General features: G+C 71.8%; 53 protein-coding genes, 1 tRNA gene and 6 pseudogenes (2 of these 60 only partly in view). 31 read left to right on the top strand and 29 right to left on the bottom strand.

Going from position 1 to position 55631, the window contains the following annotated elements; all coding sequences use genetic code 11:
- The 4 genes and pseudogenes from QP939_RS24445 to QP939_RS24430 all read right to left on the bottom strand — a co-directional run.
- Nucleotides 1–79: the beginning of an EamA family transporter gene (locus QP939_RS24445; RefSeq protein WP_352252710.1), read on the bottom strand. The gene continues 260 nt to the left of window position 1, outside the view; 79 of the gene's 339 nt are visible here — the first part of the coding sequence; it begins with the start codon at nt 77–79; its stop codon lies beyond the left edge, outside the window.
- A 173-nt stretch (nt 80–252) separates the two neighbouring features.
- Nucleotides 253–564, bottom strand: a pseudogene (locus QP939_RS24440) (multidrug DMT transporter permease); the annotation flags it as partial.
- Nucleotides 564–1013: a MarR family winged helix-turn-helix transcriptional regulator gene (locus tag QP939_RS24435; protein WP_285459833.1), complete on the bottom strand. Its 450-nt coding sequence runs from the start codon at nt 1011–1013 to the stop codon at nt 564–566. The pseudogene QP939_RS24440 and the gene QP939_RS24435, both read right to left, overlap by 1 nt.
- A gap of 221 nt (nt 1014–1234) precedes the next feature.
- A complete protein-coding gene (locus QP939_RS24430; protein ID WP_285459135.1) occupies nt 1235–2716 on the bottom strand; it encodes an FGGY-family carbohydrate kinase in 1482 nt (493 codons plus the stop codon).
- A 95-nt stretch (nt 2717–2811) separates the two neighbouring features.
- Between QP939_RS24430 and QP939_RS24425 the strand changes: the two genes are divergently transcribed.
- The 5 genes from QP939_RS24425 (at nt 2812) to QP939_RS24405 (ending at nt 8872) form a co-directional block, all read left to right on the top strand.
- Complete coding sequence (locus QP939_RS24425) at nt 2812–3798, top strand: LacI family DNA-binding transcriptional regulator (RefSeq protein WP_285459134.1); 987 nt, start codon at nt 2812–2814, stop codon at nt 3796–3798.
- Nucleotides 3799–3922: 124 nt separating this feature from the next.
- On the top strand, nt 3923–5452 hold the full coding sequence (locus QP939_RS24420) for a sugar ABC transporter ATP-binding protein (protein ID WP_285459133.1): 1530 nt from the start codon (nt 3923–3925) through the stop codon (nt 5450–5452).
- Nucleotides 5449–6459, top strand: a complete 1011-nt coding sequence (locus QP939_RS24415; protein WP_285459132.1) for an ABC transporter permease — start codon at nt 5449–5451, stop codon at nt 6457–6459. Before QP939_RS24420 ends, QP939_RS24415 begins: the two co-directional genes overlap by 4 nt.
- Nucleotides 6460–6473: 14 nt before the next feature.
- Nucleotides 6474–7460 (top strand): substrate-binding domain-containing protein, encoded by a 987-nt coding sequence (locus tag QP939_RS24410; protein ID WP_285459131.1) that lies wholly within the window; start codon nt 6474–6476, stop codon nt 7458–7460.
- Nucleotides 7460–8872, top strand: coding sequence for an L-fucose/L-arabinose isomerase family protein (locus QP939_RS24405; protein WP_285459130.1), 1413 nt, complete (start codon nt 7460–7462; stop codon nt 8870–8872). The genes QP939_RS24410 and QP939_RS24405 overlap by 1 nt, the downstream gene beginning before the upstream one ends.
- Before the next feature lie 190 nt (nt 8873–9062).
- On the opposite strand, the gene QP939_RS24400 is transcribed toward QP939_RS24405, so the two are convergent.
- The 5 genes from QP939_RS24400 to QP939_RS24380 all read right to left on the bottom strand — a co-directional run bounded on the left by QP939_RS24400 (nt 9063) and on the right by QP939_RS24380 (nt 14040).
- On the bottom strand, nt 9063–10004 hold the full coding sequence (locus QP939_RS24400; protein ID WP_285459129.1) for a cyclase family protein: 942 nt from the start codon (nt 10002–10004) through the stop codon (nt 9063–9065).
- On the bottom strand, nt 10001–10204 hold the full coding sequence (locus tag QP939_RS24395) for a hypothetical protein (RefSeq protein WP_285459128.1): 204 nt from the start codon (nt 10202–10204) through the stop codon (nt 10001–10003). Before QP939_RS24395 ends, QP939_RS24400 begins: the two co-directional genes overlap by 4 nt.
- Before the next feature lie 10 nt (nt 10205–10214).
- Entirely contained in the window at nt 10215–11027 is an 813-nt protein-coding gene (locus tag QP939_RS24390; RefSeq protein WP_285459127.1) for an SGNH/GDSL hydrolase family protein, read from the bottom strand.
- A 62-nt stretch (nt 11028–11089) separates the two neighbouring features.
- On the bottom strand, nt 11090–12586 hold the full coding sequence (locus tag QP939_RS24385) for an alpha/beta hydrolase (protein ID WP_285459126.1): 1497 nt from the start codon (nt 12584–12586) through the stop codon (nt 11090–11092).
- 83 nt (nt 12587–12669) lie between these two features.
- Entirely contained in the window at nt 12670–14040 is a 1371-nt protein-coding gene (locus QP939_RS24380; protein WP_285459125.1) for an MDR family MFS transporter, read from the bottom strand.
- A 63-nt stretch (nt 14041–14103) separates the two neighbouring features.
- On the opposite strand from QP939_RS24380, the gene QP939_RS24375 reads away from it, so the two are divergent.
- A complete protein-coding gene (locus tag QP939_RS24375; protein WP_285459124.1) occupies nt 14104–14955 on the top strand; it encodes an aminoglycoside phosphotransferase family protein in 852 nt (283 codons plus the stop codon).
- Between the two features lie 390 nt (nt 14956–15345).
- Here QP939_RS24375 and QP939_RS24370 read toward each other — a convergent pair whose 3' ends face one another.
- A complete protein-coding gene (locus tag QP939_RS24370; RefSeq protein ID WP_285459123.1) occupies nt 15346–15570 on the bottom strand; it encodes a hypothetical protein in 225 nt (74 codons plus the stop codon).
- 132 nt (nt 15571–15702) lie between these two features.
- Here QP939_RS24370 and QP939_RS24365 point away from each other — a divergent pair, with 132 nt between their 5' ends.
- Nucleotides 15703–16143 carry a GNAT family N-acetyltransferase gene (locus QP939_RS24365; RefSeq protein WP_285459122.1) on the top strand — a complete coding sequence of 147 codons (441 nt, stop codon included), beginning with the start codon at nt 15703–15705 and terminating at the stop codon, nt 16141–16143.
- A 2-nt stretch (nt 16144–16145) separates the two neighbouring features.
- On the opposite strand, the gene QP939_RS24360 is transcribed toward QP939_RS24365, so the two are convergent.
- Nucleotides 16146–16769 carry a hypothetical protein gene (locus tag QP939_RS24360; protein WP_285459121.1) on the bottom strand — a complete coding sequence of 208 codons (624 nt, stop codon included), beginning with the start codon at nt 16767–16769 and terminating at the stop codon, nt 16146–16148.
- A gap of 100 nt (nt 16770–16869) precedes the next feature.
- Nucleotides 16870–17565, bottom strand: coding sequence for an SDR family oxidoreductase (locus QP939_RS24355; protein WP_285459120.1), 696 nt, complete (start codon nt 17563–17565; stop codon nt 16870–16872).
- Between the two features lie 103 nt (nt 17566–17668).
- Between QP939_RS24355 and QP939_RS24350 the strand changes: the two are divergent.
- The 4 genes and pseudogenes from QP939_RS24350 to QP939_RS24335 all read left to right on the top strand — a co-directional run.
- A pseudogene (locus QP939_RS24350) lies at nt 17669–17740 on the top strand (hypothetical protein); the annotation flags it as partial.
- 68 nt (nt 17741–17808) lie between these two features.
- A complete protein-coding gene (locus QP939_RS24345) occupies nt 17809–18582 on the top strand; it encodes a LysR family transcriptional regulator substrate-binding protein (protein ID WP_285459119.1) in 774 nt (257 codons plus the stop codon).
- Nucleotides 18583–18776: 194 nt separating this feature from the next.
- The gene (locus QP939_RS24340; protein ID WP_285459118.1) at nt 18777–19952 is read left to right on the top strand and encodes a lytic transglycosylase domain-containing protein; all 1176 of its coding nucleotides are present in this window, start codon (nt 18777–18779) and stop codon (nt 19950–19952) included.
- 5 nt (nt 19953–19957) lie between these two features.
- Nucleotides 19958–20203: a hypothetical protein gene (locus QP939_RS24335; protein WP_285459117.1), complete on the top strand. Its 246-nt coding sequence runs from the start codon at nt 19958–19960 to the stop codon at nt 20201–20203.
- Nucleotides 20204–20234: 31 nt separating this feature from the next.
- On the opposite strand, the pseudogene QP939_RS24330 reads toward QP939_RS24335, so the two are convergent.
- Nucleotides 20235–21012, bottom strand: a pseudogene (locus tag QP939_RS24330) (TetR/AcrR family transcriptional regulator C-terminal domain-containing protein).
- Nucleotides 21013–21076: 64 nt separating this feature from the next.
- Between QP939_RS24330 and QP939_RS24320 the strand changes: the two are divergent.
- Nucleotides 21077–21490: a DnaJ family domain-containing protein gene (locus QP939_RS24320; protein WP_285459114.1), complete on the top strand. Its 414-nt coding sequence runs from the start codon at nt 21077–21079 to the stop codon at nt 21488–21490.
- Here QP939_RS24320 and QP939_RS24315 read toward each other — a convergent pair.
- Nucleotides 21473–22135 (bottom strand): YidC/Oxa1 family membrane protein insertase, encoded by a 663-nt coding sequence (locus tag QP939_RS24315; protein WP_285459113.1) that lies wholly within the window; start codon nt 22133–22135, stop codon nt 21473–21475. The genes QP939_RS24320 and QP939_RS24315 overlap by 18 nt on opposite strands.
- Before the next feature lie 64 nt (nt 22136–22199).
- Nucleotides 22200–22472 (bottom strand): DUF6412 domain-containing protein, encoded by a 273-nt coding sequence (locus QP939_RS24310; RefSeq protein ID WP_285459112.1) that lies wholly within the window; start codon nt 22470–22472, stop codon nt 22200–22202.
- A gap of 93 nt (nt 22473–22565) precedes the next feature.
- On the opposite strand from QP939_RS24310, the gene QP939_RS24305 reads away from it, so the two are divergent.
- From QP939_RS24305 to QP939_RS24295, 3 genes are all read left to right on the top strand, one after another.
- Complete coding sequence (locus QP939_RS24305; protein WP_285459111.1) at nt 22566–23687, top strand: metallophosphoesterase; 1122 nt, start codon at nt 22566–22568, stop codon at nt 23685–23687.
- A gap of 154 nt (nt 23688–23841) precedes the next feature.
- A complete protein-coding gene (locus QP939_RS24300; protein WP_285459110.1) occupies nt 23842–24477 on the top strand; it encodes a DUF998 domain-containing protein in 636 nt (211 codons plus the stop codon).
- A gap of 13 nt (nt 24478–24490) precedes the next feature.
- The gene (locus tag QP939_RS24295; protein ID WP_285459109.1) at nt 24491–25282 is read left to right on the top strand and encodes an alpha/beta fold hydrolase; all 792 of its coding nucleotides are present in this window, start codon (nt 24491–24493) and stop codon (nt 25280–25282) included.
- On the opposite strand, the gene QP939_RS24290 is transcribed toward QP939_RS24295, so the two are convergent.
- Nucleotides 25279–25689, bottom strand: coding sequence for a hypothetical protein (locus QP939_RS24290; RefSeq protein ID WP_285459108.1), 411 nt, complete (start codon nt 25687–25689; stop codon nt 25279–25281). The genes QP939_RS24295 and QP939_RS24290 overlap by 4 nt on opposite strands.
- Before the next feature lie 30 nt (nt 25690–25719).
- On the opposite strand from QP939_RS24290, the gene QP939_RS24285 reads away from it, so the two are divergent.
- Both QP939_RS24285 and QP939_RS24280 read left to right on the top strand, forming a co-directional pair.
- Nucleotides 25720–26238: an O-acetyl-ADP-ribose deacetylase gene (locus tag QP939_RS24285; RefSeq protein ID WP_285459107.1), complete on the top strand. Its 519-nt coding sequence runs from the start codon at nt 25720–25722 to the stop codon at nt 26236–26238.
- A gap of 28 nt (nt 26239–26266) precedes the next feature.
- Nucleotides 26267–26914, top strand: a complete 648-nt coding sequence (locus QP939_RS24280; RefSeq protein ID WP_285459106.1) for an HAD family hydrolase — start codon at nt 26267–26269, stop codon at nt 26912–26914.
- On the opposite strand, the gene QP939_RS24275 is transcribed toward QP939_RS24280, so the two are convergent.
- A complete protein-coding gene (locus QP939_RS24275; protein WP_285459105.1) occupies nt 26904–27371 on the bottom strand; it encodes an NUDIX hydrolase in 468 nt (155 codons plus the stop codon). The two genes, QP939_RS24280 and QP939_RS24275, sit on opposite strands and share 11 nt — an antisense overlap.
- Nucleotides 27372–27487: 116 nt before the next feature.
- Here QP939_RS24275 and QP939_RS24270 point away from each other — a divergent pair, with 116 nt between their 5' ends.
- Entirely contained in the window at nt 27488–27937 is a 450-nt protein-coding gene (locus QP939_RS24270; protein WP_285459104.1) for a DoxX family protein, read from the top strand.
- 21 nt (nt 27938–27958) lie between these two features.
- Here the strand turns inward: QP939_RS24270 and QP939_RS24265 are convergent, their stop codons facing one another.
- The 5 genes from QP939_RS24265 to QP939_RS24245 form a co-directional block, all read right to left on the bottom strand.
- A complete protein-coding gene (locus QP939_RS24265; protein ID WP_086674902.1) occupies nt 27959–28561 on the bottom strand; it encodes a GTP-binding protein in 603 nt (200 codons plus the stop codon).
- Nucleotides 28542–28913 (bottom strand): DUF742 domain-containing protein, encoded by a 372-nt coding sequence (locus QP939_RS24260; RefSeq protein WP_072476759.1) that lies wholly within the window; start codon nt 28911–28913, stop codon nt 28542–28544. The genes QP939_RS24265 and QP939_RS24260 overlap by 20 nt, the downstream gene beginning before the upstream one ends.
- A complete protein-coding gene (locus QP939_RS24255; protein ID WP_284745731.1) occupies nt 28910–29329 on the bottom strand; it encodes a roadblock/LC7 domain-containing protein in 420 nt (139 codons plus the stop codon). Before QP939_RS24255 ends, QP939_RS24260 begins: the two co-directional genes overlap by 4 nt.
- Nucleotides 29329–31815, bottom strand: a complete 2487-nt coding sequence (locus QP939_RS24250) for a sensor histidine kinase (protein WP_285459832.1) — start codon at nt 31813–31815, stop codon at nt 29329–29331. Before QP939_RS24250 ends, QP939_RS24255 begins: the two co-directional genes overlap by 1 nt.
- Before the next feature lie 588 nt (nt 31816–32403).
- Nucleotides 32404–33060, bottom strand: a complete 657-nt coding sequence (locus tag QP939_RS24245) for a transcriptional regulator (protein WP_285459103.1) — start codon at nt 33058–33060, stop codon at nt 32404–32406.
- Between the two features lie 195 nt (nt 33061–33255).
- Here QP939_RS24245 and QP939_RS24240 point away from each other — a divergent pair, with 195 nt between their 5' ends.
- The gene (locus QP939_RS24240; protein ID WP_285459102.1) at nt 33256–35106 is read left to right on the top strand and encodes an AMP-dependent synthetase/ligase; all 1851 of its coding nucleotides are present in this window, start codon (nt 33256–33258) and stop codon (nt 35104–35106) included.
- Between the two features lie 191 nt (nt 35107–35297).
- Nucleotides 35298–36573 (top strand): annotated as a pseudogene (locus QP939_RS24235) (IS701 family transposase).
- 24 nt (nt 36574–36597) lie between these two features.
- Here QP939_RS24235 and QP939_RS24230 read toward each other — a convergent pair.
- Entirely contained in the window at nt 36598–37497 is a 900-nt protein-coding gene (locus tag QP939_RS24230; protein ID WP_285459101.1) for an SDR family NAD(P)-dependent oxidoreductase, read from the bottom strand.
- 347 nt (nt 37498–37844) lie between these two features.
- On the opposite strand from QP939_RS24230, the gene QP939_RS24225 reads away from it, so the two are divergent.
- A complete protein-coding gene (locus QP939_RS24225; RefSeq protein WP_285459100.1) occupies nt 37845–39092 on the top strand; it encodes an MFS transporter in 1248 nt (415 codons plus the stop codon).
- A 307-nt stretch (nt 39093–39399) separates the two neighbouring features.
- A complete protein-coding gene (locus QP939_RS24220; protein WP_414641640.1) occupies nt 39400–40809 on the top strand; it encodes a GGDEF domain-containing protein in 1410 nt (469 codons plus the stop codon).
- On the opposite strand, the gene QP939_RS24215 is transcribed toward QP939_RS24220, so the two are convergent.
- On the bottom strand, nt 40787–41815 hold the full coding sequence (locus QP939_RS24215) for a hypothetical protein (protein ID WP_285459099.1): 1029 nt from the start codon (nt 41813–41815) through the stop codon (nt 40787–40789). The genes QP939_RS24220 and QP939_RS24215 overlap by 23 nt on opposite strands.
- A gap of 166 nt (nt 41816–41981) precedes the next feature.
- Here QP939_RS24215 and QP939_RS24210 point away from each other — a divergent pair, with 166 nt between their 5' ends.
- The 3 genes and pseudogenes from QP939_RS24210 to QP939_RS24200 all read left to right on the top strand — a co-directional run bounded on the left by QP939_RS24210 (nt 41982) and on the right by QP939_RS24200 (nt 46602).
- Nucleotides 41982–44135 (top strand): phospholipase A2, encoded by a 2154-nt coding sequence (locus QP939_RS24210; RefSeq protein WP_285459098.1) that lies wholly within the window; start codon nt 41982–41984, stop codon nt 44133–44135.
- A 143-nt stretch (nt 44136–44278) separates the two neighbouring features.
- Complete coding sequence (locus QP939_RS24205; RefSeq protein ID WP_285459097.1) at nt 44279–45952, top strand: LCP family protein; 1674 nt, start codon at nt 44279–44281, stop codon at nt 45950–45952.
- 180 nt (nt 45953–46132) lie between these two features.
- Nucleotides 46133–46602: pseudogene (locus QP939_RS24200) on the top strand (helix-turn-helix transcriptional regulator).
- 54 nt (nt 46603–46656) lie between these two features.
- Here QP939_RS24200 and QP939_RS24195 read toward each other — a convergent pair.
- A complete protein-coding gene (locus tag QP939_RS24195; protein ID WP_285459096.1) occupies nt 46657–48108 on the bottom strand; it encodes a flavin-containing monooxygenase in 1452 nt (483 codons plus the stop codon).
- Between the two features lie 71 nt (nt 48109–48179).
- Between QP939_RS24195 and QP939_RS24190 the strand changes: the two genes are divergently transcribed.
- Nucleotides 48180–48779 carry a TetR/AcrR family transcriptional regulator gene (locus QP939_RS24190; protein ID WP_285459095.1) on the top strand — a complete coding sequence of 200 codons (600 nt, stop codon included), beginning with the start codon at nt 48180–48182 and terminating at the stop codon, nt 48777–48779.
- 202 nt (nt 48780–48981) lie between these two features.
- Nucleotides 48982–49413: a hypothetical protein gene (locus QP939_RS24185; RefSeq protein WP_285459830.1), complete on the top strand. Its 432-nt coding sequence runs from the start codon at nt 48982–48984 to the stop codon at nt 49411–49413.
- A gap of 3 nt (nt 49414–49416) precedes the next feature.
- Here QP939_RS24185 and QP939_RS24180 read toward each other — a convergent pair whose 3' ends face one another.
- Nucleotides 49417–49638: a DUF3618 domain-containing protein gene (locus QP939_RS24180; protein WP_285459094.1), complete on the bottom strand. Its 222-nt coding sequence runs from the start codon at nt 49636–49638 to the stop codon at nt 49417–49419.
- A gap of 98 nt (nt 49639–49736) precedes the next feature.
- Between QP939_RS24180 and QP939_RS24175 the strand changes: the two genes are divergently transcribed.
- Nucleotides 49737–49810: transfer RNA gene (locus tag QP939_RS24175), tRNA-Leu, on the top strand.
- A 19-nt stretch (nt 49811–49829) separates the two neighbouring features.
- On the opposite strand, the gene QP939_RS24170 is transcribed toward QP939_RS24175, so the two are convergent.
- Nucleotides 49830–50669, bottom strand: coding sequence for an NAD(P)H-binding protein (locus QP939_RS24170; protein WP_285459093.1), 840 nt, complete (start codon nt 50667–50669; stop codon nt 49830–49832).
- 84 nt (nt 50670–50753) lie between these two features.
- Between QP939_RS24170 and QP939_RS24165 the strand changes: the two genes are divergently transcribed.
- A complete protein-coding gene (locus tag QP939_RS24165) occupies nt 50754–51674 on the top strand; it encodes an AraC family transcriptional regulator (RefSeq protein WP_285459092.1) in 921 nt (306 codons plus the stop codon).
- On the opposite strand, the gene QP939_RS24160 is transcribed toward QP939_RS24165, so the two are convergent.
- A complete protein-coding gene (locus tag QP939_RS24160; RefSeq protein WP_285459091.1) occupies nt 51667–52614 on the bottom strand; it encodes a saccharopine dehydrogenase NADP-binding domain-containing protein in 948 nt (315 codons plus the stop codon). The genes QP939_RS24165 and QP939_RS24160 overlap by 8 nt on opposite strands.
- 70 nt (nt 52615–52684) lie before the next feature.
- Between QP939_RS24160 and QP939_RS24155 the strand changes: the two are divergent.
- Nucleotides 52685–53601: pseudogene (locus QP939_RS24155) on the top strand (helix-turn-helix domain-containing protein).
- A 9-nt stretch (nt 53602–53610) separates the two neighbouring features.
- Here the strand turns inward: QP939_RS24155 and QP939_RS24150 are convergent.
- Nucleotides 53611–54687, bottom strand: a complete 1077-nt coding sequence (locus tag QP939_RS24150; protein ID WP_285459090.1) for an aldo/keto reductase — start codon at nt 54685–54687, stop codon at nt 53611–53613.
- 119 nt (nt 54688–54806) lie between these two features.
- Between QP939_RS24150 and QP939_RS24145 the strand changes: the two genes are divergently transcribed.
- Nucleotides 54807–55631: the 5' portion of an AraC family transcriptional regulator gene (locus QP939_RS24145; RefSeq protein WP_285459089.1), read on the top strand. Its footprint extends 57 nt past the window's final position; 825 of the gene's 882 nt are visible here — the first part of the coding sequence; its start codon is at nt 54807–54809; its stop codon lies beyond the right edge, outside the window.

Genomic DNA, 55631 nt, shown 5'->3' with positions numbered 1-55631 from the left:
CGGCGACGAGGCTCGCGATGACGACGACGGAAACCGCGCGGCTGACCACAACGGGCCAGAACCCCACCTCGGCCGGAATCCGCGACAGGGCGACGAAGTGCGCGGCGAAGCCGAGACCGGCGACGAAGGCGTCGGGGATCCCCGCGGCGGTGCGTTTCTCGCCGGTACCGCGCGAGACCAGCCACAGGGCGGGATGGCGCAGCAGACCCCGGAGAGGGCGGCGGGCGAGAGCCGCTGCCCGAGCAGAAGCAGTCCGAAAAGGACCGGAAGGACCACGGCGGCGACGTCGCTGGTGCGCACGACGAGGCTCATCGCGCCCTTCCCCATGGCCCGGTAAAGGAAGGCGACGCCGATTCCGGTCCCGGCACCGGAGAGAGCACCCCACCCGAGCGCGCCAAGGGTCGGCGAGCCGCTGACGAAGGCGAGCGGAAGGGTCACGACGGTCCCGGCGACCTGGGCGTGAAGAGAGACGGTCATGCCCGGCGCCCGGCGCGACGCGAGCCCGCTGACGAAGTGCGTGACCCCGAAGCACAGGGCCGAGACGAGCGCGAGGACGTTCCCCATCAGGACCTCCGTTCGGCCTGCCCCACCGGACAGAGTTGCGCATCGGCGACGCAGCACGCGCGATCGCAGAGACGGCACATGAGGTCGCCGGAGCGGACTTCGGCGTGCAGGCCTGGCAGGAGTTGTTCCAGGGCTGTTTCGAGTGCGGCGTGGTCGTCGACTGCACGCAAGGCGGCGACGAGGACTTTTTGCCGGGCATCAAGGGCCCGCGCGGCGGCGGCGCGGCCGGAGCGCGTGAGGACGACGGCGACCGCGCGGCCCTGCTTGGCCTGCCGCCGGACCAGGCCGCGGGCTTCGAGCTGGTCGAGCATGCGGGCACAGGCGGGCTGGCTGAGCCCGATCCGCTGGCCGAGTTCGGTGCCACCGAGGCCGGGAAATTCGGTGAGGACGACAAGGGCGGAAGTCCCGCTGAGGCTGACACCGGCCGCCCCGGCGGCGGCTGCGGTCATCCGGTCGGACAGGTTCAGCACGGTTGCGCCGAGCAGGTTCGCCAGGCGTGATTCATGCATTACTCATGCATAGCAGGTCGCGTGGGGTGGGGCAAGTCGGCGGCGGCTTCTCGAGCCCGGAAGCCGTTGTCGTGAATGAGTCATTCAGGACCTCCGAAGACCTGAATGACTCATTCACGACGTCCGGCGAGCCCGGCCGAGCAACCGGACCCGGCCGTCACTCAGCGAGCCTCGCGCTGCTGCGCAGCCAGAAAGTGAGCCGTCCCCGCGGTCACCTCGTACAGCGCCCGATAATGCCGATAAAACTCCTCATACCGAGCCGAATTCCCCGGATCGGGCGTCACGGTAGCCGCAATAGGATTGCCGCGCGAAGCATCCATCCCCACCGCCTCCGCGGCCAGCAAGGCATCCCCCAGGCAAGCCCCGATGGTCTCAGCCGGGATCTGCTGCGCCAGCCCGGTCACATCCGAGACGATCCGAGTCCACAACCCACCCTTGGTCCCACCCCCGACAGCAACCAACCGCCCGGCAGCCCCACCGGCATCAGCCATCGCCTCCAGGTTGTGCCGCACCCCGTAAGCGATGCCCTCCAACGCCGCCCGATAAATCTCGGCCCGGCCATGCGTAGTAGTCAACCCAGCCAACACCCCACGCGCGTCAGGGTCGAACAACGGCGTCCGCTCCCCCGCGAAGTACGGCAGCATCAACAAACCCCGGCTCCCCGGAGACACCAAAGCCGCCTCAGCAACCAATTCCGCGTACGAAGCCCCGACAAGCTTGCGCAACCAGTCGGTCACCGCGCCGGACGTCGCCATCCCCGCCGCCAGCGTGAAACTCCCCGGGACCACTCCCCGCGTCCCCCACAACCCGGGGTGCGGGCGCGGCTCGGACAGCACCTGGATCAAGAACATCGTCGTGCCGTACATGACCATCACGTCGCCCGGCTCGCGGACACCCACACTCGCCGCCTCGGCCCACGCGTCGATCGTCCCCGCCGTGACCGGCAAGCCCACCGGTAGCCCCGTCAACGCCGCCGCCACGGGCGTCACCTCGCCCGCGATCTCCGTCGACCACAGCAGTTCCGGCAGCGGCAACCCCGGCGCGACCCGCTCCGCCCAGTCCGTCGCCCACTTCCCCGCCACCAAGTCGTACAGCGGCGTGCACTGGCTCGCCGAATGGTGGTCCAGCACGTACCGCCCGGTCAGCCGGTGCACCAGGAACGAGCTCGCCATCAGCAGCTTCTTCGTCCGCGCGTAGACCTCCGGCTCGTGCCGCGCCAGCCAGCGCACCTTCGGCCCGACCGCCTGGCTCGTCAACGGTGACCCGCCGCGCGCGAGGATCTCCGACGCTCCCAGCTCCGCGTTCAGCGACGCGATCTCGGCGCTCGCCCGCGTGTCGACGCCGTACAAGATCGCCGGCCGCAGCGGCTCGCCCGAGGCGGTCGCCGGGAGCAAGCACGGCCCGATTCCGCTGATCCCCAGCGCCGCGAGGGGACGGCCGGCCGCCGCGCGCAGCAGGTCCGCGACGATCTCCGTGAAATCAGCCCACCAGACCGTCTCGGCGTCGTGCTCGAACCAGCCCGGCCGCGGCGTCGAGACGGCGTGCTCGCGCACCGACCGCGCGAGCACCGCGCCGCCCGGGTCCACCAGCACGCCCTTGGAACTGGCCGTGCCGATGTCCACGCCGAGCAGCAGCCCCGTCATCCGCCCCTCCACGGACCAACCTGCGGGAAATCGATTACCACCACGCTATGGTGTGCCGGGGGCAGTGTCAACGACGAGAGCGAGCGAGGACGCGGGTGGCGACGATCTCCGACGTGGCGGCGCTGGCCGGGGTCTCGACCGCGACCGTGTCCCGCGCCCTCAACGGCAAGTCCACTGTGGACCCGGTGCTCGCCGAACGCGTCGCCAGGGCGGTGGAAGAGCTCGGCTACACCCCGAACGGTCTCGCGCGCAGCCTGCGCCGCCGCGAAACCGCCGTGCTGGCGCTGATCATCTCCGACGTCGAAAACCCGTTCTTCACGGCGATCGCGCGCGGGGTCGAAGACACCGCGCAGGCCGCCGGATTCTCGGTGATGCTGTGCAATTCCGACGAGAACACCGCGAAGGAACGCCGGTACGTCGAGGTCGCCGCGCAGGAGCGGCTCGCCGGCGTGATCATGTCGCCGACCACCGGCGACAGCGACGTCCGGCCGCTGACCACGCACCGGACCCCGATCGTCACGGTCGACCGGCGGCTCGGCTCCGCGGAGTGCGACGCCGTGCTCGTCGACTCCCGCGCGGCGGCTCGCGAGGCCGTCCGGCACCTGGCCGCCCAAGGCTACGAACGGATCGGCTGCATCGCCGGCCCGCCGGGCGTCACGACCGCGGACGAGCGGCTCGACGGTTACCGCGACGGACTCCGCGACGCGGGCCGGAAATACTCAGCGAAACTGGTGCGCCGCTGCGAATTCCGCGAAGCCGGCGGACACGAGGCCGCGACGCAGCTCTTGCCGAAGGCCGACGCGCTCCTGGTCTCCAGCAGCACGATGTCCGTCGGCGTGCTCCAGGCGATGGCCGAGCGGGGCCTCCGATCGGGGCGCGACGTCGGGATCGTGTCGTTCGACGACGCGCCGTGGGCGACGCTGATTTCGCCCGCGCTGACCGTCGTCGCCCAGCCCGCCCACGCCATGGGCCAGCTGGCGGCGCGCCTGCTACTCGACCGCATCGGCGACCGCGGCGCGCGCCCGGCGACCACGACGACGATGGCGGCGCAGCTCATCGTCCGCGGCAGCTCCACCCCCTGAACCCCCGAGCTTTCACGTGAAAGCTCGGGGTTGTTGGCCCGAAGTGACGCTTGACACACCTCCACACCACCCCTAGCGTCTGGGTAATCGATTACTCCCATCTTCCGCCGACGCGAGGGGTGTCATGGAAGAGCCGGGTACCCCGCTGGTCGCGATGACCGGCGTCAGCAAGGCCTACGGCGGCACGCTCGCCTGCGACCGCGTCGACTTCACCGTGCGCCGCGGCGAGGTGCACGCGCTGCTCGGCGAAAACGGCGCCGGCAAGTCGACGCTGATGCGGATCCTCTCCGGCGACGTCACCGGCTACCGCGGGACCATCGAGATCGACGGCGAGCCCGTGTCCTTCGGCGGCCCGGTCGACGCGCGGAAGTGCGGCATCGCGATGATCCCGCAGGAACTCGACCTCGTGCCGGGCCTTTCCGTGGCCGCCAACATCTTCCTCGGCCGCGAGCCGCACACCAAGTTCGGCGCGGTCGCGCGGCAGCGGATGCACCGCGAGACGCGCGAGCTGCTCGCCCGCACCGGCATCGCGCTCGACCCGAAGCGCGCCGTCGGCGAGCTGCGCACCGGTGAGCAGCAGCTCATCGCCATCGCCAAGGCCCTCGCCCTCGACGCGCGGGTGCTGATCATGGACGAGCCGACGTCCGCGCTCACCGGCGCCGAGGTCGAGCGGATGGCCAAGGTGATCGGCGAGCTGCGCGAGGCGGGCGCCGGGATCGTCTACATCTCCCACCGGCTCGAGGAGATCGGGCGGATCGCCGACCGGGCCACCGTGCTGCGCAACGGCCGCGTCGCCGCCGGGTTCGCCGCCCGTGACCTGACCGTCGAGCAGGTGACCGAGGCGATGATCGGCCGTCCCGTCCAAGCGCTTTTCCGCGTCAAGCACGGCGAAACCGGCGGTGAGCTGCTCCGCCTCGACGACTTCGCGCTGCGCCCGCGACGGCACCGGCCCGGCCGCCGGGAGCCCGCGGGGATCTCGCTCACCGTCCGCGCCGGGGAGATCGTCGGCGTCGGCGGGCTGCTCGGCTCGGGCCGCACCGAGCTGCTGGAGACGCTCTTCGGCGCCGGTACGCCCGGGCGGTGGCAAGGGCGAGTTCGCCTCAACGGCAGGGAAGTCCGGCCGCGGCGGCCGCGCCACGCCGCCAAGCTCGGGCTCGCGCTGGTGCCCGAGGACCGCCGGGTCGCCGGGCTGGCCCTGCCGCACTCCGTCCGCGCGAACACCGCACTGTCCGTTGTGGACCGGCTCGCGACCGCGGGTGTCGTGCCGCGGCGTCGCGAGAACGCCACCGTCACCAAGGTCCTGACCGAGCTGAAGGTGAAAGGCGCCGTCGCCGACCCGGTCGGCACGCTCTCCGGCGGCAACCAGCAGAAGGTCGTGCTCGGCCGGGCCCTGCTCACCGAACCGGCGCTGCTGCTGCTCGACGAGCCGACCCGCGGCGTCGACGTCGGGGCGAAGGCGGAGATCTACCAGCTGCTGGCCGCCGCGGCCGCGCGCGGCATCGGCGTCCTGCTCGCCTCCTCCGAGCCCGCCGAGCTGGTCGGGCTGTGCGACCGCGTCGTCATCCTGCGCGACGGCCGCAGCGAACGGGAGCTGGACACGCACGACGCCGGCGAAGCCGAGCTGCTCGCCGCGGCGATGGGGGAAGCGCGATGACCACGGCCGAGTTCCTGCCCACCCGCCGCGCCGCCGTCGTGGCCGCGCTGTTCCGCTTTCAGAGCCTGTTCGGCCTGGTCCTGGTGCTGGCCGCGGCGATCGCGTTCTCGCCGTCCCGCGACGGCGAACTGCTCTTCCTCGACAGCGAGAACCTGTTCAACGTCGTGCGCGCCATCTCCGAGATCGGCATCATCGCCGTCGGCATGACGTTCGTGGTCCTGATCGGCGGGATCGACCTGTCGGTCGGCGCCGTGCTCGGGCTCGCCGCCGTCGGCTCGGCCGTGCTGCTCGTGGACAACGGGCTCGGCGTGCTCCCCGCGGTGCTCGTCGTGCTCGCCGCGGGCCTGCTCTTCGGGCTGCTGCAGGGCGTCGCGTCGGCGGTGTTCGGCATCCAGGCGTTCATCGTCACCCTCGCCGGGCTGCAGGTCGCGCGCGGGCTCGCGCGGATCTGGTCGGGCGGCCAGGGCGTCCAGATCTCCTACGGCGACGGCCCCGGCGAGGCACCCGTCGCGTTCTCGCTGCTCGGCGAGCGGACGTTCGACGGGCTGGTGCCGATCCCGGCGATCATCTTCGCCGTGGTCGCCGTCGCCGCGATCGTCTTCCTGCGCACGAGCGCGTTCGCCCGGCACGTCTACGCCATCGGCGGCAACGAGAAGGCCGCGCGCCTCTCCGGCGTCGCCGTCACCCGCGTCAAGGTGCTGGTCTACGGGCTGAGCGGGCTGCTCGCCGCGCTCGCCGGGATCATCCACGCCGGCCAGCTGAACCAGGGCAGCCCCAACGACGGCACGGGCTACGAACTCGACGCCATCGCCGCGGTCGTCATCGGCGGCACCGCGCTCTCGGGCGGCCGCGGCTCGGTGTCCGGCACCGTCGCCGGCGCGCTGCTGCTGGGCGTGCTCAACAACGTCCTGGCGCTCAACAGCGTCGACCCCAACGTGCAACTCCTGATCAAGGGCCTGGTCATCGTGGTCGCCGCGGGTCTGCAGCGACTGCGCCCGACACCGTAGAGGGGAAGCAGAGAATGTCCGGCAAGCACTTCGCGATACCCGCGCTCGTCCTGGTCCTGGCCGCCTGCGGCACCACGCACGAGAACTCCGGCCAGGGCGCCACGACGTCCGCGGCGGCCTGCAAGGGCGAAGGCGACAAGTACACGATCGGGGTGAGCCAGGCCAACGTCGGCGAGCCCTACCGCAAGCAGATGGACGACGACATCCGGAAGGCCGCCGCCGGTGTCCCGCAGTTCACCGTGAACTTCGCTGACGCGCAGCAGGACAACGCGAAGCAGGTCGCCGACGTCGAGAACTTCCTGACCCAGCGGATCGACCTGCTCATCATCAGCCCGAACGAGGCGACGCCGTTGACCGCGGTCGTGAAGAAGGCCTACGACAAGGGCATCCCGGTGCTGGTGCTGGACCGCAAGGTCGACGGCGACGCGTACACGCAGTGGATCGGCGCGGACAACGTCGACATCGGGCGCCAGGCCGGGCAGTACCTGGCGGACAAGATCCTGCCGCAGGGCGGGAAGATCGCCGAAATCCGCGGACTGGCCGGCTCGACCCCGGCCAAGGAGCGCCAGGACGGCTTCGCGAAGGGCATCGAGGGCCGCGGCATCGACATCGTGACCACTGTGGACGGTGACTGGCTGCGCGAGAAGGGCCAGCAGCAGGCCGACGCGATCTTCAAGGCGCACCCGGACATCCAGGCCGTCTACGCGCAGAACGACCCGATGGCCGAGGGCGCCTACCTGGCCGCGAAGGCCGCCGGGCTGGACCAGAAGGTCAAGTTCCTCGGCATCGACGGCCTGCCGATCCCGTCCGGCGGGATCAAGGCGGTCGAGGCCGGGCGCCTCGCGGCGACGTTCGTCTACCCCACCGGCGGGCGCGAGGCCGTGGAGTCCGCGAAGAGCATCCTCATCGGCTGCGCGAAGCCGCCGAAGACGCGGATGCTGCCGACCCAGCTCGTCACCCAGGCGAACGCCGCCGAGGTGTACGCGAAGGCGAACAGCTGATGGCCCGCATCGGCGTCGTCAGCCTGTCCGACGGCCGCGACTACGTCCACGACGGGATCGCGGAGTTCATCCGCGGCACCGAAGACCGGCTGGTCGCGGCCCTGGCCGAGGCGGGCCACGACGTCGTCCGCGCGTCGGCGCCGGTGTCGGCCAGCACTTTGGCGACGTCGATCGCGCGCGAGATCGAGGCGGCCGGGGTCGATCTGACCGTGCTGCACTACTGCGTCTGGGCGTTCCCCCACTTCACGATGCTCGCCGCGGGCGCGCTCAGCGGGCCGCTGGTGCTGGTGGCGAACACCGACCCGGTGCAGCCCGGCATGGTCGGGATGCTCGCCGCGGGCGGCGCGCTCGACCAGATCGGCCGCGCGCACACGCGGCTGTGGGGCGACCCGTCGGATGCGGACCTGATCGCGGCGATCGGCGTCCGCGCCCGGGCGGCCGCGGCCGTCGCGAAGCTGCGCGGCAGCACGTTCGGCCGGATCGGCGGGCGGCCGATGGGGATGAACACCGCCGTCGCCAACACCGACCAATGGCAGCGGCAGTTCGGCGTCGACGTCGAGGAGATCGACCAGTGGGAGATCGTCCGGCGCGCGGAAGCGGCGGACCCGGCGGAGAAGCGGACGGCCCGCGAGTGGCTGCAGCGGCACGCGACCGTGCGCTACGACGGCGTCAAGCTCACGCCCGAGCTGCTGGAGCGGCAGGTGGGGTCGTACCTGGCGATGCGGTCGCTGATCGACGAGTGGCACCTCGACTTCAGCGGCATCAAGGGCCAGCCCGAGCTGACGCAGCACTTCGCGACGATGGACGTCGCGGAGGCGTTCCTCAACGACCCGTACGACTGGAACGGCCCGAAGGAGACGCACGTGTGCGCGACCGAGGCCGACATGGACGGCGCGCTGACGATGCAGCTGATGAAGCACCTGTCGGGAACGCCGGTGCTGTTCGCCGACGTCCGCCACTACCACGCGGACCGCGACATCTGGGACCTGTGCAACTCGGGCCAGCACGCGACGTGGTTCGCCGCGCGCAGCGCCGACCCGGCGGAGAACCTGGCCCGCGTGACGCTGCACCCGGAGGTGTTCTTCTTCCCGGCGGGCGGGGCATCGGTGCACCACATCGCGGCACCCGGGCAGATGACGTTGGCCCGGCTGACCCGCCTCGACGGCGCGTACCGGCTGCAGCTGATGCTGGGCGAGTTCGAGAACTACGACGCGGAGACGACCTCGGCGCTGGAGGCGAGGTCGACGCCGGAGTGGCCGCACGCGTTCGCCCGCCTCGACGCGTCGGCGGAGACGTTCCTGTCCCGCTTCGGCGCCAACCACATCCACGCCGTCCCGGGCGACCGGCGCGCCGAGCTGCGGGCGGTGTGCGAGCTGCTGGGGCTCACGCTCGACGAGTTCACCCGCGGCTGACGAGGAGCAAACGGGCCGCTCTTCTCGATGTCCAATCCGTGGACCGTCCGGCCCTGGCGCGGGTGCACGGCGGCCTGCGGCTGGTCGGCCAAGTAGTCGTAGGTCGTGTCCATGCGCTCGCGAATGAAGTTCATTTGACCTCGATCTGTCCTGCCTTGGTCAAGTGGGCGATCGAAGCGGCTGAGCCGAATCAGAACGTGGCGATCGGGTTGACCGGGCTCCCCGAGGTCCCGGCGAAGCGAACGGGCGCGATCGCGAGCTGGAAGTCCCACTGCCCAAGCTCGGAAGCCGTCGACGCGCAGGCTTCGAGGTCGCAGTTGTCCAGCAGCCACAACCCCATCGCCACCAGGCTCACCGCGTGCACCGGCATCAGCACGTCGTCGTAGCCCGAGGGCTGGACGTCCTGCGGGGTGTCCGCGCCGATCAGGGCTACCTCCCTCTCGTGCAGCCACGGCAAGCACGACGCGTGCCAGCCCGCCTGGGTGAAGCCACCGTCCACACCGGACTCGTGGCGGGCGCGGCCGTACCCCGTCCGCAGGAGCACCGCGTCGCCGGGCCCCACCCGCACCCCCTGGCGGCGCTCGGCCTCCTCGAGGTCCTCGGGGAACACCCCCTGCCCCGGCTCCAGCCACGGCACGTCCCGGACCCGCGCGACGTCCAGCAGCACCCCGCGCGTGACGATCCCGTCCGCCGCCGCCGTGACGGCCGCCCACGCCGAGCCCGTCGCGGGGTCGACCAGGGAGTGCGGCCGGCCGTTGTACATCTTGCCGTCCCAGAACAGGTGGCACGGCGAATCGACGTGGGTGATCGTGTTGCCGTGGAACATCAGGCCGAGCCGCTCGTTCGAAAAGCCCCAGCGCCGGTCGTTGTGGAAGGCGGCGGGCATGTTCTCGGCGCCGGGCATGTCGGCGGCGCACGGGCACGCGTTGGTCGCCCGCTCCATCTCCTCGGGCACCGCGATTTCCCAGGCGCAGGAGACACTTCGGCCGTGGCGCACGGCTCGTGCCGCCGCCACCCGGACGTCGTCGGTGATGTGGTTCAGGGTGCCGCGTTCGTCGTCGGCACCCCAGCGTCCCCAGTTCGACAGCGTGTCGAAGTAACCGAGCACGTCGTCTTGCGTGGGCAGCGTCATTTCCGCATCGACTCCTCGGGAAACAGGCCTCGGCCCCCTTGCCGGACACGGCAGCCGCGATGCAGCATACTGCTTGAAAAGAACGCAAACAGCGCAATGGCTTTGCGGAGTACCGACGATGGCCCGGAACGAACGGCGGCCGAGCGGAACGTCTCCGCGGCGACGATCCGGCGCGCGAGGCGGCCGGTGTCGAGGTGCACGCCGTCTGAGTCAGTGGGCGGCCAGCGCCAGGGCGGCCGTCAGCGCCAGGTGGCCCGCCGCCGACGGGTGGACGTCGCAGCCGCCCGCCGGGAGCTTGATCAGCAGGCCCGCCGCGCACGGGTCGCCGCCCGCTCGCAGCGATGCCAGCCGGAACGCCGTGAAGCCGTCCGCGATCCGGCCGTGGTAGCGGCGGGTCACCTTCGCCAGCGCCGCATCGAGCGCCTTCACCTGCTTGACCTGCGCCTGGTCGCGGTAGTCGAGCGAGTAGTAGGACACCAGCACCAGGTCACCGCGGTAGTGGCCGCGCACCGCGGCGAGCGTCGCCTCGAGGTTGCGGCTCACCTGGGCGAGCGCCGCGTCGAACGACGCTCCCGTGCACTGGTCGGGTGTCGTCCGCTGGCAGAGGAACATGTCGTTCGCGCCGATGGTCAGCGTCACCAGCCGGGTGTCCGGGTGCGCCCGCAGGTAATCCACGGCGTAGGCGACCTGTGTGCCCGGATAGCTGGCGTGCAGGGGGAACGCCAGCCGGTAGCCGTTCTCGCAGCCGTTGCTCGGTGCGCCCGGGGTCAGCATGCTCCCGGTCGTCTCGCCCGGGCAGGACGCGTTCGCGAGCCGCAGTCCGCGCAGGGCCGCGTAGTTCTCCGCGTAGCCGCGGAAGTTCGCCGCGTTCAGGTAGTCCGCTCCCGCGTTCGGCCGGTAGCCGAACGCGACCGAGTCGCCGAGCGCGAGGTAGCCGCCGCGGCCGGTCGCCTGAGCGGGTGCCGTCAGCAATGCCGCCGCCGCGACGACGGCCGCCACCACCACGAAGAATCGACGCACCATCCCGGCTCCCTCCATCGCGCGACCGGACCGATTGTCCTCGTTCCGGCCACGCGGCGGAAGCGTCAGAAGCCGATCGTGGACGGCGGCTTCGGCCCGGCGATCCGCGCCTCCGGCGTGCCCGGCTCGACCGCCGCGCAGTGCGTGCCCTTGGCCGGGAGCTTGCCGGTGATCAGGTAGTCGTCCGTCGCCTTGATGACGCACTGGCTGTTCTTGAAGTAGGCGCCGTGCCCCCACCCGTCGTAGGTCAGCAGCGTGCTGCCGCTCTGGCGGGCGGCCGCCTGCGACCACGCGTACGGCGTCGCCGGGTCGTGGCGGCTGCTCACCATCAGCAGCGGCGGCGCGCCGTGCACCTGCAGCGGGTGCTGCGGGTTGCTCGTCTTGTTCGGCCAGCCGATGCAGCCGGTCACGGCCTGCCAGCCCAGCGGGTTGACCTTGACGTCCGGCGCCAGCGCGGCGGCGGTGCGGCGGTAGGCCTCGAGCTCGGCGTAGGTGTGGACCGGCATGTGCCAGTCGTCGCAGAACACGCTCTGGAACACGGTGTTGACCGGGATGTCGTCCCGCAGCCGCGCCGACGCCGCCGGCTTCGTCCCGTCCGCCAGCGACGCCAGCCGCGACGCGAGCCTGTCCCACGTCGGGCCGTAGAACGCGCTGTGGAACGTCGTCGCCAGATCCAGCGGGGTGATCGCCTCACCGCTCTCCGGGTCCTTCAGCTCGCCGCGCGCGGCCTTGTCCTGCAGGTCCCGCGTCAGCTTCGAGACGTCACGGCCGTGCAGCGCGCAGCTCGCCGTCCGGTCGCACCACGCCGCGAACTCGCGGAACTCCGCTTGCAGCGACCGGGTTTCGCTCTCCAGGAAGTCCCACGCCGTGTACTGCGAGTGGTCCATGTTGCTGTCCAGCACGAGCGCGCGGACCTTGTCCGGGAACAGCTCGGCGTACTGCTGACCCATCAGCGTGCCGTACGAAACGCCGTAGTACGTCAGCTTCTCCTCGCCGAGCGCGGCGCGGATGGCGTCCATGTCGCGCGCGACGCTCACGGTGTCGCCGAACTTCCCCAGTGGCCCGGAGAGCCGGTTGCAGCTTTCGCCGAGCTTGCGGTTGTACGCCGCGAGCTGCTCGAACTCGGCCTGGTCGCGCGGCATCTGCGGGTGGTCGGCGATGTACTCGGCGAGCCCGCACTTGATCTGGGTGCTGTCGCCGATGCCGCGCGGGTCGAACCCGACGGTGTCGAACCGCTTGGTGATCTCGGGGGAGAGCGTCCAGCCGTTCTCGACCTCGCCCGCACCCGGCCCGCCGGGACCGCCCGGGTCCATCAGGATCGACCCGATCCTGGCCTGCGGGTCGGTCGCCTTGCGGCGGGCGAGCGCGATGCTCGCGGTGCCGCGATCCGGGTGCGCCCAGTCGATCGGCACCGTCACGGTGCCGCAGTCGACCTCGGGCGCGTCCGCGCACGGCTGCCAGTCCACGCCCCCGGCGGCCGACGCGGGCGCCGCCGTCAGCAGGCTCCCGAACACGGCCGTCACCGCCGCGGCCGTCAGCAGCCGCCTGTGTACCCCCAGCATCGCCAGCCCTTCCCCTCACCGACCGTGGTTGTCCGGCTCCAGGAAATCACCAAACCGATGATCGCGCCAGGTTCCCAGGTGGATCACGCCGTGACGTCCACTGTGGACGTTCGCTCGGCCCGCCGCAGCCACGCGGTGGCCGCGGTCGCGAGCAAGCACAACGCTCCCAGCACGCCGAACGCCCAGCCGAAGCCGGTCGCGGCGTCCACGGCGAGGCCGCGGGACAGCACGATCACGCAGAGCGCGCCGCCGACCGCGCCGCCCACGCGCATCGCGATGTTCACCAACGCCGTGGCGTGCCCGAGTTCGGCGGCGGCGACCGACGCGTACGCCGCCGTCGACGCGGGCATGATCGACAGCCCGAGTCCCGCGCCGCGGACAACGAGCAGCGCTTGAACCAGCCACATCGGCGAATCCGGGCCCAGGAAGGGAAGCGGCAGCGTGCTCGCCAGCACCACGAGCGACCCGGTGAGCGAGACGGTCCCGCCGCCGTAGCGATCGGTCAGCCGGCCGGCGACGAGCACGAACACCGTCGTGGCCAGTCCCATCGGCGCGAGCAGGACGCCGGCTTCGGCCGGGCCGGCCCCGAGCCGGACCTGGAACCACAGCGGCAGCAGGAGAACCGCGCCGAACATCCCGGCGCCGGCGAGCAGCACGGACACCAGCGCGGAGCCCATCACCGGCCGCCCGGCGAGCCGCAGGTCGAGCACGGGGTGCCGGACGCGCAGCGAACGCCAGGTGAACACGCCGAGCGCGACGACGCCGGCACCGGCGAGCACGCTGGTCAGCGGACCGAGTTCGGTGAGCGCGTAGACGAGCACGGGCAGGCCGAGCGACACGAGCAGCAGGCCCGGCCAGTCCATCGGCGGCGGTTGCCGCCGGTCGCCGCGCGGCACGTACCGCAGGGCCAGCCCGAACGCCACCAGCCCGATCGGCAGGTTCAGCCAGAACAGCACCGGCCACGAGAAGTGCGCGAGCAGGAACCCGCCGACGCTCGGCCCGAGCACCGGCGCGAGCCCGACCACAAGGCCGAGCGTGCCCATCATGCGGCCCAGCCGTTCCGGCCCGACGGCCAGCCCGATCACGGTCTGCCCGGCCGTGACCAGGACGCCGGTGGCCATGCCTTGCAGCGCGCGGAACGCGATCAGCGTGCCGGCGTCCGGCGCGAGCGCGCAGGCCACCGACGTCAGCAGGAACGCGGCCAGCGCCCACAGCCACAGCCGTCCGGCGCCGAGCTTGCGCACGAGCCACGGCGTGAGCGGCAGCGCGGCGGACAGGCCGAGCAGGAAGGCCGTCGCCACCCACTGGATCTCGATGAGGCTGACCCCCAGGTCCAGTCTCATCGATTCCAGCCCGACGGCGACGATCGAGCCGTCCATGTTGCCGAGGAAGCCGCCGAGGGCCATGACGCCGGAGGCGACCCAGACGGCGCGCGGGAGCGGAGGTGCGGTCATGCAGCCGACGGTAAAAGCTCAATTTAGGTTGAAGTCAACTGGCGACTTCGGTTGACTCCGGCCATGGATCTCGGACCCCTGCCCCAGCGCGTGGCCGTCACGGCGGACCAGGTACGGCGCCTCATCGCCGATCAGTTCCCGCGGTGGGCCGACCTGGAGGTCCGGCCGGTGACCGAGAGCGGCTGGGACAACGTCACGTTCCACCTCGGCGACACCATGGTCGTGCGGCTGCCCACCGCGGCCGAGTACGCGCTGGCCGTCGAGAAGGAGCACCGGTGGCTTCCGGTGCTCGCTCCCCGGCTGCCGCGGCCCGTCCCGGTTCCGCTGGCGAAGGGGCGGCCCGGCGCGGGATATCCCTTCGAGTGGTCCGTTTACCGGTGGCTGGACGGCGAACCCGCGCGGGCGGACCGGATCGCCGACCCCGTCCGCTTCGCGCTCGAGCTGGCCGAGTTCTTGGCCGCGTTGCGGAACGTCGATGCCAGCGGTGGTCCGCGGCCGGGGAAGCACAACTGGTTCCGGGGCGGCACTCTGCTCACCTACGACGGCCAGGTTCAGCGCGCGCTGGACGACGTCGGTCCGGCTCGCGAGATCTGGCAGACCGCGCTCGACGCGCGCTGGGACGGGGTGGACGCGTGGTTCCACGGGGACGTCGCCGCGGGGAACCTCCTGCTCGACCGCGGGGAACTGGCCGCCGTCATCGACTTCGGGACCTGCGGGGTCGGCGATCCGTCCTGCGACCTCGCCATCGCCTGGACGCTGCTGACTGCCGAGGGCCGGGCGGCGTTCCGGGAGCGGCTGGCCGTCGACGACGCGAGCTGGGCGCGCGGGCGCGGCTGGGCGCTGTGGAAGGCGCTCGTCGTGCGGGACGAGCGCGTGCTCGGCGAGATCTTCGCGAACCGGCAAGCCGCCGGGTGACCAACCCAAAAAGGAGCGAGGTGGTCATCCCGTCGCCTGAGGCCGTCAAATCACTTTGAGCCAGGCCCGCAACGACCCGCAGAACGCGAGTTAGCTACGGAGGCTTGCGGGCCTGGCTCAAAGTGATAGGCCTCAATCAGGCGACGGGATGACCACCTCGCGGCCCACCTCGAGAACGCAACAGGACTACGAAGCCCCGGCCATCCCGGAGCCTGCCCGTCCGGCGAGGACATTCTTTTGATCTTTGAACCTGCGCCATCGAAAAGACGGCGGGCCCGATCGCCGCAGCTCGTCCAGCTTGAGCTTGACCACGGCAACTTCACACACCAGCTTCGGACACAAGAAAGGCCACCCCGGAACGAGGATGGCCTGCGAGGAGACGCGCGGCGGTCACCGGGGCTTGCGGCGCAGCAGCCCGGCGACGACGGCGAGCGCGCGCGAGCGCGGCGAAGGCCGCACGACGACCGGCTCGGGCCCGATCCGGCGGCGCATGCGGTAGGCGAGTTCGAGCACTTCGAGGTCTTCGGGACGGCGTCTGCCGTGGACGTCCGGCCGGAGCATCAGCTCCCCCACCGTGACGGGCCTGCCGCTGACACGGTGCGCCTGGCGCGCCATGGGGAACCTCCGGGTGTTTTCGCCGACCGGGACCTGATGGCTGCCGATTCTATGAATCCGATTCGGATTCGTCACCTTACTCACCAGTTGTGTCTGGCGTGTTCCCGAACCGGTCAGCGCTACCCTCGACCCATGATCACCATTGGGGGCCTCACCGAAGAAGACCGCGCGGCTTGGGAAAACCTGTTCGCCGGTTACAACACGTTCTACGGCCGGACACTCGCGCCCGAACTGATGGACCGCGCGTGGCGCGAGTTCCGCGCCGGCGAGCGGATGCACGCGCTCGGCGCGCGGCTCGACGGCGAGCTCGTCGGCATCGTGCACTTCTTCCCGCACGTCAGCACGACCTCCGCCGACGTCTGCTACCTGCAGGACCTCTTCACCGACGAGAAAGCCCGCGGGCAAGGCGTCGGCCGGGCGCTGATCGAAGCCGTCGCCGAGTGGGCGCGGGAGCGGGGCTGCGTCCGCGTCTACTGGCACACGCAGACGTCGAACACGACCGCCCGGCGGCTCTACGACCAGGTCGCCCTCGACAAGGGGTTCATGCAGTACCAGATCCCGCTCGGTCCCTGACGTCAGCGGCGGTGGCGGCCGCAGCCGTCGTGGTGGTGGTGGTGACCACGGCGGTCCTGGTCACCGGCCCAGCTCCGCCACCACCCGGCGAAGTCCGGGATTTCGTGCCGGACCGGCGCCGCCTGCTTCGGCGGTTTCCGGAGCTGAACCGGCGTTTTCGCCTTGCCGATGATCTTCACGGCCTTCGCCAGTTTTCCGCGTTGCGCGGGTCCCGTTCCGGAAATCGGCTGAGAATCGGGGATCACCGGCGCGATTCCGCCCGGCGTGGCGGGTGGCGCCACGGATTCCGGAGCGGGTTTCGCGGGCGGGATCACGACGTCAGCGGGCACCGGGGCCAGGGCGATCGCCGGGGGTTCCAGCCCGGCGGGCGGCCAGGACGCGCCCGCGCTCCGCTCGACCGGCATCGACACCGCCGCGCTCACCCCGCCGGTCAACGCGAGCGCGCCGGCCACCACCGAAAGCACGCGCACCCGGGCCAGCGACCGCAGGGCCTGCGGTTTCTCCCGGTGCCGCGCCCGCGGCAGCACGAGCGTGTCCTCCAGGCGGTACCGGTCGTGCGCGGCGGCGGACCGGACCAGCAACTCGGCGACGGTGACCTGCTCGCTGCGTGAAGCCCGACGCACCATGCAAACCCTCCACCTTGGGCCGGCCGGACGACGGCACCGCGTCCGGCCGGCCGATTCTAGGAATCGTCCAGGGTGGTGTAAAGGCTCGCCTCCCGGCGGCTCAGGCCAGCCGTCCACCGCCGTCGACGTGCAGGACCGTGCCCGTGATGAACGGGTTCGCGAGCAGCTGGAGGGTGGCGGCGGAGACGTCGGCCAGGTGGCCCACCCGCCGCGCCGGGTTCGTTTGCGCGGTCCGCGCGAAGAGTTGCGCCTTGCCGTCGCCGAGCCGGTCCCACGCGCCCGAGTCGACGATGCCCGGTGAAACCGCGTTGACGCGGATCGGCGCGAGGTCGACCGCGAGCGCCTGCGAGAGGAACGCGACCGCGCCGTTCGCCGTGGCCATCACGGTCCGCTCCGGCGCCGGGCGCCACGCGGCGACGCCGGAGAACAGCACGATAGAGCCGCCGTCGCGCATCCTCGGCGCGAAGTGCTTGGCCAGCAGGATCGGCCCGATCACCTTGGCCTCGAAGGCCCGCGTGACGGCGTCCCGGTCCAGCTCGGTGACCGGCCCGTTCGCCGGGGCGGCGGCCAGCGTGACCAAGTGGTCCACCTCCCCGGCCGTCTCGGCAAGCGCTTTCAACGACGCTTCGTCGCCGAGGTCCGCGACCGCGGTGCGCACCCCTGGCTCGGTGAACTCCGCCGGGCTCCGCCCGGCGAAGAGGACTTCGGCACCCGCCGCGTGCGCGTCCACCACGATCCGGCGGGCGATCCCCGAACCACCGCCGACGACGACGAACCGCTTTCCTTCGAACGACATTTCCGTGCTCCTTCCGTTTCGCACACCGGGTTCAGCGCGCGGCGGCCGCCGGACAATCCCGTCGCGATCCGATGGTTTTCGATGGTCGCGATAGAATTCGCGAATGCCTACGTTGCGCGCCCTCGAGTGCCTGGTCGCCGTGCTGGACGCGGGGTCGATCACCGAGGCGGCCGCGCGGCTGCACCTCTCCCAGCCCGCGCTGTCCCACCAGATCGGCGCGCTCGAACGGGAGTCGGCACGCCCGTGCTGGAGCGGCTGCCGCGCGGGGTCCGGCCGACCGCGGCCGGGCGGGCGGTGCTCGCGGACGCGCGGGCGGCGCTGGCCGCGGCCGACCGCGTGGTCCGGACCGGCCGCGCGGTGGCCGACGGCGGCGAAGGCACCCTGCGGATCGCGTGCGCGGAGAGCATGACGGCCGGGCTGCTCGCCCCGGTGCTGCGCGCCTGGCACCGGTACCGCCCCGACGTGCTGGTCACCCTGACCGAGACGACGAGCGCGGACGCGCTGGCCGCGGCGCTGGAGGCGGGCGAGGCGGACGTCGCGGTGGGGCCGCGGCCGGGCCGCTGGACCGGGTCCGCCGAGGTCGTCGGGCGCGAAGAGGTCGTCTTGGCGCTGGCCGCCGACCACCCCCTCGCCACGCGGGCGACGGTACCGATGGCCGACCTGGCCGGGCTGCCGGTCGTGCACTACCACCCGGACAACGGCCTCGGCGGCTGGCTGGACGAGGAAGCGGCGCGACGCGGGACCGCGCTGGAGGCGGTGATGCGGACGAAGCAGGCGGCGACGGCGGCCGAGCTCGCCGCGGCGGGACTGGGCGTCGCGCTGGTCCCGACGACCGCGCTGAGCCGCACGTATGCGGGCGCGCTGCGGCGGCTGAAGCCCGCACTGCACCGGGACGTCGTGACGTTCACCGCGACGCCGTCGGATTCGCTCGTCCGGCGGTTCCGCGCGGACGTGGCGCACCGCGGCCTCGCCGTGCCCGGCGCGCTGCGGGCCAAACTCTCCTCAGCGCCCCGTTAAGTCCTGGTGAATGTGACAGATTCCCTACGAAGGTTTTGTGCCAACAGGACGAACTTCCCGGCGACGGCCGGATTTCACTGTGCTATTCGCCAAAGTTTGGTTCCATCGGATAGCTTGCTCCTACCGGTCAGTACCGGTGGGGTGAGGCCGATCGGGTGAGGCGATCAGCGAAGATCGAGGGAAGCGGGGCGCACATGCCGAAGCACCGGCCACGTCGCAAGAGCACGCGTTCGGTCCGCCGGACCGCGGCCGCGCTCGCGGGTGGCGCGCTCGTCGTGCTGCCGACGCTGACCACCGCCGGCCTGCCCGCGCCGGTCGTCGTCGCCAACGCCGGGGACGCCCTGCCGGACCAGGCCGCGCCGCTGCAGCAGCCGAACATCGTCATGCCGCCGATCGCCGTCGACGGCAGCCTGCCCCAGCCCCCGCTGCCCACGCCGCTGGTCGTGCCGGGCGGGCGGGCCGGCTCCGCCGGCATCTCCGGGCCGCTCGGGATCCCGGGCAGCATGCTCAAGGCGTACCAGAACGCGGCCGCCATCCTCGCCAAGGAGCAGCCGGACTGCCACCTCGACTGGGCGCTGATCGCGAGCATCGGCCGGATCGAGTCGAACCACGCCCGCGGCGGGTACGTCAACGCCAACGGCGACACCCTCGAGCCGATCCTCGGCCCGGTGCTCAACGGCGCCGGCGCGTTCGCCGCCATCCCGGACACCGACGGCGGCAAGTACGACGGCGACGCGGTGTGGGACCGCGCGGTCGGCCCGACGCAGTTCATCCCGTCGACGTGGCGCGGGTACGCCTCCGACGGCAACGGCGACGGCGTGTCGAACCCGAACAACATCTACGACGAGGCGTTGGCCACCGCGCGGTACCTGTGCTCGGGCGGTCTGGACCTCTCGACCGACGCGGGGCAGCGCATCGCCGTGCGGCGCTACAACAACTCGCAGTCCTATGTGGACACCGTGATGGCGTGGGCCGCGGCCTACCGCGGCGGGGTGGCGCAGCTGCCCGACAGCCAGGTGCCGATCGGCGCGCCCGACGCCCCGGACGCCGCCGCGGCCGGTGCCCCGGTCGGCGTCCCGGCCCCGCCCGCACCCCCGATGACCACGCCGCCGGGCACGACCCTGCCGCCGACCAGCACCACGCCGACGTCGCCGACCACGAGCCCGTCCGCGCCGACGACACCGCCGTCGACCCCGACCACGGACCCGACCACGCCGCCGCCGGAGACGACGCCGCCCGCCACGACGCCGCCGGAGACGACGACCCCGGCCACCACGCCCCCGCCGGAGACGACGGCCGCGAGCACCACCCCGGCCGACTCGGCGGACACGCCAACCGAGACCAGCACCACGACCAGCTCGGCGGGGTGAGCCGGGTGGAGCCGTTCCTGGTGCACATCCGCTGCGACACCGACGGCCTCACCCACGCCGTCACCGAGGACGATTTCGCGGCGGGACGGCACGACGGGCGGTTCCGCGCGGTGTGCGGGCACGAAGTGCTGGCCGCGCCGATGATCGAGGCGCCCGGCCGGTTCGACCCGGCGTGCCGCGACGCCCTGCGCGCGGCCCCGCAGGTGCCCACCCAGGAGCGCCGCCGCCTGCGGTGGCGTACCCGCCGCTAGGCGGTCGTGAGTGGTAATTCGGGTTAGAACCCTAATCGCCACTCACGAGGGCCTGGATGCCGTCGAGCATGCGGTTCAGGCCGAACTCGTACGCCGCGTCGCCCTGGGCCTTCGCGCTCTGGTCGAACCCGCCGCCGAGCCAGATCCGGTTCATCGCCGGGTGCGCGTCGACCACGAAGTAGTTCTCCCAGAACGACGAGCGCTGGTGCCACCAGGCCTCGGTCGACTGCCCGGTGCTGCGCTCCAGCCGGGTGTTCTCCGCGCCGAGTGCCGCGTTCGCGTCGACGTAGGTGCCGATCCCGTTGGCCGCGGCGACGGCGTCCCGCGGCGCGAGGCCCAGACCGTCCATGATGGACAGCAGGTACTCCTGCCCGGCCAGCTGACCGGGCCCCAGCGGCGGGCGGACGCGCGAAACCTCGCACAGCCACGGGTGGTCGCGGTAGGCCGCGCGGGTGCGCGCGGCGTAGAGCGCCACCTGCTCGCGCCAGTCGTCCGGCCGCGGCTCCCCCGGGCCGGGCAGCCGCCGCCCGACGAGCACGTCGTCGACCATCAGGTCCACCAGCTCGGCCTTGCCGGGCACGTAGGTGTACAGCGTCATCGTGCCGGCGCCGCAGCTCCTTGGCGACCCGGTGCATCGACGCGGCGGCCAGCCCGTCGGCATCCGCGACCGCTATCGCGGCGGCGACGATCCGCTCGACGGACAGCGTCGGGCGGCGGCCCCTGGTCGGCTCGGCGGCGCCGCCCCGGGCGCGCCAGAGCAGCGCGAGCGTGCGGTCGACGTCGTCGGCGCCGGTGCGGTCGGCGGTCATGCGCTCCCCTCGCTCCTCCGTCCGGCGAGACTACCCTGGGAACCGGACGAGGGGGTGTGAGGAGATGACCGCACGCAAACCGCCCAAGGTCTCGTTCCGCTGGTGGGTCGACCGCCAGATCGACGAGGCCCGTGCTCGCGGCGAGTTCGACGACCTGCCCGGCACCGGGCAGCCGCTGCCGAAGCCCACCGGCAACGACGCGGCCACCGACTGGGTGCTGCGCGAGGTCCGGCGCGGCGGCCACGACACGAAGGCCCTGCTGCCGCCCGCGCTCGCGCTCAAGCGCGAGGTGCAGGACCTGCCGGAGAAGCTGGCCGCCGAGCGGACCGAGCAGCGCGTGCGCGAGCTCGTCGACGAGCTGAACCAGCGGATCCGGCAGGCCTACCTCAACCACTCCGGCGGACCGGCGCTCACGGTGGCACTGGTGGACGTCGAAGAGGCGGTCGAGGTCTGGCGGCGCTCACGAGCCGCGTCGTAGCAACGCGCGTTCGGCCGCGGTCCACGCGCTCGAGGTGAGCAGGTAGATCCCGGCGGCCTGCGGGACGACCAGCGTCGCGAGCACGGTGCCGTAGGGCAGCAGCCGCAGCCACTTCCCACCGGGGACCTCCGTGTCCCGGGGCTGCTGACGCACCGAGAACCAGGCGACGACGGCGAGCCCGGCCGCGATAACGAACACCAGCGGGCTGCCGGCCAGGCCGTGCGCACCCAGCGGCGTCCCGAAGAGCGTCGCGCCGAGCAGCGAGTTGGGCTCGCCGCCGATCGTGGCCGTCGTGAACAGCCGGTACATGATGGTGAAGAACGGGAGCTGCAGCAGCATCGGCAGGCAGCCGACGAACAACGACGTCCCGGACTCCTGCTGCAGCTTCGTCATCTCGGCGGCCAGGCGCTCCCGGTCACCGCCGTGCTTCGCCTGCAGCGCCTTGATCTCGGGCATGAGGGCGGCGCGGGCGCGTTCGCCGCGGGCCGCCGACCGGGCGAGCGGGTGCAGCAGCAGCCGCACGCCGAGGGTGAACAGGACAATGGCCAGCGCCGTCGAGAACGGGCCGGTGAACGCCGTGGCCGCGAGCAGCCAGTGGATGAGGTGGTACGCGCCCGCCACGGGCACGTCGAGAAAGCCGAACATGGGCAGCACTCCGCGAGAGCAGAAGGGGTGTGGGTGAGCGGAATGGCTGCGCTGGAAGGGGTTCCTACGCAGCCGTGCTGCGGGAACCGGGTGCTCGTGGCCTGCTGCGTCCCGGCGCGCCGGGATCGCGCAGGCGGATCGACTCGGCCCGCCGGGCGCGGCGGCGCAGGGCGGTCGCGCGGCTGCGCACGGGCGCCGACCACAGGGCGAGCTCGGCGCGGTGCGTGCTGCCGACGAGCAGCACGACCAGGAGGCTCGCGGCGGCGAGGGAAGCGAAGGCGACCAGCGCGGTCGGGCTGGTCACGACGGGGAACGCCAGCTCCAGCAACGTGTTCACGGCGGCCGTCCCCCTTTCTTTCGCAATCCCAGGGTAGCGGAATCGCGACCCCGCGGGTCCGGGTAACAGCCCGATGGGCTGTAACCTGAATCGATGAGAGGCCAATTCGTCGTCGTGCCCGTCCTGGCGATGCTGCTGCTCTTCGGCGTGCCGTGGTGGACGCTGGTGCTCGCGCCGGACTGGGGCACCGCGGGCACGATCGCCGGGACCGCGCTCATCGTGGCGGGCCTGCTGGCCATGCCGGCCGGCATGGCCTTCGGGCACGGGAAGCGCCAGCGCGACGGCGCCGCCCGCGTCGGCGACTCGCTGCTGGCCGTGATCTGGGTGCTGTTCAGCTGGTCCATCCTCAGCCTGGTGCTGCGGGTCGCGCTGCTCGGCGTCGACGACCCGCTGCGGTCGCGGATCGTCGCGGGCGCGACCCTGCTCGTCGCCGCCGGCCTGCTCGTGCACGGCAACCGCGTCGCCATGCGGGTGCCGCCGGTGAAGGCGGTCGACGTCGTGATCCCGCGCCTCGGGCCGGGCCTCGACGGCTTGCGCGTCGCGGTGCTGACCGACACCCACTACGGCGCGATCGACCGCACGAAGTGGTCGGAGCAGGTCGTCGCGGCCGTCAACGCGCTGGAAGCCGACGTCGTCTGCCACGCCGGCGACCTCGCCGACGGCGCGGTGGCCAAGCGCCGCAAGCAGGTCGACCCGCTCGGCGGCGTCCAAGCCGGGCTCGGGCGGTTCTACATCACCGGCAACCACGAGTACTTCGGCGAGGCCCAGGCCTGGCTCGACCACATGGAAAGCCTCGGCTGGGACACCCTGCACAACCGCTCGACGCTGCTGGAGCGTGACGGCGACCGCATCGTGTTCGCGGGCATCGACGACCCGACGGGCGCGGCGTCCGGCCTGCCCGGCCACGGCCCCGACCTGGCGGCGGCGCTCGACGGCGTCCCGTCCGACGTGCCGGTGGTGCTGCTCGCACACCAGCCGAAGCAGGTGCGCCAGGCCCGCGAGACGGGCGTCGACCTGCAGATCTCCGGCCACACGCACGGCGGCCAGATCTGGCCGTTCCACCTGCTGGTGCGCCTGGACCAGCCGACGCTGTCCGGCCTGACCCGGCACGGCCCGACCCAGCTGTACAACAGCCGGGGCACCGGGTTCTGGGGACCGCCGTTCCGCATCTTCGCGCCCAGCGAGATCACGCTCCTCACGCTGCGCTCGTCCTGACCCAAGCGCCCCAATGTGGCCTTCGGTGCGTCAGACGCACCCAAGGCGGCCTTCGGTGCGTGAGACGCAACCAAGGCCACATTGGGGCGCTCATGGCCCACCGACAACTTTTCTTGTCTTGACAGACTCGATCGTCGGATGGCAGGCTCTCCGCATGACCACGACAGCGATCACCCCGCGCACGATCTCCCCGTCCTTGCTGACCGGCGGGCTCCTCGCCGGCCCCGTCTTCGTCCTCACCGGCCTGCTCCAGGGCCTGACCCGCCCCGGGTTCGACTTCACGCGGCACCCGGCGAGCGTCCTGGCCAACGGGTCGCTCGGCTTCGTCCAGATCACGAACTTCGTCGTCACGGGCCTGCTCACGATCGCGGCCGCGGCCGGGATCCGGCGCGTGCTGCCCGGCCGGTGGGGGCCCAGACTGCTCGCCGTCTACGGCGTGAGCTTGATCTGCGCGGGCATCTTCCGCGCGGACCCGCAGGACGGCTTCCCGCTCGGCACGCCCGCCGGACCGCCGTCGTCGGTGAGCTGGCACGGCACGCTGCACTTCGTCTGCGGCGGCATCGGTTTCGCCGCCCTCGTCGCGGCCTGCTTCGCGATCGCGTCGCACCTGACGCCGGCGCGGGCGTGGTACTCGCGGATCACCGGGGTGCTGTTCCTCGCCGGCTTCGCGGGCGTAGCGTCCGGATCGACGAGCCCGGCCGTCACGCTCGGCTTCTGGGCGGCGGTGGTGCTCGCCTGGACGTGGCTCGCCACGACGTCCGTACACCTGATGCGGCGCACCGTCGCCTGAAAGGAGAGTTCCCATGAGCACGACGGTTTCCGCCGACGGCACGAAGATCGCGTACACCCGCACCGGCTCGGGCCCGGCGCTCGTCCTGGTCGACGGCGCGATGTGCTACCGCGGCTCGTCCCCCAACGACGCGCTGGCGAAGGAACTGGCCGCGCGATTCACGGTGTACACGTACGACCGCCGTGGCCGCGGCGAGAGCGCGGACACGGGCCCGTACGCGGTCGAGCGAGAGGTCGAGGACCTGGCGGCGCTGATCAAGGAGGCGGGCGGCGAGGCGTTCCTGTTCGGCATCTCGTCGGGCGCGGCGTTGGCCCTCGAGGCGGCCCGCAGTCTCCCGGTGACGAAGCTGGCGGTGTACGAGCCGCCGTTCATCGTCGACGGAACGCGCCCGCGCGTCCCGGCCGACTACCCGGAGCGGCTTTCGGCGGCGTTGAAGGAAGGCAAGCCGGGCAAGGCGGTGAAGATGTTCATGACCGAGGGCGTCGGCCTCGGCCGCGTGACGGTGGCGATGATGCGGATCATGCCGTTCTGGGCGAAGCTCAAGAAGGTGGCCCCGACGTTGCCGTACGACACGGCGCTGGTGATCGACCACCAGTCGGGCGAGCCGCTGCGGGCGGCGTGGCCGGAGGTGAAGATCCCGACGCTGGCGGTGGACGGCGGTCGCAGCCCGGACTGGATGCGCAACGGCGTGGCATCGCTGGCGAAGGTGCTGCCGTCGGCGGAGCACAAGACGCTGCCGGGCCAGACGCACATCGTCAAGGCGGCGGCGCTGGCCCCGGTGCTGACGGAGTTCTACTTGAGTTAGGCGGCGATCGTCCGCACCCAGACGGGAAAGACCGCGTGGGCGCGGCTCGAGCCGGGGCTGCGCTCGGCGAGGAAGGCTTCGACGATCCCAGCCAGCTCGTCGACCGGCTCGTACTCGGCCCCGAACGGCAGTTCGTCGCGGCCGAGCGACGCGACCGAGGACTTGAGGGCGCCGACCTGCTCGTCGTGCCAGACGTAGAAGGTCACCGGCGCCGCCGGGCGCAGGCGCGCCCCGAGGGCGCTCGCCACGGCTTCGAAGGCCGCGGCGACCTCGTCGGCCGTCACCTCGGCCCGCTGCTCCGGCGAAGCTCCCACGTGCCACGTGTTCTGCCGCGCCTCGGCGAGGGGGTCCCCCGGGGCCAGCAGGTAGTCCTCGGTCGCCAGCTCGGCGATGAAATCCAGCAGCACCAACCCAGTATCTCCGGGAGGATCGGCCCCATGCGCATCCGGATCCTCGACGCCGACATCACCACCCTCGAGGTCGACGTCATCGTCAACGCCGCCAACTCCTCGCTCCTCGGCGGCGGTGGGGTCGACGGGGCCATCCACCGCAAGGGCGGCCCCGCCATCCTCGCCGAGTGCCGGCAGCTCCGCGCCGGGCACTACGGGAAAGGCCTCAAGACCGGACAGGCCGTCGCCACCACCGCCGGGAACCTGCCCGCCCGGTGGGTCGTGCACACCGTCGGCCCCGTGTGGTCGGACTCCGAAGACCGGTCCGGACTGCTCGCCGACTGCCACCGGAACTCCCTCCAGGTCGCCCGCGAGCTCGGGGCCGAGACCGTCGCCTTCCCCGCCATCTCCACCGGGATCTACCGGTGGCCGATGGCGTCGGCCGCGGAGATCGCGCTCACGACCGTCGCCCGGGCCGAACCCGGCAGCATCCGGGAGGTCATCTTCGCCCTGCGTGGGGATGCCGCCGTCGAGGTCTTTCGGGCTCGTCACAACTCCCTTGCCTGAGCGATCACCGAGCGGGCAGGGTGCAGGCGTGCCCACCCGCGCCCTCGTCTTCGACTTCGACGGCACCCTCGCCGACACCGAGTCCGCCGTCCTCCGGTCGTGGCAGGACGTCTTCCGGGAGCACGGCGCCGAACTCCCGCTGGAAGCCTGGTACGCCGTCATCGGCACCCAGCACACCACGCCCGCCATGTTCGCCCTGCTCGCCGAACACGCCCCCGGCATCGATCCCGACGCGCTGCGGCCGAAGACCCGGGCCCGCGTTCTCAAGCTGCTCGAGGACCTCGGCCCGCGCGAAGGCGCCCTGGACTACCTCGAAGCCGCGCGCGAGCAGGGCCTCAAGCTGGCCGTCGCCTCCAGCTCGTCCGGCGCCTGGGTCAACCCGCACCTCGAACGGCTCGGCCTCGCCGGCTACTTCGACGCCGTCCTCACCGGGGATCTCCACAAAGCCAAGCCGGACCCCGACCTCTACCTCGCCGCGATCAACGCCCTCGAAGTGACCGCGCGGGAAACCATCGCCTTCGAAGACACCCCGCACGGCGTCACCGCCGCCAAGGCCGCCGGGCTGACCTGCGTCGCCGTCCCGAACGCCATCACCGAAAGCCTCGACTTCGGCCAGGCCGACGTCGTCCTGCCGTCCTTCACCGCGAAGCCGCTGGACGCCCTGCTCAGCCGCTGACCAGCGCCACCAGCCGGTCCAGGAACGGCAGCTGCCCCTTCAGCAGCTTCTCCCGCGCCACCGCGAGCGGGAACCACTCCACGCGGTCCACCTCGGGGAACTCCTGCTGCTTGCCCGAGCGCGGCGGCCACTCCATCGAGAACGTCCCGGGCACCACCGCCGCCGGGTCGAGGTCGGCCTCGACCGCCCACGCCGTGACGACCTTGCCGCCCGACTGCTTCACCTCGCCCAGCGAGACGTACTCACCGGACGGCGCCGGCAGCCCCAGCTCCTCCTCGAACTCGCGCCGCGCCGCGGCCTCCGGCTCCTCGTCCGGGTCGAGCTCCCCCTTGGGCAGCGACCACGCCGCCGCGTCCTTCTTCGCCCAGAACGGCCCGCCCATGTGCCCGAGGAGCACCTCGACGTCGTCGCCCCGCCCGCGGTGGAGCAGGAGCCCGGCACTGCGTTTACCCGCCATCCGGACAGTCTCCCGAAACTCTTCCAAGATTTTTTCCCGGGGTTGTCGATCCGGCGGTGGCCCGCTCGACGCGTAGGCAGAAGGCAAGGAAGAAACCCAGGGAAGGAACCCTCGACATGACCACCACGATCGCCACCGGGACCCAGACCGCCACCACCACCGCCAGCTCCGCGAAGACCCAGGTCACCGGCCTGGTCATCGGCGCGAGCCGGATCGTGATCTCGTTCCTGTTCGGCTTCCACGGCTTGCAGGGATTCGGCTTCTTCGGTGGCGTCGACGGCCAGGGCGGCGGCGTACCGTTCGGCTCGTTCCCCGGCTGGTGGGGCAGCGTCTTCGAACTGGTCGGTGCCGCGCTGCTGTTCCTCGGCCTCGCCAGCAGGCCCGCCGCGCTGCTGCTGTCCGGCGTGATGGCCTACGCCTACTTCACCGTGCACGCCCCGATGGGCCTGCTGCCGCTGCAGAACATGGGCGAGCCCGCCGCCGTCTACTCGTGGATCTTCCTGCTGTTCGCCGCGATCGGCCCGGGCCGCTTCGCCATCGACACGCTCATCAAGCGGCGCCGCTGAAGCCCCGAGCGCGCGGTCCGATCAGTAGCCGCCCTGGGCGGCCGCGAGGTCGGACCGCGCCATCACGTGTTCCATCAGGCTGGTCAGGACCTGCTTCGTCGACTCGCGCTCGCGGGCGTCGCACAGCAGCAGCGGGACGTCCATGCCGACGTCGAGCGCCTGCCGGACCTCCTCGGTGCCGTAGCGGTACGCGCCGTCGAAGCAGTTCACGCCGACGACGAACGGCAGGTTCCGGCGCTCGAAGAAGTCCACCGCCGCGAAGCAGCTGTCCAGCCGCCGGGTGTCGGCCAGCACGACGGCGCCGAGCGCGCCCTCGGCCAGCTCGTCCCACATGAACCAGAACCGGTCCTGCCCCGGCGTGCCGAACAGGTACAGGATCAGGTCCGGGTTGATCGTGATGCGGCCGAAGTCGAGCGCGACCGTCGTGGTGGTCTTCTGCTCGATCCCCGAGAGGTCGTCGACACCCTCGGACGCGGTCGTGATGACCTCTTCGGTCCGCAGCGGCGGCACTTCGCTCACCGAGCCGACCATCGTGGTCTTGCCGACCCCGAACCCGCCGGCGATGAGTACCTTGACCGCGGTCGCGGTCAGGTTCCGCCGGGGGTCAGAGTTTCCGGATGCCATCAAGAACCGCCTGCAGTACGTGTCGGTTGGGAGTTTCCTGGACCGGTGCCGCGGTACGGAACAGCACCAGGTTCTGCTCGATGAGGTCGCTGAGCATCACCTTGACCACCGGCAGCGGCAGATCGACGCGGGCGGCCACCTCCGCCACCGAGACCGGCCGCTGGCACAGGGCGATGATGCGCGCGTACTCCGGTTCGAGCATGCCCGCTTCGTGCGCGGTGCGCAGCGCGACGACGAGCGTGATGAGGTCGAGCCCGAGGGTGTCCGACCGGGTGCGGCCGCCCGTGACCGCGTAGGACCGGACCAGCGGGCCGGCCTCGTCGTCGAACCAGGCTTCGTGCCGTCCGCTCATGGCGACGTGGGCAGGACGCCGGCGCCGGTCCGCGGAGCCGAGGTGAGCACCTGGCCGACCCGCTTCACCATCAGGTTCATCTCGTACGCGACGAGGCCCATGTCCGCGTCTTCCCGCGCCAGCAGGGCGAGGCAGGCGCCCCGCCCGGCCGCCGTGACGAACAGGAACGCGTGGTCCATCTCGACCATCGTCTGGCGGACGTTGCCGCCGCCGAAGTGCCGCCCGGTCCCGCGGGCCAGGCTCTGGAACGCCGAAGCCACCGCGGAAAGGTGCTCCGCGTCCTCCTCGGAGAGGTTGCCTGACCTGCCGATGAGCAGGCCGTCGGAGGACAGCACCACCGCGCGGTCCGCCCCGGCGACCCGCTTGACGAGGTCGTCCAGCAGCCAGTCGAGCTCACTGACGCCTGAGTTGGCCATTACTCGCGCTCTCCGTAGTTGTCGTTCTCGGCGGGTTCCTCGTCACGAGCCCGGCGGGTGCCCTGCTGGAAGGCGGACAGCCTGCTGCGGGCGGCCTCCGGGGAGTCCAGCCTGACCTCTTCGCGTTCCTGTGCGGGCCTATCTTCCCGCAACTGGGGAACGAGGTTCTGCTGGCGTCGCCGTTGCGGCAGCGGCGGGCGGCCGGGGGCCTCCGGGCGACGCGGCTGCGAGGGCCGTCCCTCGGGCACCGACGCCCGCGGCTCCTGCGGTGGCCAGGCCGGCTGCTGCGCGGCCGGCCGCGCCGGGCGCGACGTCCGCGCGGGCGGGGCCGGCGGGCGGACCGGGGCGGCGGGCTGCGCCTGCGTCGGCTGGCTGACCGGCTCGGCGACCGACCCGACGGGCACCGGCGTCGGCACGGACGGCGGCTGCGCCGGGGCGGCCGGCGGGACCGGCGCGGGCTGGGTCGGCGGAGCCGCGGCGGGCGGCTCGGTGCGGTGGCGGGCCGGGCGGCGCGGCTGCCGCTTGAGCGGCATGACCTCGTCGCCGTCGGACTCCGGCTCGACCGGGTTCGGGACGAGCTCCGGCTTCGGCGGGGTGATCGGCTGCTCCGGCTCGGTCTCGGCGAGCGGGGCCAGCAGGTCGGTGCGCACCAGCACGATGGCCCGGGTGCCGCCGTAGGCCGACTCGCGCAGGTGCACCTGGATGCCGTGGCGGGCGGCCAGCCGCGCGACCACGAACAGGCCCAGGCGCGGCTCGTCCGACAGCGCCATGATCCCGAAGTCCGGCGGGTCGGCCAGCATCGCGTTGATCTCTTCGGTCTGGTCCGGCTCGAGCCCGAGACCCTGGTCCTCGACCTCGATCACGACGCCCTTGCCGACCACGTTGCCGCGGATCTCGACCCGCGACTGCGGCGGCGAGAACGACGTCGCGTTGTCGATCAGCTCCGCGAGCAGGTGCACGAGGTCGCCGACGACCGGGCCGCGGACGGCGATCTGCGGCAGCGCCGCCGTCTTCACGCGGGCGAAGTCCTCGGTCTCGGCGGAGGCGCCGCGGACCAGCTCGGCCAGCCCGACCGGGTTGCGCCACTGACGGCCCGGCTGCCCGCCGCCGAGGATGATCAGGTTCTCGGCGTTGCGGCGGGCGCGGGTGGAGAGGTGGTCGAGCTGGAACAGGGTGTCCAGCTGCTCCGGGTCCTCCTGCTTGCGCTCGGCCTGGTCGAGCACCTTGAGCTGGCGGTGCACGATGACCTGGCTGCGGTGGGCGATGTTGAGGAACACCGTCTTGGTGCCCTCCTTGATCTTCGCCTCGTCGATCGCGGCCGCGATGGCGGTCTGCTGCGCCTTGTTGAACGCGTCGGCGACCTGGCCGATCTCGTCGGTGCCGTGGTCGAGGAAGTGCCCGCCCTCTTCGAGGTCGACGGGCTCGCCCGCCTGGACCCGGGCGACCAGCTCCGGCAGCCGGACCTCGGCGGCGTCGAGGGTGTCCTCGCGCAGCCGGTGCAGGCGGCCGATGAGCCGGTTCGACAGCCGGACGGCGACGAACACGACGAAGACTGCGAACAGCACGGCGATCACGCCGGCGATCAGCGACTCGGTGAACGTCGAGTCGGCGTCTTCGATCGCCGCCTGGCTCGCGTTCGCGCTCTGCGCGACGAAGATGCCCATCAGCGCGTCGCCGACCTGGCGGGCGGCGGTGCGCCACTGGTCCTGCGCCACCGGCAGCTTCGTCAGGTCACCGCGCAGGAAAGCGGTTTCGACCTGGGTCACCGTCTGCCACGGCTGGCTGGCCAGCAGCTGGTCGTACTTCGCCTTGACCTCGGGGATCATCTTCGGCGCCGACGCGTCCAGCTGCGCGTGGTAGGCACCGACCTGGCCGACGTAGGCGCGGAAGTCGTCGTTGCCGAGCCCGCCCGCGGCCAGCCCGGCGGCGGCGAGCGCGTCACTGCGCTGCATCGCGTCCGCGGCGGTGAACAGCGGGATCGCGGTCAGCCGGTCGAACGCGTTCTGCGCGCCGCGCGCGTTCTGCGCCAGTCCCGCGACACCGTCGGTGAACTGGTCGAGCATCTTGTTGTAGTAGGCGAAGGCCTGGCTGATCTGCATCTGGCCGCTGTCGACCGCCTGGCGGGTCTGCGGCAGCTGCTGGTACAGCCCGAAGAACGTGGTGATGTTCTTCTGGACGCTCGGCGGGGTGTCGTCGTAGTCGGCGAAGTTGTCCTTGAGGTTCTGGAGGACCTTCGCCGCGTTCGCGTCGGTCTTCGGGCGGACGGCCGCGAGCACCGCCCGCTGGTCGCCCTGACCGGCGAGGAGGCTCAGCGTCGCCTGGCGCTCTTGCTGCAGCGCGGCGAAGAACGGGATCGAAGGGGCTTCCGATCCGCGGATGCGGCTGGTGTAATCGCGAGCGGTGACCGCGTCGTAGATGAGGTAACCGGCGAGCGCCACGCCGACCAGCAGCAGGGCCACACTGGGGATCAGCGCGATCGTGAGCACGCGCTTCCGAATCGAGGATCCCCGGTTGCGTCGAAGAGAAATCTGCTTCACCTGGGTCCGTTTTCCTTCCGGCAGTACAAGGTTTCGGGTCGCCCGAGGTCATGGACACCCGGATTCCGACCAGCCGGATCAACATCACCGTGGTCTGCTTCGCCCGCGACGACGGTATGCAGCCGCTCAGGGCGCGTCAAGTCCGTGGCGAGAACGTGATCTTGGAACGGTGACCCCTCCACACTTGCTGCCTGCGCTTGGAAAGTCCACCACCGAAAGTCGTGACGTTCGTCCCAGCACGACTTCCGTTCCGCGCCACCGGTGCACGCTGTGAGTACGCGCCGTCCGCGCCCGGGTCCGCTCCGGAGCCGCTACGTACGAACGCGGCGAATCGTTCGGTGAGAAACATCACGGGTTCGCCGCAGGGTCCGCGCACGTCCCCTTCGTCCGGGACTTCCGGCGCCGCCAAGGCGGAATTGCGCGGAATTCCCCAGCCGGGCCACGGATTCCCCGGAACGCTGCGCGGAATTCCGCCCATTCCGCGAACGCGGTGGTCTCGACCACCGGGCGCGGCCCGGTACCGGTTCCGCGGCGCGGTCAGCCCGGGAACTCGTCGGCGAGGGTGTTCCAGAACTGCAGTTCGTAACTCTGGAACAACCGTGCGTAGAGGTGCGCGTCGCGGAAGTCGAGCCGACGCGCGTCGAGTCCCGCTTGGACGGCCGCGAGTGCTTGTTCTTCAATCTCCGGGACGTCCGCCGCGAAGAAGTCGAAGAACGCGCAGGCGTCGTCGGCGAACCCGTAGTGCTCGCGCATGCCGGCGGCGACGTCCTTGCAGTACCGGCCGAAGGCGGCGAAGTTCGCGAAGATCCCCGCCGCGGTCGCCGACGATTCGCCGTTCAGGGCGAGCCACGCGACGTAGGCGGGGTAGGCCTGGCAGCCCGCGCGCGGCCGTTCCTCGCCGCGGTCCGGGCCCGCGGCTTCGATCAGCGCGTCGAGCATCCCGTTCGCCTGCTGCTCCCCGGGCGCGAGACCGCCGAAGAACGTGCGCGCGTTCGGCTCGTCGGCCCGGGCGGCGAGCGCGTGGAAGCTCCGCCAGTCGCTCAGGGTGATCAACTTCTCCTCGGCGGCGAGCGCGGCGAACACCGCGCGCGGGGCCCGGCCCGCGGTGATCGACGGGACGAGCCGGTTGTCGCCGTCGCGCGGCGCGAGTTCGTCCTGGATCTCTTCGAGCAGCTCACGAGCCGACCGCGTCATCGCTTCCCCCTGGAGTCCGTGGTGCCTTCCATTGAAGCGCGGTTCGCGCCGCGACGCCCGTGTGCACTGTGGACGGTCGTGGGAACCTGACCGCGCGGGGCGGGGTGAGGGGGACGTCCGACGTGGCCGCGATTCTCTATCCACCTCGGCCGGGAGCCCCTACAGTGTGGCCATCCGGAGCTGAGGAGGCCAGCGTTGACCACCGTCGCCGAGCAGACCGAAGGCCAGACGATCCCGCGGCTGCTGCACCGCAACGCGGTCGAATACCCCGACCTCCCGGCGATCACGTCGCTCGACCTCGAGGGCCAGCCGACGCTCACCTGGCTGGAGTTCCGGACCGCCATCGCGGAGGTCTCCCGCGGGCTCGCCGGGCTCGGGCTCGCCAAGGGCGACCGCATGCTGATCATGGCGCCCGGCTGCCCCGACCACATCATCGCCGACCTCGCCGCGACGCACCTGTCCGCGATCCCGTGCACCGCCTACGCGACGCTCAGCCCGGACCAGATCCGGTTCGTCGCACGGCACAGCGCCGCGCCGGTCGTGGTGCTCGGCGGCGAGAACGAGCTGGCGCGCTGGCGGCCGGTGCTCGACGACCTCCCGGCGTTGCGCCACATCGTCGTCATGGACGAGACCGCGATCCCGGACGGCGACGACCGCTACCTCTCTCTTTCGGCGCTGCGAGCCCGCGGCCGGGAAGCGCTTGCTGCCGACCCCGACGCGTTCGAGCGGTCGTGGCGGGAGATCAAGCCGGACGACCCGCTGTCGATGATCTACACCTCCGGCACGACCGGCGACCCCAAGGGTGTCGTGCTGTCGCACCGCAACGCGATCCACCAGGCGTACGCGGTCACCGAGCTGCACCACCCGCCGATGCACGCGACGAACATCGCGTACCTGCCGCTCGCGCACATCGCCGAGCGGGAGCTGTCGATCTACCTGCCGATCGTGTGGGCGGGCCACGTCCACACCCTCGCCGACCCGACGGCGGTGGCCGGCGCGCTCGGCAAGGTGCACCCGCAGAGCTTCTTCGGCGTCCCGCGCGTGTGGGAGAAGATGGTCGCCGGACTGAAGAACATGCTCGGCAGCGTTCCCGAGGACAAGCGCACGGCGTTGCTGCAGGCGAACGAACTGCTGCAGCAGGGCTACAAGCTGCGCAGTGCCGGGCAGCCGGTGCCCGCCGAGCTGGCCGAGAAGATCCGGCAGACCGACGAAGCCGCGCTCGCCCCGGTGCGCGCGCTGCTCGGCTTGGACAAGCTGCTCGTCGCCTCCAGCGGCGCGGCCGCGCTGCCGGTGGAGATCATCTACTTCCTGGCCGGGCTCGGCGTCGAGATCTGCGAGGTCTGGGGCCTGTCCGAGACCACCGGCGCGGCGACGTCGAACTCCGGCGAGGCGTTCCGCGCGGGCACCGTCGGCAAGCCGCTCGACGGCGTCGAGGTGAAGGTCGCCGAAGACGGCGAGCTGCTCGTGCGCGGCCCGATCGTGTTCCTCGGCTACCTGCAGGAGGACGGGACGATCAAGGACGCCACCGACGCCGACGGCTGGTATGCCACGGGCGACATCGGCACGATCGACGAAGACGGCTTCGTGACGATCACCGACCGCAAGAAGGAACTGATCATCACCTCGAGCGGCAAGAACATCGCGCCGACGCGGATCGAGGGCCTGCTCAAGGAGCACCCGCTGATCGGCCAGGCGGTCGCGATCGGCGACGACCGGCCGTACGTGACGGCGCTGATCGTCCTCGACGACGAGATCGCCCCCGGCTGGGCCGCGGCGAACGGCGTCACGGCGTCGCCGGAGGAACTGGCATCCCACCCGGCGGTCCGGGCCGAGCTGGAGCGCGCGGTCGAGTCGGCCAACAGCAGGCTGGCCCGGATCGAGCAGATCAAGCGCTACCACGTGCTGCCGAAGGCGTGGACGCCCGAGTCCGGCGAGCTGACCCCGACGCTCAAGCTCAAGCGCCGGATCATCAACGACCGCTACTCGGCCGACATCGAGGCGCTGTACGCGGCTACCCGCGACCCGGAGCCCGCCGCCGGTTCCTAAGCACGCGGCCTGTCGTGAGTGTTTAGGGCGGTTCTAATACTCCAGCTGTAGTTCGTGATCTTGCTGGAGGGGGCCGGTGAGATGGGTGCGGCCACCACGTGATCATGGTGTTTGTGAAGACAACTCAAGATCATGTGGTGGCCGCGGCTGCCAGCGTAGACCCTGCGGGGTGGCAGTCGCTGCTGGGTGAGATGTTCGTGCGGGTGGGGCACCGGTTCGCGCGGGTGGAGTCGCGTCGCCGCGCGGGGCGGTTCGTGCAGGGGCTGCTGGCCGGGCTGGTTCGGGTGAACTGCTGGACCATCGCCGAGGCTGTCGGGGACACGACCCCGCATGGGATGCAGAACCTGCTCTCGCGCGCGAGCTGGGACGTGGACGGGGTTCGTGACGACCTGCGCGAGGTCGTGGTCGAGCAGCTGGGTGATCAGGATGCGATGCTGGTCATCGACGAGACCGGCGACCTGAAGAAGGGCACCGAGTCGGTCGGAGTCCAGCGGCAGTATACGGGCACGGCGGGCCGGATCGAGAACTCGCAGATGTCGGTGTTCCTGACGTATTCCACCCCGGCCGGGCATACGTTCATCGACCGTGCAGCTCTACCTGCCTGAAAGCTGGGCCGAGGACCCCCGGCGCCGGGACCGGGCCGGAGTGCCCGCCGGGACCCGGTTCACCACGAAATCCCGGCTCGCGTTGGCCATGATCACCCGGGCGCTGGACGCGGGCGTGCGGGTGGGGTGGGTGACCGGGGACGAGGCTTACGGCAAAGACGCTGCCGGCCTGCGTGATCCGCTCGAACAACGCGGACAGGCCTATGTGCTGGCCGTGGCCTGCGACCATCGCATTCCCGGGCCCGGCAGGCAGAGCGTGCGAGCTGATGAGCGGGCGGCCGCGCTGCCGAAACGGGCCTGGCAGAAGCTCTCCGCCGGAGCGGGCGCGAAAGGCCGGCGCTACTACCTGTGGGCCCGCATCCGGCTGCACCCCGCGGGCACCACCGGTTATCACTGGATCCTGATGCGCCGCAACCGGCGCACCGGGGAGACTGCGTTCTACCGCTGTTACAGCCCCCGCCGCGTCTCGCTGGCCAAGCTCGCCCGCGTTGCCGGGCGTCGCTGGACGATCGAGGAAACCTTCCAGACCGGCAAAGAACTCACCGGCCTGGACGAGCACCAGGTCCGCACCTGGACCTCCTGGTATCGCTGGACCACGCTGGTCATGCTGGCCCACGCCTTCCTCGCCATCGCCGCCGCCCATGCCCGCCACACAAAACCGCATGAGGGCCTGATCCCGTTGACACGCAACGAGATCAGGCACCTCTACGCCCAGCTCATCCTCAAGCCAGCCCGCCGCGTCGCCGACATCCTGGCCTGGTCCACCTGGCGCCGACGACACCAACATCACGCCCGGCAAAGCCACTACCAGCGACGACACGAAAACCCAGCACCCGATCACGAACTACAGCTGGAGTACTAACCGCCCTAAACACTCACGACCGGGTCAGGCCGTGCGGGGCGAGGTCGTCTCCGTCCACTTGCGCAGCCGCGGCGGCACGCGCTTCTCCAGGCCGTAGTTCTCCAGGTGGGCGGAGAAGACCTCGTCGAACGCCTTCTGCACGGTCTCGGTGTCCCAGACCGGGCGCTCGAGGATCGGCTGCTTGAGGAACGGCTGGCCCATGACGTGCAGCTGCGGGCCGTTGCACCGGATCATCTGGCCGGTGATGCCGTGCGAGCCCTCACCGAGCAGGAACAGCACGACCGGCGCGATCCGGGACGGCGTGCGGTCCGGCGGGCACGCGCGCAGCGAGCGTTCGGACTTCCACACCATCCGCGTGTGCGCGAGCGGGCAGACGGCGTTGACCCGGATCCCGGCCTCCTCGAGGTCGAGCGCCCACGAGTAGGTCAGCGACGCGACCGCGCCCTTGCTCGCCGCGTACACGCCGAGCTTGCGCTGCCCGAGCGAGGCGCCCGAGGAGATGTTGACGATCGAGCCGCCGGTGCCCGCGCCGACCATCGCCTTGATCGCGGCGAGCCCGGTGTTCACCACGCCCATGACGTTGACCTGGACGAGCTCGCGGGCCTGCTCGGCGTCGTCCTCCCAGGGCAGCGCCTCGTAGTTCAGCCCGGCGTTGTTCACCAGCCCGTCGATGCCGCCGAACTCCTTGACGCAGAGGTCGACGATCTCCTGCGCTTCGCCGGCCTCGGCGACGCTGTGCCCGCTGGCGACGGCGCGGCCGCCGTGCGCCACGATGTTCGCCGCCGTCCGCTCGGCCAGCTCGACGTCGATGTCGTTGACGACCACCGACCCGCCGGCGCGCGCGACGTGCACCGCGAAGGCCTCGCCCAGCCCGCGGCCGGCGCCGGTCACCACGACCGCCTTGCCCTGCATCAACCCGTCCATCGTCACTCCCCGCTCTGCGGCGCCGTCGGCGCGCTCCGCCACCCCGGCCGGCTCTGCAACCAGTCTTGGCCCATCCGGCCCAACGGGGCATCGCCTCGACGACGAGCGGCCGCCGCCCTGCGCCGAGCGAGTCCGGTTCGATCAGTCCGGAGGTACCCGCGCGCCGGTCACGGCGAACGGACGGCACCGTGGCGGCGGTCATCCGATCGGCTCTCAAGCGCGAGCGGCTCGGCCGTTCCGAGGACACCGGGGCGTAGTCGGCGGCATACTGTTAGTGCTTTCCGGGCGGGGCTGTGGTGACTCCCCCGGACGGGGCCGTCACTGACGAGGCACAATGCGGACGGTCCATGTTCACTCGATCGGGGGACGGTGGTTACGAGGTGGCGACGCGCGCGACACCGCGGCTCCGGGCCGTCCTGGCCAACCGCGAGTTCCGCGCGCTGTGGTTCGCCGAGACGCAGTCGATGCTCGGCGACCAGCTGACCATCGTCGCGCTGGCCATCCTGATCTTCGACCGGACCGGGTCGCCGCTGCTCTCGGCCGTCGTCTACTCGCTGACGTTCCTGCCCGCGCTGGCCGGCGGGCTCGGGCTCTCCCAGCTCGCCGACCGGTACCCCCGGCGCGCGGTGCTGGCCGCCGGCTCGCTCGCCCAGGCCGTGCTGATCGGCCTGATGGCCGTGCCCGGCATGCCGATGGGCTGGCTGTTCGTGCTGTTCGTCTTCGCGCGGCTGGCGAACGCGCCGTGCAACGCGGCGCAGAACGCGCTCGGCCGCGAGATCTTCGCCGACGACGACGTCTACCTGCAGAGCCAGGACCTGCGCGGGATCACGAACAACACCGCGATGCTGGCCGGGCTGGCCGTCGGCGGCCTGCTGGTGACCACCATCGGGACGTCGTGGGCGCTGGGGATCGACGCGCTGACGTTCCTGGTCGCGGCGGTAGCCGTGCGGCTGATGGTGCTGCGGCGCCCGGCCGCGGGCAACGGCGGCGCCCCGTGGTTCGGCGCCGTCCGGCAGGTTTTCGGCGACGAACGGCTGCGGGTGCTGCTCTACCTGTCGTGGCTCGTCGGCCTCGCGGTGATCCCGGAGGGCCTCGCCGCGCCGCTCGCCGCGCAGCTGGGCGCCGGTGACCAGGCGGTCGGCTGGCTCCTGGCCGCCGACCCGCTCGGCTTCGTCGTCGGGACGTTCCTGCTGTCGCGGTTCGTCTCGACCGAGCACCGCCGCAAGCTGCTCGGCGTGCTGGCCGCACTGCCGCTGGCCGCGCTCGCGGTGTTCGCGTTCCGGCCGAACCTGGCGGTCGCGCTGGTCCTGCTCGCACTGGCCGGCGCGACGGGTGCGTACGTCATCACGGTGTCGGCCACGTTCATCACGTGGGTGCCCAACGACATCCGGGGCAGCGCCGGCGGGTTGTACCGGACGGGGCTGCGGGTCGCCCAGGGTGTGGGCGTCGGCATCGGCGGCTTGGTCGCGCAGTGGCTGGGTTCAGCGGACGCGACCATCGCCCTCGCCGGGGCGGTGGGACTGCTGCTGGCGGTCCCGGTGGCGCTGTCGTGGCACCGGGTCGGCAGGGTGGAACCGGAGCCGGGGTTGTCATGAAGGGATATGCCGGGCGAGTTTTCAGCCGTCACGGTTGGCCATCGGTCGCCACCTCTCCGTACAGGCAAGATCATGAATGACATTCAGCTGGGGACGGCGAGCAATTCGCGGTCGACTCAGGCGTCACGGTTACGCACTGATCCACCTCCATCTTGGGAAGCAGGAACAAGCGATTGAGCCGCGTTCCCGGCACTTCGGGGTGTTCTGTTGCTGAAGGATGATACCCGGCCGCGGAATGCGTCAACACTCTGGCAGGTACCGATGAGATTACTCAAGTGCGGGGCTAGGCTGGAAAGGAGGTGACCAATTGCATCCGGGACCAGACGACGACCCGTCCGCCGACGGCGGGGCGACCGCCCGGCGCGCACGGGCGGCGGCCCCGGGCACGCCGGTGAACGAGCACGCCGACCCGGCGGGCGGCCCGGCCGGGCGCGACCATCCGTATCGGCCCCGCAACTGGGCGCTCTGGCGCCGTCCGCCGGCGCTGATCGCGTTCATGCTCGGCCTCGAGGTCGTCGCCGTCGCGGTGCTCGCCGTTTCCTTCTTCCATTCCCTGGTGCCGGGCGGACGCGACTGGATCAATTTCGGAATTCTCGCCGCCGGGGCGACGGTCCACATTCAGCTGACGCAGCGTCAGGAAGAGCGCCGGCGCAACCGGACCAAAAAGGTCCTGATCGACCTCACGGCCGTCTGGACGTTTTCCGCGGCATTGATCCTGCCGGTGCCGTTGACACTGCTCGTCGTATTCCTGATCCGCCTCCAGCACTGGTTCATCGCGCGGCGGCCGGCGCACAACTTCATTTTCTCGTCGATCACGCACGGGCTGGCGGGCGCGGTCGCGCACCTCACGTACGTGGCGCTCGGGCCGCACCTGCTCGGCCAGTCCGGCTGGGGCGGTTTCTGGCAGGAGGCGGGCACGATCGTGCTCACCGGCGTGGTCTACGAAGCGATCCAGATCCTCTACGTCGGCGGCGCACTGGCGCTCGGGCTTTCGTCCGAGCCGACCTTGCGTAACGTACTGGGCAGCCCGGCCGACAACCTGTTGGAAGCGGTGACCATCGGCCTCGGCGCGGTGACCGCGATCCTGCTCGCCGTCGTGCCGCCGATGGTCGTCGTGATGGCGGTCGCGACCGTCGTCTTCAATCGCCTCGCCGAACTCGATCAGCTCCAGAACGACGTCCGGACGGACCCGAAAACCGGCATTCTCAACATGCGCGGGTGGTCGGAGTCGGCGGAGCGCGCACTGGAGAGGACCGCTCGATCGGGTGATCAGCTGGCGCTCCTGATGGTCGATCTCGACCACTTCAAGTGGATTAACGACACCTATGGACATCCGGCGGGCGACGACGTGCTCCGCACGGTTGCGCAAACGCTGGACGAAGTGACGAGACCGAGTGACTTGGTCGGCCGTTTCGGGGGTGAGGAATTCCTCATTCTGCTCCCGGACATCGACGAAGAGGCCACCTGGGACGCGGCCGAACGCATACGTGTTGCGATTGCGAAGTTGCATATCGTGACAACGGACAAACGTGGCGACCCGGCGACGATCGCCGACCGCACGACGTCCATCGGCGTGGCCCGCCACCCGCGTCACGGAGCGACGTTGGACAGCTTGCTGCAGTCCGCGGACGCGGCGGTGTACCTGGCGAAGGAGAACGGCCGCGACCAGGTGTGCTTCGCGCCCGACGGGCCGGTCACGCCCCCAGCCGCACCGTGAGTTCGAGCTTGACGAGCACATCGGCGCAGGTCCCGGGCGCGGCGGGAGCCAGCCGCAGCCGTTCCCCGCGGTAACCGGCGGACTCGAGGCGCAGGACGCGGGCCCCGGGAGCGGGCCGCGGGTGGCACCAGTGCCGGACGACCCCGGTCCCGGCGCGGTCCTTGGCGAGGATGAGGTATTCGTGGCCGAGGTCGTCGGTCACCCGGCCGAGCCCGTTCCACCAGAGGGCGCGCAGGGTGAGGTCGTGGCCGTCGTGGACGAGGTCGACGGGCGGATCGGCGTTGACGTCGACGCGGAAGCCGCGCTCGCCGAGGTGGATGGCGCTGACGTCGAGGAAGCCACTGGTCGGGGTGGGTGGACCGCCGGGCAGGAAGTCGTTGGTCGGCCCGGGATGACCGCTCGGCGCAGGGTGGTGGACTGGCGGGCCGAACCCGGTCTCGCCAAGCGTCCGTCCAGCTCCTTGCCCGCCATCACTCCCAGCCCCGCCGCCCGCAGCAACGTCCAGCTCCGGCCGTGGCAACACCGCCGCCACCGCCAGCTCCGCCGCCCGCCGCCCGTCCTCCTCACCCGGCACCACCGGCACACCCCGCAGCTCCCCAGCCAAGATCCGACACCCGGCAACCTCAGCCCACCCCAAAGCGGCAGCCCGCAACCCCGGCTCCGCCCGCAGCCGCCCGAGTAGCTCCCCCGCGACCCCGGTCCGCCAAGTCCGGCTGTACCTCGCCGCCCGCACCAGCCGAGCCGCCTCGGGACACCGCGTCTCCGGCCCGAACAACCCCGTCATCGCCCGGTCGAGCGCTCTCAGCTGATCGGCCAGCACCACCCGGGCCACCGGCTCCGGGTGCACCCGCGCCAGCTCCGCCGGGGAACACGAACGCAACGCCTTCGCCAACGCCCGCAGGTTCGGGTCGCGCGGAGTGCGCAACCCCGCACCAGGGGCCAGCCGCCGGAGGGCTTGGGCCGTGTTCTCCACGGGCACCCGCCCGCCGGGATCGGTCGCGCCCACCGCACGCCCTCCTGGTCGCCGTGCCCCCTCCCGCCATTCTCGTCGGCTCGGCACTCCGGCGGAACGTAAGAACGGGCAGCCGACCGGGCAGCCTAGGGGAAAGCGCCGGTGAACCCCGGGGGTTGTCCCCATGTCGCCGCCGTGACCGGGCTGGCACCCTGGGACCATGCCAGCCCCGACCGCGCCGCCCCGTCTCCGCCGACCCTGGTCGACGTCCGGCTGGCTGCTGCTCGTCCTGCTGGTCGTCTTCGCCTTCGGCCTCATCGCCTCGCGCCCGCCCGCCCCGCCGGACCAGGGCCCGCCCACCGGCGACGTCCTCGCCGCGCAGAACGCCGTCGACGCTCTCGTCCACCCGGGCCCGCACCCCGACGCCCTCGCCCGGCTGCCGAAGGACTTCACCGCGCTCAGCGGCGTCACCCCCGGCGCGCTGCCCGCCCGCGACGGCACCGTCCGCGCCGTCCACGTCGACGGCGGCTGCTCCACCCCGTGGGGCGACGACAACACGAAGTGGGACTACGCCGTCCCGTGCAAGTCCCACGACCTCGGCTACGACCTCCTGCGCTACGCCGACCGCAAGGGCCACCCGCTCGGCCCCGAGGTCCGCGCCGCCCTCGACCACCGGCTGTCCACCGACATGCACCACGCCTGCGACCTCAACCCGATGAACTCGGCGTTCACCTGCCGGATCGTCGCGTCGCTCTACTCGGCCGGGCTCGTCGTCAACTCGTGGCACCAGCGGTGGGGCCCGCCCGTCGGCGACCCGATCGGCCCGATGGTCGCCGGCGTGCTCGTGATCGCCTGCCTGCTCGTGTTCCGGTTGCGCGGCTGGCTGCGTGCCCGCCGCGAACCGCGGGTGCCCGCGCCCGCCGCCGTCGCCACCGAGGTCAGCCGGTGGGCGCTGCTCGGTGCCGGCGGCGTCGTCCTCCTGCTGCTCGGCGAGTCCGTGACGGCGCTCGCGCACTGGGCGGGCGCTCCCGAACCGGCGCTGTGGCCGCTCACCTGGCTCGCCCAGCTCACCCCGCTGATCTTCTTCGCCGGCGGCCACCTCAACGCGGCGGGCTGGCGCGCCGAACAGGACGCGGGCGGCGGCTACCGTCACTACCTCGCCGAACGCTCGAGCCCGCTGCTGCGCCCGGCACTGATCTTCGCCGTCGTCGCCCTGCTGACGCCGCTCGCGCTCGAGCTGCTCGGCATCCCGGCGGGCACGACGGCCACGGTCATGCGCATCGCGCTGCACCCGCTCTGGCTGCTCGGCGTCTACCTGCTGACGATCGTCTGCGCGCCCGCGCTGCTGGCCCTGCACCGCCGGGCGCCGGTGCTCGCGGCGGCCGGGCTGCTCGCGCTGGTCGTCGCCGGGGAAGCGACCGCGAGCTGGTCCGGCTCGCCGTTGCCCCGCTACGCCGCGACGTTCGCTCTCGCGCTCCTCGCGCAGCAACTCGCCTTCGCGCACGCGGACGGCGTACGCGCGTCACGACGTCTACTCGGCTTCGCGGTCGCGATCGGCGTCGCGGGCCTCGCCGTGGCGAGTGTCCTGCGCGATGGGCCACCCGTCCTGCTCGGCAGCCCGGGCGCCCCGGCGGCGTTCTCCGCCCCGCCGTGGGGCGTGCTGCTGCTCGGCCTGGCCCAGCTGGGCCTGCTCGGGCTCCTCGCCCGGCCGCTCGGACGGCTCGGCGACCGGCGCACCGTCGCCGTCGCCTGCCGGTTCGTCCTGCGCGCGCCGATGAGCCTCTACCTGGCGTTCCTCGCCGCGATGCTGCTGCTGGTCGCCGTCGTCTACCTGCCCGGCCGGATCGCCGACGGGCTCAGCTGGCTGATCCAGCCGCGGACGCTGGTCGCCGTCGGGCTGCTCGCGGTGCCCGCGACCCTGGTGTTCTGGTGGTTCGAGCGGCACAGCCACCACGCGACGCGGCCCCGCGCGGCCGAGCTGCCCGGCCGCCGAGCGGTGTTCCTCACGCGCGCCGCGGCGGGGCTGGGCATCGGCTACGCGACGCTCGGTGTGTTCGGCTTCGCGCTGACCCGTTTCGGCGGGGTGGCGGCCGACGCCGACCTGCTCGGCCTGCGGCTCGACCCGATCCAGAGCCTGGTGCACCTGCTGCTCGGGGTGTTCCTGCTGCACACGATCCGGCTCGGGGCGGGCGCCGCGACCGGCACCTGGCTCGCCACCGCGCTCGCGTGCGCGCCCTCGCTGCTGTTCGCCGCCGACGGCGGCCGGCCCGGCCTGCTGGGTGTCACGCTCCACGCCGTGACGGCCGCGTTCGCGCTGCTCGCCGCCGCCGGCACGCTCCTGCCGCGCGGACGTCCGGCGAATGCGACGCCCTGACCAGGCGTAACCGGCGAACCTGCGGGAAACTGGGTGGTGCGCGCCACATCCGGAGGGGGATGTGTAACGCTACGGCAACCCGGGGACGGCACCATGCGTCCCAACCCCAGGACCACCGATCGAAGCAGTGAGGAGTCACCCGCGTGGATCACCCGCCTCGGAACGGGCAAGGCGGCCGCCGCCCCGCCCGCCCCTGGCAGGACGAGCCAGGGCGGGACGACGCCCGGCGCGGCACCCCGCCCCCGCGCCGCCCGGCTCCTCGCCGGGAGCCGGCGGACGCGCGCCGCGGCAGCCCGCCGCCCCGCCGCCCCCAGCCGCGCCCGGCCCCGCGGGCCCGCCGCAACTCCTTCCGCGGCGCGAAGATCGCCCTGGCGGTCGTGTCGCTGCTGGTGATGGGCCTGACCGGGTACGCGTGGGCGGCCATGCAGGGCCTCGTCAACGGGCTGAACTACGCGAACGTGATCAGCGACGACGGCGGTGGCGACAAGCCCGCCGACGGCGCCCGCGACATCCTGCTGGTCGGCCTGGACAGCCGCACCGACGCCCAGGGCAACCCGCTGCCGCGCGAGGTGCTCGACGAGCTGCGCGCCGGCGAGGCCGACGGCGAGCTCAACACCGACTCCCTGATCTTCGTGCACATCCCGAACGACGGCAGCAAGGCCGTCGCGATCTCGCTGCCCCGCGACACCTACGTCGACATCCCCGGCGGCTACGGCAAGCACAAGATCAACTCGGCGTACGCCCGCGCGATGCTGGCGGCCCGCAAGGACCTGCAGAAGCAGGGCGTCACCGACCCGAAGGAGCTCGACGTCAAGGCCAACCAGGCCGGGGCGAAGGAGCTGATCCAGACCGTCGAGAAGCTCACCGGGTCGACCATCGACAACTACGCCGCGGTCAACCTGCTCGGCTTCAGCGACATCACCAAGGCCATCGGCGGCGTCGACGTCTGCCTGAACAACAACGTCAAGGACCAGTACTCCGGCGCGAACTTCACCAAGGGCCAGCACACGATCTCCGGCGTCGAGGCGCTCGAGTTCGTCCGCCAGCGCCACGGCCTGCCCAACGGCGACCTCGACCGGGTCGTCCGGCAGCAGGTGTTCATGGCGGGCATGGCCCGCAAGGTGCTCTCGGCGGGCACCCTGACCAACCCGTCGAAGCTCAACGACCTGATCGACGCGATCAAGAAGTCGGTCGTGCTCAACCAGAATTGGGACATCTTCGGGTTCGCCCAGCAGATGAAGGGCCTGACCGGCGGCCAGCTCGAGTTCCGCACCATCCCGGTGAAGAACGTCGAGTACCGCACGCCCGAGGACGGCGTCGCCATCCAGGTCGACCCGGCCGAGGTGAAGCAGTTCGTGCAGGGTCTCGCCGGGCCGCAGCCGGGCCAGACGGCCCCGCCCGCCCAGCAGGCAGACAGCGCGAACAAGGCGACCACGGTCGACGTCCGCAACGCCTCGGGCCGCACCGGGCTGGCCGCGAGCGTCGCCAAGAACCTCGAAGGCAAGGGCTTCACGCCGGGCGAGACGGCGAACGCGACCTCGCGCAAGACCACGGTGATCTGGGTGCCGAAGGGCGGCAAGGACGCCGGCCAGGCCGTCGCGGACGCGCTCGGCGGCTCGCCGACGATCCAAGAGGACAAGAGCGTCCAGGCCGGGCACGTGATGGTCTTCCTCGGCGCCGACTACGAGGGCACGGCCTCGAACGCGGGCTCCGGCGCGGGTGCGGCCGCGGGCACGACGTCGCAGGCCCCGGCCCCGCCGCCGGTCGCCGACGACGAGAAGCCGATCACCGCCGAGGGCGTTCCTTGCGTCAATTGACGCAGTTCGCACCGCCTCTGTTAACCCGTTCGGCCTAACTCGCGCAATCGGTATCAAAGACATGCCCGAATCCGCGTAAGGGCCGGGCTCCTCCGCACTTACATACACGTGAGGGTGCACCTGCACGGGAATGTCACCACCCGGGCGGTGCCGCGGGAGAGCACGGCAGGGGACATTGATGTGCTGATCGACGCTGAGGACTATCAGCGGATACTCGGGGACGAGCTCCGCAAGCTCCGGCGCAGCCGAGGATGGACGCGCAAGGAACTGAACCAGCACCTGCAGAGCGAGATTTCGCTGCAGACGCTGGCCACCTACGAACTGGGCACCAGACAGTGTTCCGTGGTGCGCCTGGTCGAGCTGTGCGTCGCGATGGACGAGCTCCCCAGGACCTGCTGGCCAAGGTGCACCGCCGGGTGTTCGTCGACGAGCCCGGGCGGGTCCGGGTCGACCTGCGGAAGGTCGTCGCCGACGCCTCGCCCGAGCTGCTGCCGCTGCGCCGCTGGGCCGAGGACCGCCTGCGCCAGGCGGGCGACCACGGGGCCGGCGAGGTCGCGCTCGACCTGCCCGCCCTGGAGCGCATGGCCGAGCTGTGCGAGCTGCCGACCGTGGACCTGATCGCCCGCCTCCGCCGCTACGCCTCCCGCTGATCCCGCGGTCGTGAGTGTTTAGGGCGGTTCTAACCGCCCTAAACACTCACGACCTCAGCCGACCAGGAAGTCCTCGCGCCGCACCTTGCGCGTGTCCAGCCAGTAGCGCCAGGTGAAGCCGGGCCAGATCGTCCGGTTGACGCCCTTCGCGTCCAGGTACCAGCTCTTGCAGCCCCCGCGCGTCCAGATGCCCTTGGCCAGCTTGCGCTGGATCTGGGTGTTGAACCGCTCCTGCACCTCGGGCTTCGGCTCGATGGCCTTCCCGCGGGCCAGCCGCAGCGCCTCGGCGACGTAGGAGATCTGGGCCTCGATCATGAACACGACGGAGTTGTGCCCGAGGCCGGTGTTGGGCCCGAGCAGGAAGAACAGGTTCGGGAACCCGGCGACGGTGATGCCGAGGTGCGTCCGCATCCCCTCGGTCGCCCACTCCTTGCCGAGGTTGCGCCCGTCGCGGCCGACGATCTCCAGGTCGTCGAAGGCGTCGGTGACGTGGAAGCCGGTGCCGTAGATGATCGCGTCGACCTCGTGCTCGACGCCGGCCGCGTCGACGACGCTGTGCTCGCGGACCTCGCGCACGCCGTCGGTGACGACGTCGACGTTGTCCCGCGCCAGCGCCGGGTAGTAGTCGTTCGAGATGAGCACGCGCTTGCAGCCCATGGTGTAGTCCGGGGTGACCTTGCGCCGCAGCCGCGGGTCCTTGATCGCGCGGTCGATGTTGCGCTGGGCGATCCGCTGCCCGAGCTTCATCACCCACGACTGGCCGTTGAAGCCGATCGCGCGGGCTTCGAGCATCCAGTAGAGCAGGTTCCGGTAGGCGCGCTGGGCCGGCGGGAACGCCTTGAACAGCGCGCGGGTGCGCCCGGACATCTCGTGGTCGGCCTTGGGCATGATCCACGGCGGCGTCCGCTGGAACAGGGTCAGCTCTTCGACGTCCGGGGCGATCTTCGGGACGAACTGGACGGCGCTGGCGCCGGTGCCGATGACGGCGACCTTCTTGCCCTTGAGGTCGACGTCGTGGCGCCATTGCGCGGAGTGGAACGCGGGGCCGTCGAAGTTCTCGATGCCGGGCAGCTCGGGGATCATCGGCAGGTGCAGCGCGCCGACCCCGGCGACGAGGGCGTGCCCGACGAACTCGTCGCCGCCCTTGGTGGCGACGTGCCAGCGGTTCTCGTCGGCGTCCCAGCGGGCGCCGGTCATCTCCTGGCCGAAGCGGATGAACCGGCGCAGCTCGTACTTGTCGGCGACCTCGCGCATGTACCGCCAGATCTCCGGCTGCGGCGAGTAGGCCCGCGACCAGCCCGGGTTCTGCTCGAAGGAGAACGAGTACATGTGCGACGGGATGTCGCAGGCGCACCCGGGGTAGCTGTTGTCCCGCCAGGTGCCGCCGACGTCGTGCGCCTTTTCGAGGATGACGAAGTCCTCGCGGCCCTCCTTGCGCAGCTGGATCGCCATGCCCAGACCGGAGAACCCGGTCCCGACGATGACGACCCCGGTCTCCTCGCCCATCACGCCTCCCGTTTCCTGTTACTCGTCGTCCAGCTTACTTGGAGTAGGTTACTAGCGGTAGAGTGTTGCCCGTGACCACCGCGAAGCGCAAGCGCATGCCCCGGGCCGAGCGCGAACGACAGATGATCGAGGTCGCCGAAGAGGTCTTCGCGGCCCGCGGCTACGCGGCGGCGTCCATGGACGAGATCGCCGAGCTCGTCGGCGTCTCGAAGCCGATGCTCTACGAGTACTTCAACTCGAAGGAGGGCCTGCTGCTGGCCTGCATCCGGCAGTCGCGGGCGGTGCTGCGCGAGGTCACCGAGCAGGCGACGGTCGGCGCGGCCACCGCCGAGGACGCCCTGCGCCGCGGCCTGCTGGCGTTCTTCGTCTTCATCCGCGAGCGGCGCCAGGCATGGTCCCTGCTGCGGCACGAGATGGCCCTGATCGGCACGCCGGCCGCGGACGAGGTCGAGGAGACCCGCCGCCAGCAGACCGACCTGATCGCCGCGCTGATGAGCGGCTACTTCGACAGCGGCGACGAGCTGAGGGTCGAAGCGGCCGCGGAATTCGTGGTCGGCGCCTGCGAACGCCTCGCGATCTGGTGCGAACGGCACGACGGAGTGAGCCCCGAGCAGGCCACCGAATACGCCATGGACGTGCTGTGGAGCGGCCTCCAGCACCGTGCACGGTAGCTTGCAAGTGCATTAGGCCATTCGGTCATTACTCAGCGCTGTCGTGTCCTGTGACACAGAGTTGCTCTACGGTATCCGCGACACGGTAGAAAGTGTGCTGGACTTTTCGCAGCCGAGAGGGGGCGCGGTTATCGCGTCATGGGAATGCGGTGGCCGCGTCACGGTTGTGTAAAGCATGGTGGAGGAGAGGGGCGTGAGGCAGATGGTGGAAACGATCACGGCGACATACGTCCAAGAGGACGCCGACTGGGCGATCACGGTCAGCGGCAACGGCAAGGAGCTGACCGCGCGGGCACCCGGCATCATCGCGGCGCGGGACCGGGCCGACCAGCTGGTCGAGGAGCTCGGCGCCGACGCCAAGGCCACGGTGGTGCACCTGCTCAACGGCAGCGCGCTGGAGTTCACCAGCACCTACATGACGGCCCGGCTGACGCTCCCGAAGCTCCCGCCGCTCGAGGTCCCGCCGCCCGGCAGCGTGCCGAAGCAGCAGACGGCGGAGAAGGAACCGGCCGCGGCGGACAAGAAGCCCCAGCTGCCGCCGAGCAAGCAGCTCCCCAAGGCGGTCGAGGACCGCAAGCAGGCGGCCGAGCCCGCACCGGCCACCGAGAAGGCGGCGGAGCAGGCCCGCGCCTGAGCCCTACTTGAGCAGCTTGCGCACCAGCAGGACGAGCACGAGCACACCCGCACCGATCAGCGGGTACTTGACCTTGGGGTCGTCCAGCTTGGCGCGCACGCCGTCCTTCGCCGCGTCCGCGAGCTTCTTCGGGTCGGCCTTGACGGTCAGCTGGTCGAGCGTCGCCGCCAAAGCGGTCCTCGCCTGCTCGATCTCACGCTCGATCGTCTCGGGATCGCGGGCCACGTGTCCTCCTCGCCGCATGGGACTTCCGGGCCCCAACTTAGTCGACCGCCCCGCCACCGCCGCACGGGCCACGCCGCACGCTACGCTTCCGGGTACGGGGGCCCGTAGCCCAATTGGCAGAGGCACATGGTTTAGGTCCATGCCAGTGAGAGTTCGAGTCTCTCCGGGCCCACGAGCGAGTTTCCGGGAGTTCAGCTCCGCCACCTCTCCTCCGCGTACGCCGCCAGCGTGCGGGGTGCCTTTCCCGTGAGCCGCCGGAAGTCGTCCGACACCGGCGCGCTCACCCCCGCCCGCACCAGCTCGAACAGCTCCAGCATGTGCTCCACCCACGCGTCGGGGCGGCCGGACTTCGCGAAGTGCGCCTGGTGCTCCGCCGGGGTCGCGTCGCGGTGGCGGATCGGGCGGCCCGATGCCTCCGCGAGCACCCGGGCCACCTCCCCGAACGTCACCGCCTCCGGTCCCGTGATCGTGTAGCCGCGGCCGTCGTGGCCGTTCTCCGTGAGGACCGTGACCGCCGCGTCGGCGAGGTCGCGGGTGTCCGTGAAGCTCACCCGGCTGTCGCCGCTTCCCGCGTACAGCTCGCCCGTCTCGCGCAACGCCCTCGCGAAGACCCACTCGTCCTCGCCGAAGTTCTGCAGGAACCAGTTCGGCCGCAAGACGGTCCACGGCAAGCCGGAGTCCCGCACCGCCAGCTCGACCGCCCGCCGCGGCGCGTGGTCCGGTGCCCGGTCGACGCCCGCCGCGGACATCAGCACCACGCGGCGCGCGGACGGCGCCGAGGCGATCAGCCGGGCGATGACCTTCGCCGCGTCGACGTCGCTGTCCAGCCCTTTCACGAACAACGCCTCCGCGTCGCCCAGTGCCGGGGCCCACGTCGTCTCGTCGGTCCAGTCGAACCGCACCGGCGTCACCGGGCCGTGCGCCGGCCCGGGGTGGCGGCTCGCGGCCCGCACCGGCACCCCCGCCGCCGTCAGCGCGTCCACCACGCGGCGGCCCGCCTTGCCCGTCGCTCCTTCAACCCACACAGTCATGCCTTCAAGTTAGGCAGCGATGGCGAGACGGAGAATGGCTGAAAAGCGCGTTGTGTTGTCCGTTCGTCTCGTTATGGTGGGCCGATGGACGTGCTCGCCGACGTGCTGGCGGCCTTGCGCGCCGGGACTCCGGTCGCGGCCCACACCGAGGCGCACGCGCCGTGGGGCCTGCGGTTCGACCACACCACCGGGGCCGCGTTCCACGTCGTGCTGGACGGCACGGCCTGGCTGACGCCGCTGCCCGGCGAGCCCGGCTTCGCGCCGGTCGAGCTCGGCGCGGGTGACGTCGCCCTGCTCGGCCGCGGTGTCCCGCACGCCGTGGTGTCCGCGCCGGGTGCGTCCCTCGTGGACTTCCGGCCGACGCGCCCGTCGGCGGCGACGCCCTTCGGCCGCGTCTCGCTTCCCGGTCCCGGTGCCCGCGCGACGATCGTCTGCGGCGCGTACCGGCTGCGGCGGCACCGGCCGCACCCGCTCCTGCGCGACCTGCCCGAAGTCGTGCACCTGCCCGCGGCGCCGGGCCGCCACGCCGGGCTGCACGCGATGGTCGGACTCCTCGGCGACGAGCTGGCGGCGCACCCGCCCGGCGCCGCCGTCGTCGCACCGTCGCTGGTGGACGCCCTGCTCGTGTACATGCTCCGCGCCTGGCTGAACGAGACGGCGTCCGGCTGGTCGGCCGCGCTCGCCGACCCCGTCACCGCGCGAGCCCTGGCCGCCATCCACGGCGACCCGGCCCGGGCGTGGACGGTCGAGCAGCTCGGCGCGGCGGCCGGGCTGTCGAGGGCCGCGTTCGCCCGCCGGTTCACGGCGCTGGTCGGCGAACCGCCGCTGACCTACCTCACCCGCTGGCGCCTGACGACCGCCGCACGGCTGCTGCGCGAGACCGACCGGCCGCTGGCGCAGGTGGCCGCCGCCGTCGGCTACGGCTCGGCGTTCGCCTTCGCCAAAGCCTTCCGCCGCGAGTACGCGACCACCCCGGGCGGCTACCGCAAGGCCGACCTCAGCTGAACTCGACCGTGACGTGCGGTGCCAGCGCGCGCAGGAAGTCCGGCGCGTCGAACATCTCCCCCGCCGACGCGACGCCCGTCGCCTTCGTCCGTCCACTGAGGAGCCGCGCCACGGCTTCGACGGCGAGCGGCGCGCTGACCGCGTAGATGTCTTCGCCGCGGGCGACGATCCGGCGTTCCTCCCCGCCGGCGCGGACCACGACGTCGACCACGAACGTCTCGGCCGCGTCGCGCTCGGCGGCCGCCGCCAGGCCGTTCGCCGCGTCGAGGGTCATGTAGCTGGTCACGTCGGAAACCTTCAGGTGACTCGGGATCGTCACGATGTCGGCCATCGAGAACTCGCCGAGGACGGGCCGCGTGCCGAGCGGCTCGGGGAACGTCCAGTCCAGCGTCGGCAGGGCGTCGTCACGGTATTCCAGCCGCCCGCCCGCGTACCGGATGCGCTTGCCACCGCGGCGGTCACGGGACACCCGGCCCGCGGCGAGCGTTCCGGGCGTCGGGTGCCAGCCGCTGAGTCCGTAGGCGACGTGCACTTCGTCGGCCGCCGCCCAGTCACCCATCGCCGTCGTGGCCAGCAGGTCGGCCAGGCCGCCGAAGAACGCCATCGCGGGCACCACCGCGGTGGCCGCGTCGAGCGCGAGCGTGTCGAGGTTGGCCTCGATCTCGGCGGCGACGTCGACGTACGGGATCCCGGCGCGGATCGCGGCTTCGGCCAGCGGAAGGGCCGTCGCGGCGAACGGGCCCGCGCAGTTGATCACCGCCGCGACGCCGTCGAGCGCGCGGTCGAGGGCCGCCGGGTCGTCGACGGACGCGGGCCGCCCGCCCGGCAGCTTCGCCGCGTCGCGGCCGGAAAGGATCGGCGTGAAACCGCGTTCGCGCAGCTCAGCCACCACGAACCGGCCGGTGTGCCCGTAGGCGCCGTAAACGAGTACCGAAGTCATGGGGCAATCCTCGCGACGCCCGACCGTCGGCGACAGTGTCCGGAACGACGCGATGCGTACACTTTCGGACATGCACGCAGTCGCGTTGGCCGCCACGGACGGGATGCTCTCGTTCGAGCTGACCATCGCCACCGAGGTGTTCGGCGAGAACCCGCGGTACGACTTCGCCGTCTGCGGACGGGAAGCCGTGCGGGTCGGCCGGTTCCTGCTGGAGCCGGACGCCGGGCTCGACCGCCTGGCCGACGCCCACACGGTGCTCGTGCCGGGCTGGGCCGACGTCGACGCGGACCCGCCCGCCGACCTGGTCGAAGCCGTCCGCGCGGCGCACGCGCGGGGTGCGCGGGTGGCGTCGCTGTGCACGGGCGCGTTCGTGCTGGCGGCGGCGGGCCTGCTCGACGGCCTGCGTGCGACGACGCACTGGGCGCACACCGACGTCCTCGCCGCCCGCTACCCGCGGGTGGCGGTGGACCCGGACGTGCTCTACGTCGACAACGGCCGGGTGCTGACGTCGGCGGGCAAGGCGGCCGCGATGGACCTGTGCCTGCACCTGGTCCGCACGGACCACGGCCCGTCGGCGGCCAACGCGGTGGCCCGCCGCCTGGTGGTGCCGCCGCACCGCGCGGGCGGCCAGGCCCAGTTCGTGACGACGCCGGTCCCGACCCGCGACGATCACCCGCTGGCCGCGCTGCTGCCGTGGATCACCGCGCGCCTCGACCAGCCGCTGACGGTGGAAGACCTGGCCCGCCAGGCGAACCTGAGCTCCGCCACCTGGGCCGCCACTTCCGGGCCGTGACGGGCACGACGCCGTTGCGGTGGCTGCTGACCCAGCGGATCCGCCGCGCGCAGGAACTGCTGGAGACCACGGACGCGGGCGTGGAGGTGATCGCGGAGTCGGTCGGCATGGGTACGGCGACGACGTTGCGGCGGCACTTCAACCGCGCGGTCGGCGTGCCCCCGGACACCTACCGCCGCACCTTCCGCGGTTAGCGTCGCGGGTCAATAGCGCACGTCGCTCTGCAGCAGTGGCGGGTACACAGTGGACGGTTCACCATCCACTGTGGCCCCCGCGAACTGCAGCATCGCGCGCTGTGCCCCGTGCATCGGGGCCGGGTAGTCCAGCGACGGCGCGGAAACCTCGTCCAACCGGGCCAGCTCCCGCGCGGACAACGACACCTCCGCGAGGTTGGCCGTCAGGTGCTCCAGCCGCCGCGCGCCGAGGATCGGGACCACCGTGCCCCGGCGGGCCCGCAGCCACGCCAGCGACACCGCCGCGGACGTCGTCCCCAGCGCGGCGGCGATCGAAGCCACCTCGTCGATCACCGCGAACTCCGCTTCCGAAGGCCCGCCGACGAAAGCCGTGCGCGCCGAGTCCGTGACGTCGGCACCGCGCCGGTACTTCCCCGACAGGAAGCCGTTCTTCAGCGGGCTCCACGGCGTCAGCGCCATGCCCTGGTCCAGCGCGAAGGGCGCGAGTTCGCCCTCGACCGTCCGCGCCAGCAGCGAATACTCGACCTGCAACGCGATCAACGGCGTCCAGCCGCGCAGCGACGCCGTCGTCTGCGCCTGGGCCGTCACCCACGCCGGGGTGTTCGAGAAGCCGATGTACCGGATCTTGCCCGCGCGGACCAGGTCGTCGAGAGTCCGCATGGTCTCCTCGATCGGCGTGTGGCGGTCCCAGTTGTGCAGCCAGTACAGGTCGAGGTGGTCGGTCCGCAGCCGCCGGAGGGACTCGTCGAGCTGGGCGATGATCGACCCGCGCCCGGCGCCGCCGCCGTTGGGGTCGCCCGGGAACATGTTGCCGAAGAACTTCGACGCCAGCACCACCCGCGAACGCAGGCCCGGCCGCGCGGCGAAGAAGTCGCCGAGGATCTTCTCCGAGTGGCCGTTCGTGTAGAAGTTGGCCGTGTCGACGAAGTTGCCGCCGAGGTCGAGGTAGGTCGCGAGGATCTTCTCGGACTCCTCGACGCCGCACCCCGCGCCGCCGGGATCCTCGCCGAAGGTCATCGCGCCGAGGGCGAACGGGCTGACGCGCAGCCCGGACCGGCCGAGGGTGACGTAGTGGTCGAGTGGCATGAAACTCTCCTCAGGTGTCGGATCGAACATCACCAGGAAACCGCGGAACACCAGGTGAGCGGTAGATCGATCGAGGCGGGCTCTTGCATGATCCGCGCACGCGGTGCTTTGCTGGTCCAGTGGACGCCCTCGCCGAGATCCGCGCGCTGATCGCCACCCACGCGCGCGACGGCCTGCGCACGCCGGTGCCGGGCCTGCTGCTGTCCAAAGTGGAGTCGAGCGAACCGCACCACTCGCTGGCCGAGCCGTTGCTGGTGGTCATGGCCCAGGGCGGCAAGCGCCTGCTGCTCGGCGAGCACGTCCACGAGTACCGGGCCGGGCAGTACCTGCTGGTCGGCGCCGACCTGCCGGTGAGCGGCCACTTCCTCGGCGCCACCCGGGAGACGCCGTCCCTCGGCATGGGCCTCGCGCTGCGGCCGTCGGTCATCGCCTCGCTGCTCCTGGAAGCCCCGCCCGGCACGCCGTCGTCGTCGCCGATCGCCATCGGGGACGCGGGTCCCGAGTTGCTCGACGCGGCCCTGCGCCTGCTGCGGCTGCTCGACCACCCGGCCGACGCGCCGGTGCTCGCCCCGCTGATCGAGCGCGAGATCCTCTGGCGGCTGCTCACCGGCCCGCACGGCGGCCTGGTCCGCCAGCTCGGGCTGGCCGACAGCGGCCTCACCCACGTCGGCCGGGCGATCCGCTGGATCCGCGCCCACTACGCCGAGCCGATGCGGATCGAGGAGCTGGCCCGGCTGAGCGGGCTGAGCCCGTCGGCGTTCCACCGCCGCTTCCGCGCGGTGACGGCGATGAGCCCGCTGCAGTTCCAGAAGCGCATCCGCCTGCAGGAGGCCCGTTCGCTGCTGCTGGCCGACGCGGGCGACATCGCGGGCGTCGGGCACCTCGTCGGCTACGACAGCCCGTCGCAGTTCAACCGCGAGTACCGGCGGCTGTTCGGCGCCCCG

This window comes from Amycolatopsis nalaikhensis (genome assembly GCF_030264295.1).
Classification (GTDB): Bacteria; Actinomycetota; Actinomycetes; order Mycobacteriales; family Pseudonocardiaceae; genus Amycolatopsis; species Amycolatopsis nalaikhensis.
This window is presented reverse-complemented; position numbering and strand designations above follow the sequence as displayed.

Excerpts from the sequence above, each read along its gene's own strand:
- QP939_RS24435 (WP_285459833.1), bottom strand. The coding sequence starts at position 1,013 with ATGACCGCAGCCGCCGCCGGGGCGGCCGGTGTCAGCCTCAGCGGGACT.
- QP939_RS24430 (WP_285459135.1), bottom strand. The coding sequence starts at position 2,716 with ATGACGGGGCTGCTGCTCGGCGTGGACATCGGCACGGCCAGTTCCAAG.
- QP939_RS24420 (WP_285459133.1), top strand. The coding sequence starts at position 3,923 with ATGGAAGAGCCGGGTACCCCGCTGGTCGCGATGACCGGCGTCAGCAAG.
- QP939_RS24415 (WP_285459132.1), top strand. The coding sequence starts at position 5,449 with ATGACCACGGCCGAGTTCCTGCCCACCCGCCGCGCCGCCGTCGTGGCC.
- QP939_RS24410 (WP_285459131.1), top strand. The coding sequence starts at position 6,474 with ATGTCCGGCAAGCACTTCGCGATACCCGCGCTCGTCCTGGTCCTGGCC.
- QP939_RS24405 (WP_285459130.1), top strand. The coding sequence starts at position 7,460 with ATGGCCCGCATCGGCGTCGTCAGCCTGTCCGACGGCCGCGACTACGTC.
- QP939_RS24400 (WP_285459129.1), bottom strand. The coding sequence starts at position 10,004 with ATGACGCTGCCCACGCAAGACGACGTGCTCGGTTACTTCGACACGCTG.
- QP939_RS24390 (WP_285459127.1), bottom strand. The coding sequence starts at position 11,027 with ATGGTGCGTCGATTCTTCGTGGTGGTGGCGGCCGTCGTCGCGGCGGCG.
- QP939_RS24385 (WP_285459126.1), bottom strand. The coding sequence starts at position 12,586 with ATGCTGGGGGTACACAGGCGGCTGCTGACGGCCGCGGCGGTGACGGCC.
- QP939_RS24380 (WP_285459125.1), bottom strand. The coding sequence starts at position 14,040 with ATGACCGCACCTCCGCTCCCGCGCGCCGTCTGGGTCGCCTCCGGCGTC.
- QP939_RS24375 (WP_285459124.1), top strand. The coding sequence starts at position 14,104 with ATGGATCTCGGACCCCTGCCCCAGCGCGTGGCCGTCACGGCGGACCAG.
- QP939_RS24370 (WP_285459123.1), bottom strand. The coding sequence starts at position 15,570 with ATGGCGCGCCAGGCGCACCGTGTCAGCGGCAGGCCCGTCACGGTGGGG.
- QP939_RS24365 (WP_285459122.1), top strand. The coding sequence starts at position 15,703 with ATGATCACCATTGGGGGCCTCACCGAAGAAGACCGCGCGGCTTGGGAA.
- QP939_RS24360 (WP_285459121.1), bottom strand. The coding sequence starts at position 16,769 with ATGGTGCGTCGGGCTTCACGCAGCGAGCAGGTCACCGTCGCCGAGTTG.
- QP939_RS24355 (WP_285459120.1), bottom strand. The coding sequence starts at position 17,565 with ATGTCGTTCGAAGGAAAGCGGTTCGTCGTCGTCGGCGGTGGTTCGGGG.
- QP939_RS24340 (WP_285459118.1), top strand. The coding sequence starts at position 18,777 with ATGCCGAAGCACCGGCCACGTCGCAAGAGCACGCGTTCGGTCCGCCGG.
- QP939_RS24320 (WP_285459114.1), top strand. The coding sequence starts at position 21,077 with ATGACCGCACGCAAACCGCCCAAGGTCTCGTTCCGCTGGTGGGTCGAC.
- QP939_RS24315 (WP_285459113.1), bottom strand. The coding sequence starts at position 22,135 with ATGTTCGGCTTTCTCGACGTGCCCGTGGCGGGCGCGTACCACCTCATC.
- QP939_RS24305 (WP_285459111.1), top strand. The coding sequence starts at position 22,566 with ATGAGAGGCCAATTCGTCGTCGTGCCCGTCCTGGCGATGCTGCTGCTC.
- QP939_RS24300 (WP_285459110.1), top strand. The coding sequence starts at position 23,842 with ATGACCACGACAGCGATCACCCCGCGCACGATCTCCCCGTCCTTGCTG.
- QP939_RS24295 (WP_285459109.1), top strand. The coding sequence starts at position 24,491 with ATGAGCACGACGGTTTCCGCCGACGGCACGAAGATCGCGTACACCCGC.
- QP939_RS24285 (WP_285459107.1), top strand. The coding sequence starts at position 25,720 with ATGCGCATCCGGATCCTCGACGCCGACATCACCACCCTCGAGGTCGAC.
- QP939_RS24275 (WP_285459105.1), bottom strand. The coding sequence starts at position 27,371 with ATGGCGGGTAAACGCAGTGCCGGGCTCCTGCTCCACCGCGGGCGGGGC.
- QP939_RS24270 (WP_285459104.1), top strand. The coding sequence starts at position 27,488 with ATGACCACCACGATCGCCACCGGGACCCAGACCGCCACCACCACCGCC.
- QP939_RS24265 (WP_086674902.1), bottom strand. The coding sequence starts at position 28,561 with ATGGCATCCGGAAACTCTGACCCCCGGCGGAACCTGACCGCGACCGCG.
- QP939_RS24260 (WP_072476759.1), bottom strand. The coding sequence starts at position 28,913 with ATGAGCGGACGGCACGAAGCCTGGTTCGACGACGAGGCCGGCCCGCTG.
- QP939_RS24255 (WP_284745731.1), bottom strand. The coding sequence starts at position 29,329 with ATGGCCAACTCAGGCGTCAGTGAGCTCGACTGGCTGCTGGACGACCTC.
- QP939_RS24245 (WP_285459103.1), bottom strand. The coding sequence starts at position 33,060 with ATGACGCGGTCGGCTCGTGAGCTGCTCGAAGAGATCCAGGACGAACTC.
- QP939_RS24230 (WP_285459101.1), bottom strand. The coding sequence starts at position 37,497 with ATGGACGGGTTGATGCAGGGCAAGGCGGTCGTGGTGACCGGCGCCGGC.
- QP939_RS24225 (WP_285459100.1), top strand. The coding sequence starts at position 37,845 with ATGTTCACTCGATCGGGGGACGGTGGTTACGAGGTGGCGACGCGCGCG.
- QP939_RS24210 (WP_285459098.1), top strand. The coding sequence starts at position 41,982 with ATGCCAGCCCCGACCGCGCCGCCCCGTCTCCGCCGACCCTGGTCGACG.
- QP939_RS24195 (WP_285459096.1), bottom strand. The coding sequence starts at position 48,108 with ATGGGCGAGGAGACCGGGGTCGTCATCGTCGGGACCGGGTTCTCCGGT.
- QP939_RS24185 (WP_285459830.1), top strand. The coding sequence starts at position 48,982 with ATGGTGGAAACGATCACGGCGACATACGTCCAAGAGGACGCCGACTGG.
- QP939_RS24170 (WP_285459093.1), bottom strand. The coding sequence starts at position 50,669 with ATGACTGTGTGGGTTGAAGGAGCGACGGGCAAGGCGGGCCGCCGCGTG.
- QP939_RS24165 (WP_285459092.1), top strand. The coding sequence starts at position 50,754 with ATGGACGTGCTCGCCGACGTGCTGGCGGCCTTGCGCGCCGGGACTCCG.
- QP939_RS24160 (WP_285459091.1), bottom strand. The coding sequence starts at position 52,614 with ATGACTTCGGTACTCGTTTACGGCGCCTACGGGCACACCGGCCGGTTC.
- QP939_RS24150 (WP_285459090.1), bottom strand. The coding sequence starts at position 54,687 with ATGCCACTCGACCACTACGTCACCCTCGGCCGGTCCGGGCTGCGCGTC.